The sequence below is a fragment of the Bradyrhizobium sp. 17 genome (genome assembly GCF_023073515.1).
Taxonomy (GTDB): domain Bacteria; phylum Pseudomonadota; class Alphaproteobacteria; order Rhizobiales; family Xanthobacteraceae; genus Bradyrhizobium; species Bradyrhizobium canariense_D.
Map to the genome: position 1 here is coordinate 122118 of NZ_JADPJQ010000035.1, position 53894 is coordinate 176011.

The 53894-nt window shown below is 64.5% G+C and carries 63 protein-coding genes, 1 pseudogene and 1 riboswitch (2 of these 65 cut by a window edge); of the genes and pseudogenes, 29 read left to right on the plus strand and 35 right to left on the minus strand.

Annotation, left to right across the window (positions count from 1 at the left end):
• Both IVB13_RS05490 and IVB13_RS05495 read right to left on the minus strand, forming a co-directional pair.
• On the minus strand, positions 1-76 hold the 5' end (the start) of the coding sequence (locus IVB13_RS05490; RefSeq protein ID WP_007613695.1) for a hypothetical protein. 209 nt of this gene lie to the left of the window's left edge; the window shows 76 of its 285 coding nt (coding positions 1-76); it begins with the start codon at positions 74-76; the stop codon falls past the left edge of the window.
• Between the two features lie 212 nt (positions 77-288).
• Positions 289-633 (minus strand): hypothetical protein, encoded by a 345-nt coding sequence (locus IVB13_RS05495; RefSeq protein ID WP_018454132.1) that lies wholly within the window; start codon positions 631-633, stop codon positions 289-291.
• A 136-nt stretch (positions 634-769) separates the two neighbouring features.
• Between IVB13_RS05495 and IVB13_RS05500 the strand changes: the two genes are divergently transcribed.
• From IVB13_RS05500 to bfr, 3 genes are all read left to right on the plus strand, one after another.
• On the plus strand, positions 770-1066 hold the full coding sequence (locus IVB13_RS05500; protein ID WP_143274228.1) for a hypothetical protein: 297 nt from the start codon (positions 770-772) through the stop codon (positions 1064-1066).
• A 161-nt stretch (positions 1067-1227) separates the two neighbouring features.
• Positions 1228-1500, plus strand: a complete 273-nt coding sequence (locus IVB13_RS05505) for a (2Fe-2S)-binding protein (protein WP_026232673.1) — start codon at positions 1228-1230, stop codon at positions 1498-1500.
• A 133-nt stretch (positions 1501-1633) separates the two neighbouring features.
• The gene (gene bfr, locus IVB13_RS05510) at positions 1634-2122 is read left to right on the plus strand and encodes a bacterioferritin (protein ID WP_018454135.1); all 489 of its coding nucleotides are present in this window, start codon (positions 1634-1636) and stop codon (positions 2120-2122) included.
• A gap of 83 nt (positions 2123-2205) precedes the next feature.
• Here the strand turns inward: bfr and IVB13_RS05515 are convergent, their stop codons facing one another.
• The 4 genes and pseudogenes from IVB13_RS05515 to IVB13_RS05530 form a co-directional block, all read right to left on the minus strand.
• Positions 2206-2808: an MSMEG_1061 family FMN-dependent PPOX-type flavoprotein gene (locus IVB13_RS05515; protein ID WP_026232674.1), complete on the minus strand. Its 603-nt coding sequence runs from the start codon at positions 2806-2808 to the stop codon at positions 2206-2208.
• Between the two features lie 51 nt (positions 2809-2859).
• Positions 2860-3052, minus strand: a pseudogene (locus tag IVB13_RS05520) (hypothetical protein); the annotation flags it as partial.
• Positions 3053-3119: 67 nt separating this feature from the next.
• A complete protein-coding gene (locus tag IVB13_RS05525; protein ID WP_085351861.1) occupies positions 3120-3464 on the minus strand; it encodes a hypothetical protein in 345 nt (114 codons plus the stop codon).
• A 145-nt stretch (positions 3465-3609) separates the two neighbouring features.
• A complete protein-coding gene (locus IVB13_RS05530; RefSeq protein ID WP_247488022.1) occupies positions 3610-4701 on the minus strand; it encodes an alpha/beta fold hydrolase in 1092 nt (363 codons plus the stop codon).
• A 125-nt stretch (positions 4702-4826) separates the two neighbouring features.
• On the opposite strand from IVB13_RS05530, the gene IVB13_RS05535 reads away from it, so the two are divergent.
• The gene (locus IVB13_RS05535) at positions 4827-5093 is read left to right on the plus strand and encodes a DUF2277 domain-containing protein (RefSeq protein WP_018454139.1); all 267 of its coding nucleotides are present in this window, start codon (positions 4827-4829) and stop codon (positions 5091-5093) included.
• A 96-nt stretch (positions 5094-5189) separates the two neighbouring features.
• Positions 5190-5405 carry a hypothetical protein gene (locus tag IVB13_RS05540; RefSeq protein ID WP_018454140.1) on the plus strand — a complete coding sequence of 72 codons (216 nt, stop codon included), beginning with the start codon at positions 5190-5192 and terminating at the stop codon, positions 5403-5405.
• 9 nt (positions 5406-5414) lie between these two features.
• Here the strand turns inward: IVB13_RS05540 and IVB13_RS05545 are convergent, their stop codons facing one another.
• The 3 genes from IVB13_RS05545 to IVB13_RS05555 all read right to left on the minus strand — a co-directional run bounded on the left by IVB13_RS05545 (position 5415) and on the right by IVB13_RS05555 (position 7277).
• Positions 5415-5930 (minus strand): collagen-like protein, encoded by a 516-nt coding sequence (locus IVB13_RS05545; RefSeq protein WP_247294967.1) that lies wholly within the window; start codon positions 5928-5930, stop codon positions 5415-5417.
• A 113-nt stretch (positions 5931-6043) separates the two neighbouring features.
• Entirely contained in the window at positions 6044-6292 is a 249-nt protein-coding gene (locus IVB13_RS05550) for a helix-turn-helix domain-containing protein (protein WP_018454141.1), read from the minus strand.
• 217 nt (positions 6293-6509) lie between these two features.
• Positions 6510-7277, minus strand: coding sequence for an SDR family oxidoreductase (locus tag IVB13_RS05555; protein ID WP_247294965.1), 768 nt, complete (start codon positions 7275-7277; stop codon positions 6510-6512).
• A gap of 111 nt (positions 7278-7388) precedes the next feature.
• Here IVB13_RS05555 and IVB13_RS05560 point away from each other — a divergent pair, with 111 nt between their 5' ends.
• Positions 7389-7874 carry a molecular chaperone DnaJ gene (locus IVB13_RS05560; protein ID WP_018454143.1) on the plus strand — a complete coding sequence of 162 codons (486 nt, stop codon included), beginning with the start codon at positions 7389-7391 and terminating at the stop codon, positions 7872-7874.
• A 61-nt stretch (positions 7875-7935) separates the two neighbouring features.
• Entirely contained in the window at positions 7936-8478 is a 543-nt protein-coding gene (locus IVB13_RS05565; RefSeq protein WP_085351857.1) for a transposase, read from the plus strand.
• A gap of 229 nt (positions 8479-8707) precedes the next feature.
• On the opposite strand, the gene IVB13_RS05570 is transcribed toward IVB13_RS05565, so the two are convergent.
• The gene (locus IVB13_RS05570; RefSeq protein ID WP_007613673.1) at positions 8708-8968 is read right to left on the minus strand and encodes a hypothetical protein; all 261 of its coding nucleotides are present in this window, start codon (positions 8966-8968) and stop codon (positions 8708-8710) included.
• Positions 8969-9119: 151 nt separating this feature from the next.
• On the minus strand, positions 9120-9506 hold the full coding sequence (locus IVB13_RS05575) for a RidA family protein (protein WP_247294963.1): 387 nt from the start codon (positions 9504-9506) through the stop codon (positions 9120-9122).
• Positions 9507-9954: 448 nt separating this feature from the next.
• Here IVB13_RS05575 and IVB13_RS05580 point away from each other — a divergent pair, with 448 nt between their 5' ends.
• Together IVB13_RS05580 and IVB13_RS05585 are read left to right on the plus strand one after the other, a co-directional pair.
• Positions 9955-10389 (plus strand): hypothetical protein, encoded by a 435-nt coding sequence (locus IVB13_RS05580; protein ID WP_018454147.1) that lies wholly within the window; start codon positions 9955-9957, stop codon positions 10387-10389.
• A 117-nt stretch (positions 10390-10506) separates the two neighbouring features.
• Complete coding sequence (locus IVB13_RS05585) at positions 10507-11235, plus strand: SDR family oxidoreductase (protein WP_085351856.1); 729 nt, start codon at positions 10507-10509, stop codon at positions 11233-11235.
• On the opposite strand, the gene IVB13_RS05590 is transcribed toward IVB13_RS05585, so the two are convergent.
• Entirely contained in the window at positions 11232-11885 is a 654-nt protein-coding gene (locus tag IVB13_RS05590; protein WP_247294961.1) for a glutathione S-transferase family protein, read from the minus strand. The two genes, IVB13_RS05585 and IVB13_RS05590, sit on opposite strands and share 4 nt — an antisense overlap.
• A 266-nt stretch (positions 11886-12151) precedes the next feature.
• Here IVB13_RS05590 and IVB13_RS05595 point away from each other — a divergent pair, with 266 nt between their 5' ends.
• Positions 12152-12589, plus strand: a complete 438-nt coding sequence (locus tag IVB13_RS05595) for a VOC family protein (protein ID WP_085349134.1) — start codon at positions 12152-12154, stop codon at positions 12587-12589.
• 164 nt (positions 12590-12753) lie between these two features.
• On the opposite strand, the gene IVB13_RS05600 is transcribed toward IVB13_RS05595, so the two are convergent.
• From IVB13_RS05600 to IVB13_RS05635, 8 genes are all read right to left on the minus strand, one after another.
• Complete coding sequence (locus tag IVB13_RS05600) at positions 12754-13272, minus strand: mismatch-specific DNA-glycosylase (RefSeq protein WP_247294960.1); 519 nt, start codon at positions 13270-13272, stop codon at positions 12754-12756.
• A 296-nt stretch (positions 13273-13568) separates the two neighbouring features.
• A complete protein-coding gene (locus IVB13_RS05605; protein ID WP_247488024.1) occupies positions 13569-13877 on the minus strand; it encodes a hypothetical protein in 309 nt (102 codons plus the stop codon).
• Positions 13878-14000: 123 nt separating this feature from the next.
• Positions 14001-15899 (minus strand): phosphomethylpyrimidine synthase ThiC, encoded by a 1899-nt coding sequence (gene thiC / locus IVB13_RS05610; protein WP_247294956.1) that lies wholly within the window; start codon positions 15897-15899, stop codon positions 14001-14003.
• Between the two features lie 202 nt (positions 15900-16101).
• Entirely contained in the window at positions 16102-16710 is a 609-nt protein-coding gene (locus tag IVB13_RS05615; protein WP_085349131.1) for a thiamine phosphate synthase, read from the minus strand.
• Positions 16697-17479, minus strand: a complete 783-nt coding sequence (locus IVB13_RS05620; RefSeq protein WP_247361152.1) for a thiazole synthase — start codon at positions 17477-17479, stop codon at positions 16697-16699. Before IVB13_RS05620 ends, IVB13_RS05615 begins: the two co-directional genes overlap by 14 nt.
• Positions 17480-17654: 175 nt before the next feature.
• Complete coding sequence (thiS, locus tag IVB13_RS05625) at positions 17655-17852, minus strand: sulfur carrier protein ThiS (protein ID WP_085349129.1); 198 nt, start codon at positions 17850-17852, stop codon at positions 17655-17657.
• Positions 17843-18868 (minus strand): FAD-dependent oxidoreductase, encoded by a 1026-nt coding sequence (locus tag IVB13_RS05630; protein ID WP_247294948.1) that lies wholly within the window; start codon positions 18866-18868, stop codon positions 17843-17845. Before IVB13_RS05630 ends, thiS begins: the two co-directional genes overlap by 10 nt.
• A riboswitch (TPP riboswitch) is annotated at positions 18856-18984 on the minus strand. Its footprint overlaps the gene before it by 13 nt.
• 53 nt (positions 18985-19037) lie before the next feature.
• Positions 19038-19586 carry a lytic transglycosylase domain-containing protein gene (locus tag IVB13_RS05635; protein WP_247294945.1) on the minus strand — a complete coding sequence of 183 codons (549 nt, stop codon included), beginning with the start codon at positions 19584-19586 and terminating at the stop codon, positions 19038-19040.
• Between the two features lie 235 nt (positions 19587-19821).
• On the opposite strand from IVB13_RS05635, the gene IVB13_RS05640 reads away from it, so the two are divergent.
• Both IVB13_RS05640 and IVB13_RS05645 read left to right on the plus strand, forming a co-directional pair.
• Positions 19822-20037 (plus strand): hypothetical protein, encoded by a 216-nt coding sequence (locus tag IVB13_RS05640; protein ID WP_018454159.1) that lies wholly within the window; start codon positions 19822-19824, stop codon positions 20035-20037.
• Between the two features lie 372 nt (positions 20038-20409).
• Positions 20410-20955: a PRC-barrel domain-containing protein gene (locus tag IVB13_RS05645; protein ID WP_018454160.1), complete on the plus strand. Its 546-nt coding sequence runs from the start codon at positions 20410-20412 to the stop codon at positions 20953-20955.
• A 101-nt stretch (positions 20956-21056) separates the two neighbouring features.
• Here the strand turns inward: IVB13_RS05645 and IVB13_RS05650 are convergent, their stop codons facing one another.
• The 8 genes from IVB13_RS05650 to IVB13_RS05685 all read right to left on the minus strand — a co-directional run bounded on the left by IVB13_RS05650 (position 21057) and on the right by IVB13_RS05685 (position 30556).
• The gene (locus tag IVB13_RS05650; RefSeq protein WP_018454161.1) at positions 21057-22268 is read right to left on the minus strand and encodes an ABC transporter substrate-binding protein; all 1212 of its coding nucleotides are present in this window, start codon (positions 22266-22268) and stop codon (positions 21057-21059) included.
• A gap of 157 nt (positions 22269-22425) precedes the next feature.
• Positions 22426-23256, minus strand: a complete 831-nt coding sequence (locus IVB13_RS05655; protein WP_018454162.1) for an ABC transporter permease — start codon at positions 23254-23256, stop codon at positions 22426-22428.
• The gene (locus IVB13_RS05660; protein WP_247294943.1) at positions 23253-24515 is read right to left on the minus strand and encodes an ABC transporter permease; all 1263 of its coding nucleotides are present in this window, start codon (positions 24513-24515) and stop codon (positions 23253-23255) included. The genes IVB13_RS05655 and IVB13_RS05660 overlap by 4 nt, the downstream gene beginning before the upstream one ends.
• A 33-nt stretch (positions 24516-24548) precedes the next feature.
• Positions 24549-25598 (minus strand): ABC transporter substrate-binding protein, encoded by a 1050-nt coding sequence (locus IVB13_RS05665; RefSeq protein WP_085385377.1) that lies wholly within the window; start codon positions 25596-25598, stop codon positions 24549-24551.
• Positions 25599-25685: 87 nt separating this feature from the next.
• On the minus strand, positions 25686-26825 hold the full coding sequence (locus IVB13_RS05670) for an ABC transporter ATP-binding protein (protein ID WP_085385378.1): 1140 nt from the start codon (positions 26823-26825) through the stop codon (positions 25686-25688).
• Positions 26826-26960: 135 nt separating this feature from the next.
• Positions 26961-28529 carry a DUF4403 family protein gene (locus IVB13_RS05675; RefSeq protein ID WP_085349121.1) on the minus strand — a complete coding sequence of 523 codons (1569 nt, stop codon included), beginning with the start codon at positions 28527-28529 and terminating at the stop codon, positions 26961-26963.
• A 137-nt stretch (positions 28530-28666) separates the two neighbouring features.
• On the minus strand, positions 28667-29305 hold the full coding sequence (locus tag IVB13_RS05680) for a PQQ-binding-like beta-propeller repeat protein (protein ID WP_085385379.1): 639 nt from the start codon (positions 29303-29305) through the stop codon (positions 28667-28669).
• Positions 29306-29335: 30 nt separating this feature from the next.
• Positions 29336-30556, minus strand: a complete 1221-nt coding sequence (locus tag IVB13_RS05685) for a helix-turn-helix domain-containing protein (protein WP_085385380.1) — start codon at positions 30554-30556, stop codon at positions 29336-29338.
• Between the two features lie 147 nt (positions 30557-30703).
• On the opposite strand from IVB13_RS05685, the gene IVB13_RS05690 reads away from it, so the two are divergent.
• Both IVB13_RS05690 and IVB13_RS05695 read left to right on the plus strand, forming a co-directional pair.
• Complete coding sequence (locus IVB13_RS05690) at positions 30704-31498, plus strand: DUF899 domain-containing protein (RefSeq protein WP_085385381.1); 795 nt, start codon at positions 30704-30706, stop codon at positions 31496-31498.
• The gene (locus IVB13_RS05695) at positions 31491-31784 is read left to right on the plus strand and encodes a hypothetical protein (protein ID WP_039798961.1); all 294 of its coding nucleotides are present in this window, start codon (positions 31491-31493) and stop codon (positions 31782-31784) included. Before IVB13_RS05690 ends, IVB13_RS05695 begins: the two co-directional genes overlap by 8 nt.
• Here the strand turns inward: IVB13_RS05695 and IVB13_RS05700 are convergent.
• Both IVB13_RS05700 and IVB13_RS05705 read right to left on the minus strand, forming a co-directional pair.
• Positions 31760-32170: a c-type cytochrome gene (locus IVB13_RS05700; protein WP_247488026.1), complete on the minus strand. Its 411-nt coding sequence runs from the start codon at positions 32168-32170 to the stop codon at positions 31760-31762. The genes IVB13_RS05695 and IVB13_RS05700 overlap by 25 nt on opposite strands.
• Before the next feature lie 113 nt (positions 32171-32283).
• Positions 32284-32991 (minus strand): L,D-transpeptidase, encoded by a 708-nt coding sequence (locus IVB13_RS05705; RefSeq protein ID WP_085385382.1) that lies wholly within the window; start codon positions 32989-32991, stop codon positions 32284-32286.
• Positions 32992-33264: 273 nt separating this feature from the next.
• Here IVB13_RS05705 and IVB13_RS05710 point away from each other — a divergent pair, with 273 nt between their 5' ends.
• From IVB13_RS05710 to IVB13_RS05720, 3 genes are all read left to right on the plus strand, one after another.
• On the plus strand, positions 33265-34317 hold the full coding sequence (locus IVB13_RS05710) for a glycosyltransferase family 1 protein (protein WP_247294938.1): 1053 nt from the start codon (positions 33265-33267) through the stop codon (positions 34315-34317).
• 30 nt (positions 34318-34347) lie between these two features.
• Positions 34348-35037 carry a methyltransferase domain-containing protein gene (locus IVB13_RS05715; RefSeq protein WP_085349115.1) on the plus strand — a complete coding sequence of 230 codons (690 nt, stop codon included), beginning with the start codon at positions 34348-34350 and terminating at the stop codon, positions 35035-35037.
• Between the two features lie 124 nt (positions 35038-35161).
• Positions 35162-35821 (plus strand): hypothetical protein, encoded by a 660-nt coding sequence (locus IVB13_RS05720; protein ID WP_085349114.1) that lies wholly within the window; start codon positions 35162-35164, stop codon positions 35819-35821.
• A 221-nt stretch (positions 35822-36042) separates the two neighbouring features.
• On the opposite strand, the gene IVB13_RS05725 is transcribed toward IVB13_RS05720, so the two are convergent.
• Complete coding sequence (locus tag IVB13_RS05725) at positions 36043-37707, minus strand: aminotransferase class III-fold pyridoxal phosphate-dependent enzyme (protein WP_026232679.1); 1665 nt, start codon at positions 37705-37707, stop codon at positions 36043-36045.
• 35 nt (positions 37708-37742) lie between these two features.
• Here IVB13_RS05725 and asd point away from each other — a divergent pair, with 35 nt between their 5' ends.
• Together asd and IVB13_RS05735 are read left to right on the plus strand one after the other, a co-directional pair.
• Positions 37743-38606, plus strand: coding sequence for an archaetidylserine decarboxylase (gene asd, locus IVB13_RS05730; protein WP_247294936.1), 864 nt, complete (start codon positions 37743-37745; stop codon positions 38604-38606).
• Positions 38607-38673: 67 nt separating this feature from the next.
• Entirely contained in the window at positions 38674-39240 is a 567-nt protein-coding gene (locus IVB13_RS05735) for an NUDIX hydrolase (protein WP_247294934.1), read from the plus strand.
• A 189-nt stretch (positions 39241-39429) separates the two neighbouring features.
• Here the strand turns inward: IVB13_RS05735 and IVB13_RS05740 are convergent, their stop codons facing one another.
• On the minus strand, positions 39430-40815 hold the full coding sequence (locus IVB13_RS05740) for a FecR domain-containing protein (protein ID WP_247488028.1): 1386 nt from the start codon (positions 40813-40815) through the stop codon (positions 39430-39432).
• 289 nt (positions 40816-41104) lie between these two features.
• Positions 41105-41875 (minus strand): DUF2147 domain-containing protein, encoded by a 771-nt coding sequence (locus IVB13_RS05745; protein ID WP_247294890.1) that lies wholly within the window; start codon positions 41873-41875, stop codon positions 41105-41107.
• 193 nt (positions 41876-42068) lie between these two features.
• On the opposite strand from IVB13_RS05745, the gene IVB13_RS05750 reads away from it, so the two are divergent.
• The 9 genes from IVB13_RS05750 (at position 42069) to IVB13_RS05790 (ending at position 51628) form a co-directional block, all read left to right on the plus strand.
• Complete coding sequence (locus IVB13_RS05750) at positions 42069-42917, plus strand: DUF2147 domain-containing protein (RefSeq protein ID WP_247294888.1); 849 nt, start codon at positions 42069-42071, stop codon at positions 42915-42917.
• A gap of 305 nt (positions 42918-43222) precedes the next feature.
• Positions 43223-44428, plus strand: coding sequence for an extensin family protein (locus IVB13_RS05755; RefSeq protein ID WP_247294886.1), 1206 nt, complete (start codon positions 43223-43225; stop codon positions 44426-44428).
• Positions 44429-44748: 320 nt separating this feature from the next.
• On the plus strand, positions 44749-46047 hold the full coding sequence (locus IVB13_RS05760) for a M20 family metallopeptidase (RefSeq protein ID WP_085361423.1): 1299 nt from the start codon (positions 44749-44751) through the stop codon (positions 46045-46047).
• Positions 46044-46883: an ABC transporter permease subunit gene (locus IVB13_RS05765; RefSeq protein WP_085361422.1), complete on the plus strand. Its 840-nt coding sequence runs from the start codon at positions 46044-46046 to the stop codon at positions 46881-46883. Before IVB13_RS05760 ends, IVB13_RS05765 begins: the two co-directional genes overlap by 4 nt.
• Before the next feature lie 29 nt (positions 46884-46912).
• A complete protein-coding gene (locus IVB13_RS05770; RefSeq protein ID WP_085361535.1) occupies positions 46913-47923 on the plus strand; it encodes an ABC transporter substrate-binding protein in 1011 nt (336 codons plus the stop codon).
• Positions 47924-47985: 62 nt separating this feature from the next.
• Entirely contained in the window at positions 47986-49380 is a 1395-nt protein-coding gene (locus IVB13_RS05775) for an amidase family protein (protein ID WP_247294884.1), read from the plus strand.
• 32 nt (positions 49381-49412) lie between these two features.
• The gene (locus IVB13_RS05780) at positions 49413-50141 is read left to right on the plus strand and encodes a Crp/Fnr family transcriptional regulator (protein ID WP_247488030.1); all 729 of its coding nucleotides are present in this window, start codon (positions 49413-49415) and stop codon (positions 50139-50141) included.
• A gap of 285 nt (positions 50142-50426) precedes the next feature.
• A complete protein-coding gene (locus IVB13_RS05785) occupies positions 50427-50615 on the plus strand; it encodes a hypothetical protein (RefSeq protein ID WP_085385390.1) in 189 nt (62 codons plus the stop codon).
• Between the two features lie 227 nt (positions 50616-50842).
• The gene (locus IVB13_RS05790) at positions 50843-51628 is read left to right on the plus strand and encodes a potassium channel family protein (RefSeq protein WP_085361420.1); all 786 of its coding nucleotides are present in this window, start codon (positions 50843-50845) and stop codon (positions 51626-51628) included.
• Between the two features lie 152 nt (positions 51629-51780).
• Here the strand turns inward: IVB13_RS05790 and IVB13_RS05795 are convergent, their stop codons facing one another.
• Positions 51781-52116: a DUF6665 family protein gene (locus tag IVB13_RS05795; protein WP_085361419.1), complete on the minus strand. Its 336-nt coding sequence runs from the start codon at positions 52114-52116 to the stop codon at positions 51781-51783.
• A gap of 53 nt (positions 52117-52169) precedes the next feature.
• Positions 52170-52805 (minus strand): TetR/AcrR family transcriptional regulator, encoded by a 636-nt coding sequence (locus tag IVB13_RS05800; protein WP_085361418.1) that lies wholly within the window; start codon positions 52803-52805, stop codon positions 52170-52172.
• 193 nt (positions 52806-52998) lie between these two features.
• Here IVB13_RS05800 and IVB13_RS05805 point away from each other — a divergent pair, with 193 nt between their 5' ends.
• Positions 52999-53894: the 5' portion of an HlyD family secretion protein gene (locus IVB13_RS05805; protein WP_085361417.1), read on the plus strand. Its footprint extends 421 nt past the window's final position; the window shows 896 of its 1317 coding nt (coding positions 1-896); the start codon lies at positions 52999-53001; its stop codon lies beyond the right edge, outside the window.

A 53894-nucleotide genomic window follows, 5' to 3' on the forward strand; every position in this document is an offset into this window, starting at 1 on the left:
GGGCGGACGGCGTGGCGGTCACCAGCGAACCGGCGATCGTCGCAACCGTGAGGGCGGCAACTAAAGTCTTCTTCATACTCTTGGCTCTCCTGAGAGATGGATGCTCCTTGTTAGGAGCGCCCGGGGTTCAAAGGTTCACGCAGACTCTGATGGAATTGGCCTTGCAGCTAGGAAGCGCGCAAATGGTCAATCCGCGGTAAACGCACACGGAGCTGTGACGAGAAAAAGCGGTCTTTTTCAGGCCCCTAAATGGACGGCGCATCTGGAATGAGCCGGCTTGGGGCGACTTCAGCCACAGACTCTGGCGCGGCGGACGCGCCAGGCATAACCGTCCCAGAAGCGCTGCTTCTGCCAGACGCAGCCGTTGCCGTAATAGTCGTCCGCGACGTAGCCCGGGCCCGGCGCATAGTAGCGCGGCGGATAGTAGCCGGCGCCATATCCGGGACCATATGCGTAGCCCGGGCCAGGGCCTGGCCCGTAATAATACGGAGAGGCCAGCGCCCCACCGACAATGGCGCCGCCGATGATTCCGGCTGCCACACCCGCGGCGACGCCGCGTTGCGCCTGGGCTGGTGTAATGGCGCTAAGGGCCACAGCGGCGACGGCAGCAATTGCCAGGAGCGACTTCTTCATTGGCTGACCTTTCGAGCAAACACGCGGGAACTCTTTGAGGGTAAAGTTCCATACTTCGTTTGAATGATCAATGAACGGCACCTTTGCCGGGGCGACCAATCGGTAGGGACCGCAGCCCAGCCAGGGGAGGGCGACGATGGGTAACGCGATGATAAATGCATTGATCGCTGCCGGGATCGTCTTCGCGATCGGCTACGGCTGGATTACCCATCTCCAGAACCGCGGCCAGCGCGGCTCCCGCGCCGGGGCCAGCGTCAATGGCGGCGGCGACACCGCCACCGGCACGAGCGACGGCTTCTCGTTTGGGAGTTGGTTTTCCAGCGATAGTTCCGGCTGCGCGACCGACGGCGGCAGCTGTTCCAGCAGCGATAGCGGCAGTAGTGGCGGAGATTGCGGGGGCGGCGGCGATGGTGGAGGCGGTGGGGGCGACTAGGTCCGCCGCAATCTTGATCCAGTGCAAGGCCCTATTTTAGAGCCGTTCTAGGCTGTTTCCGGGCTAGTTTGGAATAGCTTCAAATTCCGCTTTTTCCTTTTGCATCCGGCCGGCCCCTTAAATATCGATGATGGCGCATCACCAAAGGGCCTGCCGCTTCCATGATCGTTTGTTCCTGTAACGTGCTGAGCGATGACGACATCCGCGCCGCCGTCGCCGAGTCCGACGACGCTGTGCGCCATGCCAAGCAGGTCTATGGGTGTCTCGGCTGTAGCGCCGAATGCGGCCGCTGCGCTCGGACGATCAAGACCATTATCGACGAAGCGCTTGGCACCTGTGCCACGTCCTGCTGCTCCGGCTGCCCGCACAACCACACTGTGGCGGCGAACGACGAGACGGCCCAGCCGGCCGAGTTCGCCCTCGCGGCCTGCTGAAATGCTCCGCAACCCTGGCTGAGCTTTTCCCCGGCTGCGTCCCCGTAGCCGGTTGCTCCAGTCTTCAAACTCATTTAGAAGCGTTCTAAATTCGGTTTACGGCCGATTTGGACTGCAAGAGCTGGAGTGAACCATGCAGGGCGACGCAAAAGTTATCGACTATCTCAACAAGGCACTGCGTCACGAGCTGACTGCGATCAACCAGTATTGGCTGCACTACCGCTTCCTCGACAATTGGGGCCTGCGGGACATGTCCAAGGTCTGGCGCAAGGAGTCCATCGAGGAGATGGAGCACGCCGATAAGCTCACCGAGCGAATCCTGTTCTTCGACGGCTTCCCGAACATGCAGGTGCTCGATCCCTTGCGCATCGGCCAGAACGTCAAGGAGATCATCGAGTGCGATCTCGCCGCCGAGATGAGCGCGCGGGCGCTCTATCAGGAAGCGGCGACCTACTGCCACAGCGTCAAGGACTACGTGACGCGTGATCTGTTCGAGAAGCTGATGAGCGACGAGGAGCACCACATCGACTTCCTCGAGACCCAGCTCGACCTGATCGGCCGCATCGGCCTCGAACTCTACACCCAGAAGCACGTTGGCGGGCTCGAGGGGGACGGGCATTAGTTCGGCGCGTTAGCGATGGCACAACTCCGTATCGGCCTGATGCGCGATTGCGCACCAGGCCGGGACGACAGCCTGGACGCCAGCTACAACTGCGTCTTGTAGAGCTCTTCCACGATCTCCTGACTCTGCGGCTCACCAAGGCCGGTCTGCTCGTGGACCACCTCGACGATGCTCGGCATCACCGAGCGCGGCACCTTCTCGGACGACCAAAGCTTCGAGCGCATCAGTGCCTTGCCGCAGTGGAAATAGACTTCGCTGACGGCGACGTTCAGCACCGCGCGCGGCGACTTGCCAAACTCCACCATCGAGGCGAGCAGGTCCGGATCGGCGGACAGCGAGCCGCGGCCGCCGACGCGCAGCGTCTCGTCGATGCCGGGGACGAAGAACAACAGATGCACGAAGCCCGAGCCCTCGACGACATTTCGAAAACTGTCGATCCGGTTGTTGCCGGAGCGATCAGGCATCAGCAGCTGGTTGGGGCCGGCGACGTGGACGAAGCCAACGCCGCCGCCGCGTGGTGAGGCATCGACGCTGCCGTCCGCTCCCGATGTCGCGAGCACGCAGAACGGCGACATCTCGATGAATTTCTTCGCATGCGTGTCGATTGCGGGGCGCGCTTTCGCGATCACGCGCGGGCTCGGCTGGGCATAGATGGTGGCGAGGTCTTCGGCGCAAAGATCAGTCACGAAGGTCTCCCTGGTGGAATGCCCCGAGAATATCATCTCTCGGCCCGATCGCTATCCCCCTTTGTCACGCCGCCGCGTCCAGTCGATCACGCCAGCGCAGTTCAGAGCCCACCAGATCAGGACTGGCTGCAGCGCCAGCCGCGGCCCGTGATAGAGCCAGCTGTTGGGGATGGGTGGAAGGTCGATGGCCCTCCAGGACCTGCTTGATGCTTGCCGCCCACACGCAAGGCGGATAGAGCGCGAGCTCGCGTTCAGTCGTTCACAGGAGCTATCGGCCGAGCTAGCACGCGCCGCGTCGAGGCGCTATCGCGCTACACCGCATCCGCCGGCACGAAGCAACTGATGATGATGGCGCCGCGGTGACGGACGTACCACACCACGGCCTGGCCGACCGGATTGCCGCGGTCGCGGATGATGGCGCGCTCGGGCACCTCCATCCATTGTCCCTCGATCGGCACCCAATAGGCACCGCTGCGCACGTCGTACTCCGTGCGATGGCCGTCGGAGACGTCACAGCAGGGCACGCCGTTCGGTGCGATCACGCTCTTGAACCAGGCGCGGATGTCGGGCGGGACGTGATCATATTGCCCGTTGTCGAACGCGAACGCGGCGCCCGTCAGTGCGGCCAGCCAAACGCACAGTGCGAGCCTGTGCATGCGATCCTCCTCATCGCGTGTCGTGCCGTTGGCGCGCGATTATCCCGCGCGTCGATTCGGACATCGACGCAATTAAGCCCGAGCCGTCAGCGTAATGCATGCTCAAATAATATGCGGGCTAGACGGCCGTTGATGCGATGCAAAATCAGCGGCGCGCAGATTCGATCGTTTGCTGCGGCGCGGCTTGCAGAAATTGCTGGACCTGCTCGCTGTAGAATTTGGCGTTTCCGGTGGTGCCGTGGCCGCGCGTCTCGGTGCTTGCCGGGATGAGATACAGTTTGCTGTTCTTCACCCGCGTCATCGCAGCGTCCGTGATGCCGGTCTCAGGCGGGTTGCGTTCGTCGTCGGCTGAATTGATCAGCAGCAGCGGCGCTTCGATGGCCTCCAGCTTCTCGCCGGCATTGTAGTCATGCGAAGACTCCCACTGGTAGACGAAGTCGTTGGCATCTGCCGTGATCGGCATGGCCAGCCGCTCGTCGACGATCTTGTCGGCCTTCGCCGCCGTCGGCGCCTGCGATTGATAGGCCAGCGTTCCACCGATGCTCGCGATGCCGTAGGCGGTGATGGCGTATTTCATCATGCGCGGCTGGCTGGTGTAATTCCCGCCGTTGTAGTCGGGGTCGCTGCGGATGGTGTCGAGCATGATCCGCCGCAGCATCCAGTTTCGGGATGCCATCTCGGTCGGCTGCGAGGCCATCGGGATCAGCGCGTCCATCGCCTTCGGATATTTCTCGCCCCACAACCAGGTGTGCATGCCGCCCATCGAATTGCCGATGACGAGCCGCAGATGCTTGACCCCGAGCCCTTCCGTCACCAGGCGATACTGGGCCTCGACCATGTCGTTGTAGTCGTATTTCGGGAAGCTCGTCTTCATCCCGTCGGACGGTTTTGACGATTTGCCATGACCGATATTATCGGGGATGATGATGTAATATTTGGAGGCATCGAGTGGCTGCCCCGCGCCGAACAGCTCGCCGGCAAAGGCTGATGACAGCATGCTCGCGCCCGAGCCGCCGGTGCCATGCAGCACCAGGACCGGCTGGCCGCTCGGCTCACCCACGGTTGTGTAGTGCAGCTTCAGCTCCGGCATGATCTCGCCGGTGTGGAACTTGAAATCCCTGGCGATCCAGGCGCCCTGCTTCGGCGTCGGATAATCGGCCGCCCATGCGGATGTCGAGATGGCCGCCAACGAGACGGACAACAGGATGGCTGACAGCGCCGCGCAAGAAGCTTTCATGTCGATTTCCCCCGTGCGGCTCTGGTCGGCGGCCGCGTTGCGGCGGAACTTAGCAGAACTGTCCGGAAGGATGTAGGATTTCGTTTTCGCCGGTCGTCCTTGAGGGAAAGGTCAGGAGAGACTGCATGTGCCGCAACATCAAGACGCTGTTCAACTTCGAGCCGGAGGCGACCGAGGATGAGATCCACGCCAGCGCGCTCCAGTTCGTTCGAAAACTGTCTGGCTTCAACAAGCCGTCGCAGGCCAACGAGGCGGCCTTCGATCGTGCGGTGGCGGAGGTCTCGGAGGCTGCGCGAAAACTCCTGACGTCGCTGCACACCCATGCGCCGGCGCGTGATCGTGAGGTCGAAGCGGAAAAGGCCAAGGAACGTTCGCGGCTGCGGTTCGGTTAGGCGGCTCGAAGGTCCGTTCCGTGACCTGCCTCACGGTGACAACGGTCTCAGCGCGCGATGATGTTCGCCGGGCTTTTGACACCCCGGAGCACGACCATGAGCCGCCCCCTTCTTCCGCTGAAAGCAGGTGCCATCGTTTTCACGTTGCTGTGGACCGCGTGGATGACGTGGTGGAGCGGCTCGTTCTCGAGCGCGAACGTCGTGATCCTGGCCTTGTGCGGCGCAGCGGTCGGCTATCTCTGGTACCGCGCCATGCGCTGGCAGTTCGAGCGCATGGGCATGCTGCCGCGACGCGAGAATGGGACGAAATAGATTCGTCCGTCAGTCCTTGTGGCCGTGCTTCTTCTTTTTCTTCTTCTTCCTGTGATCGCCTTCGCTGTCCTCGTCTTCGTCATCGAGGGGCGCGTCGTCGGTCTCCTGCACCGCGGCTTCCAGCGCCTCGCGCTCGGCAGCCTCATGCTCGCGCTGGCGGCGGCGTTCGTCCCAGGCGTCGAGCAGCTGATCGAGCCACGGCAGCACCTGTTCGATCGACGGAAGTTGGCCCGGAGGTCCGGCTTCACCACGCGGGCCTTGCGGCCCCGCCGGCCCTTGCGGCCCGACAGGTCCCTGTGTCCCCGGCGCCCCGCGCGGTCCCGCTTCGCCCTGCTTGCCTTGCGGGCCGGGCTTGCCCAGCGGTCCGGGCTTCCCGATCGGCCCCGGCTTGCCCTGAGGTCCTGGCTTGCCACGCGCGCCATCCGGCCCGCGCTTGCCCGGATGACCCTGCGGTCCCGGCCGCCCCGGTTCGCCCTGCCGTCCGCGCGGTCCCTGAGGTCCCTGCCGTTTTTGTTCGTCTGCCACGCCGCTGCTCCCTCGACCGGAAGCAAGCTAATTAGCGGCGTTTGACGACAGCGGCAATTCCGCCCGGGCTCGCGCCTGGGCATGATCAACACCAATCGGCGGCACATCGCGCGCTAGTCGTGATAGGCCGGCACCTCTATGCCGGAGGCGGCATAGAGCCTGATCTTGTTGCGCAACGTGCGCACCGAGAGGCCGAGCACGCGTGAGGCGCGCGTGCGATTGCCGTCGCAGCGGGCGAGCGTCTGCAGCACGAGCTCACGCTCGACCTCGTCGACGGTCGCGCCGATCAGCAGCGGAACGATCTGGTTCGGTGAAAGGACATACGCGCCCGGTTCGGACGCAGCGACATGAACAGTGGTCATCGACACACTCCCCGATCAACGCCCGCTTCCGTCTTTGGAAGCGGATCGAGAACAAACGACCCCCAAGCCGTAGATCTACGGTGGGCGGGTTTGGTTAACGAAAGGTTAACAGCGGGCGATCGCACGAATTGACCTTGGGAATGCCGCCGCGCCGCCGCGATTGGCACGGATTGCATATTCCTGCGAGCATACCCCGCAAAGCAGGCATCCCTCCCGCTCACACCGTCCGGTATCCGCCATCCACCATCACGATCGTTCCCGTGACGTAGGCCGACATGTCCGACGCAAGGAAGATCGCGGGACCCACGATGTCCTCGGGCTTGCCGGTGCGCGCCAGCGGGGTGTGATCGACGAAAGCCTGCACCAGCGCCGGATTGGTCGCACGCACATTGGCGTTGATGTTAGTCTCGATGAAGCCCGGCCCGATTGCATTGACGCGCACGCCCTCCTTGCCGAGCTCGACCGCGAGCGCCTTGGTGAAGCCGAGCACGCCGTGTTTCGAGGTGGTGTAGGCCGCCGAGCTCGGCGTGCGCAGATGCACGAAGGACTGGATCGATCCGATATTGACGATGCGGCCCTTGGCTGCTCGCAAGGGCGCGAGGAACGCCTGCGTCATGTTGAAGACGCCGTTGAGGTTGAGCGAGATGATGTCATTCCAATCCTTCGCCACCGTCTCGGTATCGGCGGTGAAGGCGTTGCGGCGGGTGATGCCGGCATTGTTGACGAGGATCGAGACCTGCCCGACCTTGTCGGCGACTTGCCTGGCGAGCGCGAAGCAGTCGTCGCGTCTGGTGACGTCGAGTGCAAAGCTCTCGGCCTTGCCGCCGGACTTGCGGATCCCCTCGGCGGCTTCCGCGACCGTGTCGGCGTTGACGTCGAGCAGCACCACCTGCGCGCCCTCGCGGGCGTAGCCGGCCGCGATGGCCCGGCCGATGCCCGAACCGGCGCCCGTGATGACGGCGATATGGTTTGCGAGCAATGCCATGACAATTTCCTCCCGATTTCTTTTCGAAGTTTCATGAAAGGCTAACTCGAAATTAAGGGGTCGGAAACGGCGCCCTTGGCATACTGATCTTGATTGCTAAACGTTGCGCGCATGATGGAACGGCTCGAATCCTGGAAACTCGCACTCGAACGCCTGCGGTCGGTGGACGGCGCCGATTGGGCCGAGGCCGGACGGCTGGTGGCCGAGATCGCGCGGATGAGCACCGATACCATGCTGCGTCAGGCCGCCGAGCAGGCGCTTCCTGTGCTGCGCCAGGCCGTGGACAATGACGATCACAGCGTCACGCTGGCGGCACGGCGCCGTCTCGGCGTGGTGCTCGATGTCGTTCACGACCTGACCGCGCCGCGCTTCGGGCGCCGCAATGCTGCGCCGAAAAAATTGTCCAGCGAGGATCGTGCCCGCAAGGTGCTCGGCCTGCCGCTCGCGGTGCAGCTCACCTGCGAGGACATCAATCAGGCGTATCGCCGCGCCGCCAAGGGCATGCACCCCGACCAGGGCGGCAGCGCGGAAGCGTTCATCGACCTCGCCGCCGCGCGCGACCTCCTGATCCATCCCGGCGCGTACAAGGACGCGTGAGGGCTCATGTGCTATCCTGTAGCCCGGATGAGCGAAGCGACATCCGGGACGGGTCTAGCCCATGGTTTTGTATCGCAGAAATTTTCTTCCCGGCGGCACCTACTTTTTCACTGTAGCGCTCTTCGACCGCAGATCGACCATTTTGATTGAAAACGTTGGCGCCCTGCGTGATGCCTTCCGGGCCGCTCGCAGGGAGCGCCCGTTCGAGGTCGATGCGATCGTGATCCTTCCGGACCATTTGCATGTCGTCATGAGCCTCCCGCCGCATGACGCCGATTTCGCGGGACGTTGGCGAAGGATCGAGGGGCATTTCAGCAGCGCACTACTGCATGCGGGTATCGACGTAGCCCGCCACTCCAATGGAGAATTGGCTCTGTGGCAACGACGCTACTGGGAGCACACGGTTCGCGACGAAGATGATTTCGCCCGCCACGTGGATTACATTCACTTCAACCCCGTCAAGCATCGCTACGTCCAGCGCGTTTGTGATTGGCCGCATTCGTCCTTTCACCGATATGCGCGGGCGGGATTGCTCTCGGAAGACTGGGCGGGCGATGCCGGCGAAAGTGGGATTGCTTTCGGTGAGCGAGCCCAGGGAGGCTGACCGGGAATTCCCGAATATCGCTTCGCTCATCCGGGCTACGGACGTCAGACTTGGAGTCGGACGCTGGTGCGCCCCGGACAAGATGTGAGTGGGTCCGCCAACCGGCCAGGTTCAAAGCGTGTGCGCGGAAAATGCGTGACGTCGGCCGAAAAACCGGTGGTCCGTCCAAAAGAAAAGGGCGGTCCGCTTGCGCGATCCGCCCTTTGAAATCCGGTCTGTCGCCTCACGCCTAGAGCGTGCAGCGGCGCTCCGCGCGCAGCTTGATCTGGAGCTCCGAGGCGGCCGTGAAGGTCGGGAGCGGCTTGCTGACGACCTTGTAGGTCGACACGCCCCACTGGAACGGCTTGTACTTGAGGTCCTCGTTCCAGACCTGGCAAATGCCGGTGTTGTCCCAGCGGATCACGTAATAGCCGACTGCCGCAGAGGCCGGCACGGCGAACACGGAGGTGGCGATGCCGGCAACGGCACAAAGGGCGAGAACGCGACGCATGAAATATCTCCTGATGGGAACGTGAGAGAAAACTGGTGCGGCAAATCTGCGTGGCTGGCAAGCGGGGCGGCGACCGTTCACGGATATGTCAGCCGTTGGTCGGCTGTTCGGACGACCCTTATCCCTTGACTATCGCCTGACGATCACACGTCTAACTCTTGGCCAGCGACGCCACCGCCTCGATCTCGATCAGCATCTTCGGATCGGGCAGTGCGTGGATCACGCAGGTGGTGCGGGCAGGGTAGGGCGGCGGGCCGAAGGCGCCGGCATAGAGCGCGTTCATGGCGGCGACGTCGGAGGCGCGGGTCAGCAGCACGTTGACCTTGACGAGATCGCGGATCTCGGCGCCGGCCTCCGCCAGCACGCGCTTGATGTTGATGGCGACATTGGCGAACTGCGCCTCGAAGCCGTCGGGCAGCGCGCCGTTCGCGTCGAAGCCGGGAATGCCGGAGACGAACAGGAGATCGCCTGCGCGCGTGGCAAAGGACAGCGGCGGCGCCTTGACGTGCGGCGGGGGCGCGAAATGCTGGATCGGCATGGGATCACCTCGGATGGAGGGCTGGAAGCGCAAGCGTAGCGGCAGCTCGGGGCGCCTCCAACAAAAAACGCGAAAACAACCCCATGCACAGTAGGCATCTAGCAGGAATCATTGAGCTTTCTTTTTCACTTCGGGAAAAACAAAATAATCGTTGCTCCGTCGGGCAAAACAGGGGCAGAATGGCATGATGGCGGGTGAGCGTCTTGTCGCGCCAAACTCCGCCGTCATGCCCCGGCTCGACCGGGGCATCCAGTACGCCGCGGTTTCGGTTCACTATCGCTCTCTCTGGAATACTGGATCGCCCGGTTGAACCGGGCGATGACAGTTGGGTGTGTTGCTACAGACCGCGACTCGCGCCCATCCCATCATGTTGCCGCCCCGATCCATCGGATAGATTCCGCTCGTTCGATTCGTTTCCCTCCTTGAAGAATAGCCCCCGGAGACTCCCATGAAGTTCGCATCCACCCTCCGCGCCGCGCTGGTCGGCATTGCCGCGCTTGCCGGCCTCTCGACCTCGGCTCTGGCCGACGGCGGCACCGTGGTGCTGACGATCTACAAGGCGGGCTGGATCATCGGCGGCTCCGGCGGCTCGGGCGTGCTGAACTTCCGCGGCCGCGCCTATTCGCTCTCGACCGGCGGGCTCGACTACGGCCTCGTCTTCGGCGGCTCCAAGACCGTGCTGCGCGGCCGCGTCTCCAACATCAACCGGCCCTCCGACATCGCCGGCGTCTATGGCGCCGCCGGTGCGGGCATCGCAGTGGGCCGCGGCGCGCGTGCGATCGTGCTGACCAACCAGAAGGGCGCCGTGCTCGAGCTGTCCGGCACGCAGGTCGGCCTGATGGCGAATGCGGATCTGAGCGGGCTTGCGATCACGCTGCGGTAAGGCCGATGTCGTAGGGGGAAATGGGGCGCAAGCGCCGCGCCCACCATCTCTTCCCGACAATTCCGGCCGGGGTCGCTATACTCACGATCCCAGTGACCTCGGCAAGATGGGGATCCCATGGCGAGAGAGTTGGACGGCAAGGTGGCGGCCGTGACCGGGGCTGCGTCGGGCATCGGATTGGCCAGCACCGAGGCGATGCTGGCCGCCGGCGCGCGCGTGGTGATGGTCGACCGCGATGAGGCCGCGCTGAAGGCGCTCCGCGACAAGCACGGCGACGCGGTGATCCCGCTGCTCATCGATCTGCTGGACCCAAAAGACTGTGCAACGGTGCTGCCGCGCGTTCTGGAGCAGGCCGGCCAGCTCGATATCCTGCATGCGAATGCCGGGACGTATGTCGGTGGCGATCTGGTCGATGCCGACACCATGGCGATCGACCGGATGCTGAACCTGAATGTCAACGTCGTGATGAAGAACGTACACGACGTGCTGCCGCACATGATCGCGCGCGGGACCGGCGACATCATCGTCACGAGCTCGCTGGCGGCGCATTTTCCCACGCCATGGGAGCCGGTCTATGCGTCGTCCAAATGGGCGGTGAACTGCTTCGTCCAGACGGTGCGGCGCCAGGTCTTCAAGCACGGCATCCGCGTCGGCTCGATTTCGCCCGGTCCGGTCGTCAGCGCCTTGCTCGCGGACTGGCCGCCGGAGAAGCTGAAGGAAGCCAGGGACTCGGGAAGCCTGCTGGAGGCCGGCGACGTGGCTGAGGTCGTGATGTTCATGCTGACGCGGCCGCGCGGCATGACCATCCGCGACGTGGTGATGCTGCCGACCAATTTCGATCTTTAGGGCGCCAAGCGTGCCCCGGTGAACACCGCCAATTGCGCATCGAACGCCCGCCTGAACGCGGGCCGCGCTTCGCCGCGAGCCACATAGACGGCGATATCTGGATATTCGTCCAGCATGCCTGATGCGTTCAACCTGCGCAGCACTGTCACCATCATGAGGTCGCCGGCGCTGAACGCGCCGTCGAGCCAGTCGGCATCGCCGAGGCGACGGGCCAATTCGCCGAGCCTGACATGGACGCGATCCTGCAGCATGGGCAGCCGCTCCGCGTACCAGCTCTTGTCGCGCTCGAACAGCATGGCCATCCCGAGCTCGACGATCGGCGGCTCCAGCGTGCTCAGCGCAGCAAACATCCAGGCGATCGCGCGGGCCCGGGCGTGCGGCTCCGTCGGCAGCAGCCCGGCGTGACGCTCGGCGATATGGAGCACGATCGCGCCGGACTCGAACAGGGCGAGATCGCCGTGCTCGTAGGTCGGAATCTGCCCGAATGGATGCAGGGCGAGATGCGCGGGTTCTTTCATCGCTTGGAACGAAACCAGACGCACGTCGTAAGGCTGGCCGACCTCTTCGAGCGCCCAGCGCACCCGCATGTCGCGGGCTTGCCCCTTGCCGCGGTCGGGCGAGCTTTCGAAGGCGGTGATGGTGGGGGGCATCGGGAGGGGCTCCGGGGTTGATCGCGTTTTGCGTTCGGAGGACGAATGGAATGAGTGGATTCCGACAGGTTAATGCGTTTTCGTGGACCCCGTAGGCCGCATGAGCGATAGCGATATGCGGGGCAGCTGCCGGCCCCGGATGTCGCTGTCGCTCATCCGGGCTACAAGAAAATCCCGCCGCCGCTGTCGGAACGTCCCTACCTGCCACGTCCTTGGAACATCGGCGCGCCGCCGCGCGCCCGCCCGAGGCGAAAGGATATCCGTTCATGACCTCCATCACGCCGTTTCTCTGGTTCGACAACAACGTGCCGGCGGCCGTCGCCTTCTACAAATCGGTGTTTCCCAACGCCAAGGTTGAGACCGTCAGCGACTTCATGGCGGTGTTCGAGCTCGAAGGCCAGCGCTTCAACGCGCTCAACGGGGGCCCGCAATACAAGTTCAACGAAGCGGTGTCGTTCTTCATCAGCGTGGAGACGCAAGCGGAAGTCGATTATTTCTGGGACAGGCTCACCGCCGACGGCGGCGAAGAATCCCGCTGCGGCTGGCTCAAGGACAGGTTCGGGCTGTCCTGGCAGGTGATCCCATCAGCGCTCGGCCGCTACCTCGGCGACCCCGACCGCAGCAAGGCGAACCGCGTCATGCAGGCGATGATGCAGATGAGAAAGATCGTGATTGCGGATTTGGATAGGGCGTATGCTGGGTGAGGCAGGTGCCCGTGCCCCGGACGCAGCGCATCGCGCCGCTCTTCGCGGCGTGGTGCGCTGCAGAGCCGGGGCCCATGCCGCATCCGTGCCGGAGCTTCTGGGTCCCGGGTCTGCGCTTCGCTTGCCCGGGACACGCGAGCAGGCCAAAGCGGGGACACTCTCGACTATTCCGTTGCAGCGATCCACGCCGCAAGCTCGCGCCACGGCTCCAGCGTCCAATGCCCGGACGCCGCGCCGGACGGCGAGGGCAGCACGAACATCTCGGGCAGACTCTCATCCCGCAGCTGCCGCCCCAGCGCAATCCCGCTTGACGGCCTGCCATAAAACAAGCTCGCCGCCTTCTTGCTCGTGAACGCAATTGTCCTTGGCTGATACTTTTCGATCTTGGCCCTGAACCCCGGCACGTCGATCGTCTCCGCCGCGATCTGGTGATCCATCCCGGCGCCCGATTTGGAAAGATCGGTGAAGCCGATCCCGAGATCGAGCAAGCTTGCGAACTGGCCCGGCTGATAGCGCCGCGGCGTGATCCCGGCCTCATGAATCGCGCGCCAGAAGCGGTTTCCGGGATGGGCGTAATAGTGCCCGAGCTCGGCCGACCGCGTCGAGGCGGCGGTGCCGACGAAGACGAGACGGAGGTTGGGAAGGAGCTGGTCGGGGAGGCGGTGAGGGGATGTATCCGGCACGTCAATTATCCGCGGCTGTAGCCCGCATGAACGGAGTGATATGCGGGGCGGCAAAGACCCGGATGTCGCTGCGCTCATCCGGGCTACGCTTGCCCGCGCTAGTCCGATTTGCGCGTCACACGCACCGCCCGAGCCGCATCTAACTCATAAACTCCGTCGGTGCAGTGGTCTGTCAAAAGATCGAGGCTGAATGATACCCAAGAGTCTCCAATTGCAGACCATGCTTCGCCGGTAAGTTTGGTTTCGTGGACATTGATACTGCGGAAGCTATCCCACGAAATCCGCGGACTAATCCATCACAGGTCATCTGACCGAACCGCGCTAAAATCGACCAACCCTTGGAAAACCACCAGTCCAAGAGCCGGTACCGCAATCACTTGTCCGGTGTCACTTGCAATGCGATCTCGAATGGCGTGGTGTTCCGGATCGATAATGCAAGTATCGCCACACGCGACAACGATCACGTCCCTTCCGTTGGGATGATCGAGCACAGTGGTGCAATCGAAGATGCCTCCCACGAAATTGCCGATCCATGAATCGGAACCCTTGGGATAGAAGCGGACAACCAAACCTTCCCGAAATTCGCGCTCACCGTGTCCGGTCAAAGAGATGGCCGGAGGTCCGTACGGTGGTAGTCCTGGTAGTATTTCAGACCGCATGGGCCGTTCGCATTGCGTTTCCAACTTTGGGGGCGACGATCGTCGCCCCCAAAGTTCGCACGGGCCCGCTCACAACACCCGATTGCTCTCCTTCACCTTCTCCGCATCCAGATACAAGTTCTCGCCCATCTCCTTGAACTTCGCGCTCATCTTAGCCATGCCGTCCTCGGCGGTGCCGCTCATCGACATGCCCACGCCGTTCGGGTCGTTCAGCGTCGCGGCGTAGTCGCGGACGTCCTGCGTGATCTTCATCGAGCAGAATTTTGGGCCGCACATCGAGCAGAAATGCGCGACCTTGTGGGCTTCCTTCGGCAGGGTCTCGTCGTGGAAGTTCTTGGCGGTCTCGGGGTCGAGGCCGAGGTTGAACTGGTCGCTCCAGCGGAAGTCGAAACGGGCGCGGGAGAGCGCGTCGTCGCGCAGCTGGGCTGCCGGGTGACCCTTGGCGAGATCGGAGGCGTGGGCGGCGATCTTGTAGGTGATGACGCCGACCTTGACGTCGTTGCGATCGGGCAGGCCGAGATGCTCCTTCGGCGTGACGTAGCAGAGCATGGCGCAGCCGAACCAGCCGATCATGGCGGCGCCGATGCCCGAGGTGATGTGGTCGTAGCCCGGCGCGATGTCGGTGGTCAGGGGCCCGAGGGTGTAGAACGGCGCTTCGCCGCATTCCTTGAGCTGCTTGTCCATGTTGATCTTGATCTTGTGCATCGGCACGTGGCCGGGGCCTTCGATCATGACCTGGCAGCCCTTGTCCCACGCGATCTTGGTGAGTTCTCCGAGCGTCTCCAATTCGGCGAATTGCGCGCGATCGTTGGCATCGGCGATCGAGCCCGGACGCAGGCCGTCGCCGAGCGAGAACGAGACGTCATACTTGCGCATGAGATCGCAGATCTCGTCGAAATGGGTGTAGAGGAAGCTTTCCTTGTGATGCGCCAGGCACCACTTGGCCATGATCGAGCCGCCGCGCGACACGATGCCGGTGACGCGGTTGGCGGTGAGGTGGATGTATTGCAGGCGCACGCCGGCGTGGATGGTGAAATAGTCGACGCCCTGCTCGCACTGCTCGATCAGCGTGTCCTTGTAGAGCTCCCAGGTCAGCTTGACCGGATCGCCGTCGCACTTCTCCAGCGCCTGATAGATCGGAACGGTGCCGATCGGCACCGGCGCGTTGCGCAAAATCCATTCGCGGGTGGTGTGGATGTTGCGCCCGGTCGAGAGGTCCATCACGGTATCGGCGCCCCAGCGGATCGCCCACACCATCTTCTCAACCTCTTCCTCGACCGATGACGTCACCGCCGAGTTGCCGATATTGGCGTTGATCTTGGTCAGGAAGTTGCGGCCGATGATCATTGGCTCGAGTTCGGCGTGGTTGATGTTGCAGGGGATGATGGCACGTCCCCGCGCGATCTCGCTGCGGACGAACTCCGGGGTGATGAAGGCGGGCACTTCCGCGCCAAAGCTTTCGCCGTCGGCAAGGGCTGCTTCCGCACGCTCGAGCTGCTCCTTGCGGCCGAGATTTTCGCGTGCCGCGACGTAGATCATCTCCTTGGTGATGATGCCGGCACGGGCGAATTCGAGCTGCGTAATCTTGTGGCCGTCGCGGCCGCGCAGCGGCTGGTGATAGGCCGAGAAGGCGCGCGCGGCCTTGTCGGTGGAGACGCTGCCATTGTCCTCCGGCTTGATCTGCCGGCCCTGATATTCCTCGACGCCGCCGCGCTCCAGCACCCAGGCCTTGCGGCCGCGCGCCAGACCGGCGTTGACGTCGATGGTCACGCTAGGGTCGGTGTAGGGGCCGGAGGTGTCGTACACCGGCAGGTTCGGTTCGCCGGCGCCTTCGGACAGGATGATCTCGCGCAGCGGCACGCGCAGGTCGGGCGCGGCATCGGGCGAGGCGAAGATTTTTCGCGACGAGGGCAGCGGGCCGGTGGTGACGGCGGGGACGGTCTTGTCGGGATTGGAGCGGATGTTCATGGGATCCTCCGGTTTAATTCGTTGATGTCGCTATGCGAGAGGCAAATTCGGCTGTCATCCCCGCCTAGTGCGCAATTGCGCACGGGAGCGGGGATCCAGTACTCCGAGACGGTGCGGCTCAAGCCGAGAAGCCGCGGCGTACGGGATCGCCCGGTCGAGCCGGGCGATGACAGTGGCGTGCGGGGTGAGAGAGTGAGGCGCATCACGCCGCCTCCGCGGACAGGCCGAGCCATTGCCGCACCCGCGCATCCGGGTCGGCATTCTGGGTGACGTCGCTGACGACGGCGATGGAATCCGCGCCCGCGGCAAAGATCTCCGCGGCGTGCTCGAACTTGATGCCGCCGATCGCGACCAGCGGGATGTGGCCTACGCGCTTCTTCCATTCCGTGATCTTCGGAATGCCCTGCGGTTCGAAACGCATCGATTTGAGCGTGGTGAAGAAGATCGGGCCCAGCGCGACATAGTCGGGCTCGGCGGCAAGCGCCGTGTCCAGCTCCGCATCGTCGTGGGTGGAGACGCCGAGCGACAAGCCGGCCTCGCGGATGGCAGCGAGGTCGGCGTCGGCAAGGTCCTCCTGGCCGAGATGCAGATATTTTGCGCCGGCGACGATCGCCGCGCGCCAATAGTCGTTGACGACGAGCTTGGCTTGCGTGCCCGCGGTGATCGCCAGCGCGTCGGTGACCATCTGCAGCGATTGCGAGTCGTCGAGGTCCTTTGCGCGCAGCTGGATGGTGCCGACGCCGAGCTTGGTCAGGCGCTCGACCCAGGCGAGGCTGTCGACGACGGGATAAAAGCGATCAGGATACGGCATGCCAGAACGGTGTCCCAACGACAGGGGTGGAAGGGGAGGCGAAATCGCGGGCGTTCATCAGCCCGGCCTCAAAAGCGGTGCGGCCGGCCTCGACGCCGAGGCGGAAGGCGTTGGCCATCGCGACGGGATCGGCGGCCTTGGCGATGGCGGTGTTGAGCAGCACGGCGTCGTAGCCGAGTTCGAGCGCCGCGGCCGCATGCGACGGCGCGCCGATGCCGGCGTCGACCACCAGCGTGATATCGGGCAGCCGCTCGCGCATCAGCTTGAGCGCGTCACGGTTGGTGATGCCTTTTGCGCTGCCGATCGGCGCCGCCCACGGCATCACCACCTTGCAGCCGGCATCGACCAGGCGGTTCGCGATCGAGAGATCCTCGGTGCAATAGGGGAACACCTCAAAACCGTCCTTGATCAGGATGGTCGCGGCTTCGACCAGGCCGACCACGTCGGGCTGCAGCGTGTCGTTGTCGGCGATGACTTCGAGCTTGATCCAGGATGTGCCGAACAATTCGCGCGCGAGCTTGGCCGTCGTCACCGCCTCGCGCACGCTGCGGCAGCCGGCGGTGTTCGGCAGCACCGTGACGTCGAGCTCGCGGATCAGATTCCAGAACGCATCGCCGGTCTTGCCGCCGGCGGATTCGCGCCGCAGCGACACCGTGACGATGTTCGAGCCCGAGGCGCGGATCGCCGACTGCATGATCGCAGGCGAGGGATAGAGCGCGCTGCCGATCAGGAGGCGGGAGGGGAAGGTTTTGCCGTAGAAGGTCACCATGGGGTGTCTCTCCAAATGACACTGTCATCCCCGCCTAGTGCGCAAATTGCGCACGGGGGGCGGGGATCCAGTATTCCAGAGGCGGTGCGGTTAGAACCGAGACGCCGCGGCGTACTGGATCGCCCGGTCAAGCCGGGCGATGACAGCTGAGTGTTCGGCGAGCGCGCCATCATCATCACCCTCCCTGCCGCGGCGTGATGATCTCGATCTCGTCGCCGGGCTTCAGCGCCGTCTCGGCCCAGCGGCTCTTCGGCACGACGTCGTAGTTGAGCGCGATCGCGAAATGGGTGCCCTCGTAGTCGAGCTCGCTGAGCAGCGCGTCGACGCTGGCCGAATTCACCTCGCGCTGCTCGCCGTTCACGATCACGCGCATTGCATCACCTCATTGTCGATCTGGCCGCGCTCGACAAAGCCAAGCGTCAGCTCGGCCAGCGCCGGGGCGATCAGGAAGCCGTGACGGTAGAGGCCGTTCACGCTGATCGTGTTGCCGCGAATGCCGATGCGCGGCAGATTGTCGGGAAAAGCGGGGCGCAGGCCGGAGCCGAATTCGACGATGCGGGCCTCGCCGAAGGCGGGATGCACGGCATAGGCCGCGCCCAACAGCTCCAGCGCCGAGCGGACGCTGACGCCGGTGTCCTCGGCCTCGATCGAGGTCGCGCCGAGCATGAACAGATTGTCCTCGCGCGGGATCACATAGAGCGGCCAGCGCGGATGGATCAGCCGCACCGGCCGCGCAAGCTGCACCTCGCTGGTCTCGATCAGGATCATCTCGCCCTTGACGCCGCGCAAGCCGGGCTGCTCGTCGCGCGCAGCAAGGCCGCGGCAGTCGATCACGATGCCTTCAGGATCAAGTTTTGCGAGTTCGGCCGCGGCGACGTCGCTTTCGAACTTGATGGTGCCGCCGGCGGCGCGGATGCGCTCGTGCAGTTTCGGGAGCACGCGGCGCGGCTCGACATGGCCCTCGGTCGGAAAGAACAGCGCGTCGCGGAAGCGGCCTTCGAGCGAGGGCTCGAGCTCGGCAAGGCCGGCGGCATCGAGCCGGCGATGGCCCTCGGTCATCCGGGCAAAACGCTCGAAGTCGCTGCGCTCGCGCGGGTGGGCGACGACCAGCGAGCCGTTGAAGGGCGTGTCGGGCAGCTCGCGCCGCCAGATGTCGAGCGAGCGCAGGCCGAGCCTGGAGATGATCGGTTCGGAAACTTCCGCCTCGCAATAGGGCGCGAGCATGCCGCCGGCCCAATGGCTGGTGGCATCGGTCATGTCGGCGTCACCGCGCTCGTGCAAGGTGACGGCGTGGCCGGCCTGCGCGAACAGCAAGGCCTGCCAGGCGCCTGCGATGCCTGCGCCGATGATGGATACCGGGGAATCCGGTCGCTTGGTCGTCTGCAACATCCCTGTCCCTTCGCCGGCATGACCCGGATCAGGTTCAAAGGGTCACCGCGGTCCTGGGCGGATTTGCCCATTTAGCGGTATCTCAGCTCCTCCTCGGAGCACCCCTCGGAACGGCTCTAATGTATGCCAGCAGGGCAGGGTGGTCAACGCGCTTGGGCGGGAACCGCGCTTACCTGGGCGCCTGCGCCCGGGCGTTGCGGACGCGCTGGGCGAGCTTCCTGTGCGGCGCGGCGCCGAATATCGGCTGCGGATTGCCGTTCGGCTCGAGCCAAGGGGCGCCCATATTGGCCTCGCTCGTATTGGCGACCTGCACGGCCTCCTGCCGCTGCCGCTTTGCGGCGTAGTAATAGCCGCCGGCGAAATAACGCACGGCGCGGGCGTGATCGCCATTGGCGGCGTGATAGGCGCCGGCGAGATATTTCACGGCATAGGTGAGGTTGGTATTGGGATCGCGCAGGCCGGCGGCGTCGCCGGTGTAGCCGACCCCGCGCGCGGTCGCGAGCTTGATCTGCATCAGCCCGATGGTGCCGCCATGGCCGACCAGGCCGGGCTGATAGCGGCTTTCGCGCATGATGACGCGATGCACCAGCGCCTCCGGCACGCCGTTGGCGCGGGCATGGGCCGCGACCATCTCGGCGTACTCCGCTTGGCCCGCGAATGCGGCCTGTGGCAACGTCAGTCCGGCCGCGAGCAGCGCGGCGACATGTAAAATTTTCATCAAATGTTCCTCGGCACCGCTCACCTGCGCCCGCTCGCGTTAGGCCCCGCGAACGCGGCGATGATGTGGCGAAACGCCTCCGATTACGTTTTTGCAGCGCAGAGCCGTCATTCGGACGCAAGGCCGGCGTAGGGCTTGTCATGCAGACGAAGCCGTCATTCGCGACAGCGGGCCTGTCTATTCGCGTGCGGGCCCGAAAGCGAGTAAGAGAGCGGCGCAAATCGGGAGAGGTGCCATGACAAAAGCAAACGTGGTGAAGGCACACATCGGCGACATTCCCAGGCAAAATCCCTGTGCGCAATGCGGCGCGCCGATCCCCCAACCTGATTGGATCGAGGCGGGCGACGGACGCATCTCCTATCTTTGGACATGCCGTGCTTGCAATTATCGCTTCGAGGCGGTTGCGATTTTTGATGAGGGAGCCGTCGCGCACCCGCCGCTTGCGGCCTGAGGTTTAGTCTTCGGGCCTGATCTTTTCGGAAAACCGCTGCACACTTTGCGCTGGCGCGACCCTTCGGGTCCGGATCATGGCTTAAGCCGCAAGCTGCGGCTGCTGCCGTACCGGCAATTGCATCCGCACGATCGGCCCATGCGGCTCCGGGTCGTGCAGCGACAGCTCGCCGCCGTGGGCGATCGCGATCGCGCGCGCCGCATGAATTTATCCACGAAATCGTGCGCTGCGAAATGTTCCTGAGTGACTTAGGAACAATTGAACGCAGCCCAGATGCTCGCGCAGCACGCGACGAAATTGCAGCACGCGCGGAACTGGGACTGATCCGAGCTGTTTTCTCCGCACAAGTTTTCTGCTGAAGGAGAGGACAATATGTTGATGAAATCGATCGCGGCCGGTCTTGCCGGTACCGCACTGCTCGCAACCGTTGCGTTCGCGCAAAATCCGACCGCCACCACCGACAAGGCGCCGGCTGCCGCGGCGACGACGACCACCACGACCGCGTCGGGACAGTGGCGTACGTCCAAGATGGACGGCATCAAGGTCTATAACGACGCCAATGAGAACATCGGCTCGATCAACGATCTGCTGATGGACAAGAGCGGTAACATCAAGATCGCTGTGATCGGCGTCGGCGGCTTCCTCGGCCTGGGCGAGCATCTGGTTGCGGTGCCCTTTGAGAAGCTGAAATTCGTCAACGAGGCGGTTGCCTACACCGGCGCTGCCGGGAACAACCCGAACAGCGCAGCCAACCGGCCCGCGGCGACTACCACGACGGGTGCCGCGACCGGCACCGACAACAAGCCCGCGACGACAACGACGGCCACGTCCGCGTCGAAATGGTATCCGGACCACGCCGTGTTCAATGCGAGCAAGGACGAGCTGAAGAACATGCCCGAGTTCAAATACTCGGAGTAACGCGGCTCTGAACGGCTAAACGAAGCGCGCCCGGTTTTTGCCGGGCGCGCTGTCGTGCTCTTCCCAACCTCTCCCCGCAAGCGGGAAGAGGGAGAAGAACTTCAGTGCGTCACCAGCGGGCAGCCGCCCTTGTCGAGCGGACGGAAGGCCTCGTCGCCGGGCACGGTGGCGATCAGCTTGTAGAGGTCCCACTCGCCCTTGGAGTCCTCGGGCTTCTTGACCTCGAACAGATACATGTCGTGGACCATGCGGCCGTCGATGCGGATCTTGCCGTTCTTGGCGAAGAAGTCGTTGACCGGTGTCTTGCGCATCTGCTCCATCACCTTCGGTGCCTCGTCGGTCTTGATGGCGTCGATCGCCTTCAGGTAATGCATGGTCGCGGAATAGAGCCCCGCCTGGATCATGGTCGGCATGTGACCGACCTTCTCGTTGAAGCGCTTGGAGAAGGCGCGCGTCTCCTCGTTGGTGTCCCAGTAGAACGCGTCGGTGATGATCAGGCCTTGCGTCGACTTGATGCCGAGCGAATGAACGTCGGTGATCTCCATGAGCAAGGCGATCATCTTCTGGCCGCCCTCCGTCAGGCCGAACTCGGCCGCCTGTTTCAGCGCATTGGTGGTGTCGCCGCCGGCATTGGCCAGTGCGACCACCTTGGCCTTGGAGGCCTGGGCCTGGAGCAGGAAGGAGGAGAAGTCCGACGAGTTGAGCGGATGGCGGACCTCGCCGAGCACCTTGCCGCCGCTCTCCTTGACGACGTTGGCGGCGTCGCGCTGCAGCGCCATGCCGAAGGCGTAGTCGGCGGTGACGAAGAACCAGGTGTCCTCGCCGCGCTTGACCATCGCCTTGCCGGCGACGTTCGACAGCGCATAGGTGTCGTAGGTCCAGTGCACCGTGTTGGGCGAGCAGGCGACGCCCGTGATATCGGATGAGCCGCCGCCGGAATTGATGTGGATCTTGTTCTTCTCGCGCGTCAACGCCGAGATCGGCAGCGCCACCGACGAGGTCGGCACGTCGAAGATCGCGTCGACCTTGTCGTTGTCGTACCAGTTGCGGGCGATGTTGACGCCGACGTCGGGCTTGTTCTGGTGATCGGCGGAGACCACCTGCACGGGCTTGCCCGCGACTTTGGCACCGTAATCGGCGACCGCCATCTCCACGGCGGCGAGCGAGCCCTTGCCGGTCGCGTCCGCATAGAGGCTCGACATGTCCGTGAGCACGCCGATCTTGACGACGTCGTCGGAAATCTGCGCCTGGGCGGCGCCTGACGTGGCGGCGAGCGCGAGACCGGCCGCGATCGCGGCGATGAGCTTTTGCATTTTGTTTCTCCCTCAGCGTTGTTGTTTGGGTTTTGTTGCGGGGACCGTTCTAACGACAATCTGTCCCCGGAGCAAAGCCCGAGAATGCGCGAGGAGGGTTGAGAAATAAGCAGGGCGCGGCAGTGTTTTCACCCTCTCCCCGGGAGAAGGAAGAAGCTCACGCGCTGCTGCCCTTGAGCCGTTCGTTGCGCCGGCGCAGGCCTTCCAGGGTGGCGAGCAGGATGACCGAGACCGTCGTCAGGATCACCGCTGCCGCCGTGATGGTCGGGCTGATGTTCTCGCGGATGCCGCTGAACATCTCGCGCGGCAGGGTGCGCTGCTCGGGACCTGCCATGAACAGCACGATCACCACCTCATCGAAGCTGGTCGCGAAGGCGAACAGGGCCCCCGATGCCACGCCGGGCAGGATCAGCGGCAGGATCACGCGGCGGAAGGCGTCAAGCGGCGAGGCACCGAGCGAGGCGGCAGCGCGGGCCAGATTGGTGTCGAAGCTCTGCAGCGTCGCGCCGACCGTGATGACGACGAAGGGCGTCGCCAGCGCGGTGTGGGCCAGGATCAAGCCGAGATAGCTGCCGGTCAATCCGATCGGCGCGAAGAAGAAATAGAGACCGACCGCGGTGATGACCCCGGGCACGACGACCGGCGACAGCACGAAGGCCAGCACGAGCGGCTTGAACCGGCTCTTCCACTGCGCCAGCCCTAACGCCGCCAGCGTGCCGAGCACCATCGACAGCAGGGTCGAGGCGACACCGATGATCATGCTGTTCTTCAGCGAATTCATCCAGCGCGGCGAATTGATGAAGTCGTCGTACCAGCGCAGCGAGAGGCCCGGCAGCGGATAGGTGAGGTACGAGCCCGAGCTGAACGACAGCGGCATGATCGCAAGGATCGGCGCAATCAGGAAGATGAACACCAGCGTGGAGATCACGATGGTCGCGGTCCACGCAATGCGCTGGCTCGGCGTGCGGATGGAGGAATTGTCGCTCAATTCTTCATCCCTCCCGTGACCTGCTGTCCCTGCACCAGCTTTCCGTAGACGAGCGCGAGCAGAATAGTGGCGAGCAGCAGCACCGCACCCAGTGCCGAAGCAAGGCCCCAATTGGCCGTCTCGGTCGTGTAGAGCGCGATGAAGTAGCTGATCATCTGATCGGCGGCGCCCCCGACGAGTGCTGGCGTGATGTAATAGCCGAGCGCCAGGATGAAGACGAGCAGGCTTCCCGCGCCGATGCCGGGCAGCGTCTGAGGCAGGTAGATCCGCAGGAAGGCGGTGAGCGGCGGCGCGCCGAGCGAGGCGGCGGCACGCATGTAAGCAGGCGAGATCGCCTTCATGCTGCTGTACAGCGGCAGGATCATGAACGGCAGGAGAACGTGGGTCATGGCCACGCAGACACCAAAGCGGTTGTAGATCAGGCGCAATGGCTCGTCGATGATGCCAAGCCAGAGCAGGCTGTCGTTCACGACGCCTTTGCCCTGCAACAGAACGATCCAGGCGCAGGTGCGGACCAGAAGCGACGTCCAGAACGGCAGCAGGACGAAGATCATCAGCAAATTCGACCGGCCGGGCGGCAGCGCCGCCAGCAGGTAGGCGACCGGGAAGCCAAGGATCAGGCACAGCACCGTGACACTGAGGCTGATGAGGAAGGTGCGGACGAAAACGTCGCGGTAGATGGCCTGATCGGGCGGAGCTGCGACAATCGCGCCGTCCACGTTCCGCGTCAGATCGAGCGCCGACAAAAGATAGAAGCCGGTCACGGGGCCACTGGCGTCCTTGATCGTGGTCCAGGTGGCGCGTTCGCGCCAGGCCGGGTTGATCTTGCCCAGCGTCTCCCTCGCCGTGCCGGGCTCGGGCGCAGTCTTCAGATTGCGTGCGGTGCTGGTCAGGATCGTGCGGAAGCCGTTCAGTGCGTAGTTGAGCCGCTTGGCCGCAATCGCAATGGTGCCGGAATCGCGCGCCGCCATGATGTCGCCCGCCAGCGCCGCGTAGGCCTTTTCGTCCGGCAGATCCCTGCCGTCCCAACTGGCGAGAGCCGCGATGGTCTGAGGCAGAACCAGACGCACCTCGCGGTCATCGACGGCACGCCACAGCATGCCGGCGATGGGCCCAGCGAAGGTGAAGAGCAGGAAGACGAGAAGCGGCAGAACCAGCGCCAATGCTTTGACCTGGCGTGCTCGCTCCGCCCGCCGCAATCGGCGCTTGAGCGGCACCTCGGTCGGGCCATGGGCGCCGGTCAAGAGCGCATCCGTCATTGGTCTAACCTTGGGTCGAGCTTTGTGGGGACGCTATTTCGCGGCCCATTTGTTGAAGCGCTCGGTCAGGCGGTCGATGTTCTCGAGCCAAAAGGCAACATTGATCTCCACCGCATTCTTGATGTTGTCAGGCGCTGTCGGCAGGTCCTTCAGAACAGCAGGCGCGAGCAGGGCGGCTGCGTCCTTGTTCGAGGTGCCATAAGCAATGTTCTCCGACAGTTTCGACTGGTTCTCAGCCTTGCCGACGAAGTCCAGGAACTTGTAGGCCGCGTCCTTGTTCGGGCTGCCTTTCAGGATCACCCAAGTGTCGAGGGTGAAGAGCGCTCCGTCCCAGACCATGCCAAAATTCTTCTTCTCGTTCTTGTTCGCGGTGTCGATGCGGCCATTGTAGACCGAGGTCATTGCCACCTCGCCGGAGGCGAGCAATTGCGGCGGCTGAGCGCCGGCCTTCCACCAGACGATGTCGCCCTTGATGGTGTCCAGCTTCTTGAACGCGCGCTCGACGCCCTCGTCGGTCGCCAGCACCTTGTAGACGTCCTTTGGCGCGACGCCGTCGGCCATGAGGGCGATCTCCAGCGTGGTCTTCGGCCCCTGACGCAGGGCACGCTTGCCCGGGATCTTCTTGGTGTCGAAGAAGTCGGCCCAGCCCTTCGGGGCCTCCTTGAGCTTGTCCTTGTCGTAGCCGAGAACGAAATCGTAGAGGATGGCGCCGACGCCGCAAGGATTGACCGACGGTGGGATATAGGCGGCCTCGCCGCCGATCTTCGAATAGTCGAGCTTTTCGAACAGGCCTTCCTCGCAGCCAACCGCCAGCTCGTCGCTCTCGACCTGGACGACGTCCCAGGTGGCGGCACCACCCTGCACCTTGGCGCGCAACACGCCGACGCCGCCGTCCCAGGACTCGTCATTCAAGGGAACACCGGTCGCTTTCTTGAACGGCTCGAAATAGACCTTCTTCTGGGCATCCTGATAGGCGCCGCCCCACGACACAACGGTGAGGTCACGCGCCTGCGCGACCGTGGCCAGCGTCGCGCTGGCGGTGAATGCCGCGGCCAAACCCAGAATAATCTTGCGCTTCAGCATGGTCTTTGTTCCTTCTTCTTCACGTGACTTGCGTTGAGCTTGGTTGGTCCAGGTCCGCCCACCTTGGAGCGATGCTGCATGGTCGGATCAGACGGGATCGAGGGCCAGGCAGTCCTCCGGGCGGAAGGTGATGAACACGTCATCGCCAGGTCTCAGGCTGCCAGCTGTAAGGCTGCCAGCTCTCAGGCTGTCATGTGTCCCCGGCTGAAGCTTGACCATGAACTCCTTGTTGTCGGCGACGTCGAGCACGGCCAGCGCGTGGTCGCCGAGGTAGATGGTGTTCTGCACCTTGGCCGGCAGTCGGTTCGGTTCGTCGCTGGAGATGCCATCCGGGATGATGGCGATCCGCTCCGGCCGCACCGACAGCGAGGTCGATGCGCCCGCGCCTGATACGTTGACCGCTCGTGCGGTCACGGCGCCGCCGCCCGCCAGCACAACGCGGCAATATTGTTTCTCGACCGTCTCGACGGTGCCGGACAGCACGTTGTTCTCGCCGATGAAATGGGCGACGAAGCTGTTCACCGGATGCTCATACAGCGCGTCGGGCCTGTCGATCTGCTGCACGATGCCATCGTTGAACACGGCGATGCGGTCCGACATGGTGAGCGCTTCACTTTGATCGTGGGTGACATAGACGACGGTGATGCCCATGGTCTCGTGCAGCTGCTTGATCTCCAGTTGCATCTGCTCCCGCAGGCGCTTGTCTAGGGCGCCCAGCGGCTCGTCCATCAGCACGAGTTGCGGATTGAAAACCAGCGCGCGGGCCAGCGCCACGCGCTGCTGTTGACCGCCGGACAGCTGCCCGGGCCGCCGCTGCGCCAGAGTTTCCATCTTGATCATGCGCAATGCCGCTTTGACACGATCCTGCGCTTCGGCCTTGTTCGTGTTGCGAACGGAGAGCGGGAAGGCGATATTCTCCGCAATCGTCAGGTGCGGAAACAGGGCATAATTCTGGAACACCATGCCGATGTCGCGCTTGTGTGCCGGCACGTTCTTGATCGGTCGGTCCGCGAGGAAGATCTCGCCATGGGTCGGAACCTCGAAACCCGCCAGCATCATCAGGGTGGTCGTCTTGCCCGAGCCCGACGGACCAAGCAGGGTGACGAACTCGCCCTTCCTGATGTCGAGATCGAGGTTTTTCACCACGAGGTGCTCGCCATCATAGGTCTTCTGAATGCCGGAAAAGCGCACCAGCGCCGGCGCAGGCGTAACCATGCCGGCTTCCATGTCGTCCTCGCGTTGTCAGCCACAGTGCTGTCAGCACCCCGTCCCCGGGGTGCGAGGAACAGCTTAGCATCGTCCGACCAGATTGCCAGCGGCGCAAGCGACTGCGCGCACGGACCCGTCGGGAAAAGGGGCGCGCTACATCCCCGACAGCTTCGTCACGGATACATTCAGCGAGCCCCCGGCTTCCGCGATCACGCGCAGCGTCTTGGAGTCGAAGGCGATGTCGGCGAGGCTCAGGCTGTCGATCTTCGCTTCGACCTTGATGCCATCCTCGTTCTTCTGATAGTCGGCGATCGCGGCGGCGATCTTCTCGCGTGCGTTGGCGGCAATCGGCTTCAGATCGACCGTCGCTTTCTGCACCAGCGCCTGCTGCATCTGCGGCACCACCGCGCGCGCCGCGGCACCCAGCAGGCCGAAGGCCGCCTCGGATTCCACGGCGAGCTGGATGTCGGCGAGCCGCAGCGTCTGCTGCGCCTGGTCGAGCATCGGCCGGCCCCAGATGTGCACGGTCGCTTCGGCGCCGAGACCAAGCCAGCTCTTCTTCTCCTTGGCGCGCACCAGCAGCGAGATCAGGAGGCGCTCGCCCGACGGGATCACGTTGACGCTCTTGACGGTGACATCGACCGGGCCGGAGCCGTCCTCGGGATAGGTGTGGCCGACCATCTGCGCCGCGATGAGCTTGTTGATCTCGGTGAAGGGCACGTCGATCGGCACGCCAATGTTCACACCGGTGCCGGTCGGCGGCACGATCGAGATCTTGTCGGGGAACGGGCAGTCGGGCTTGGTCGGCGTCGAGATCACGCGCGTCTCGAGCTCGAGGCCAAGCAGCAGCGTCACGTTCTGTGCGTCGACGCGCGGCTGTGCCGCGATGGCGCGGGTCGGCTTCATCTCGAGCCAAAGCGGCGGCAGCGCGGCGGAAGACCCCGAGCCTTGCAGCGGGATCGAGCGGCAGGCCTTGGCCCATTGCAGCTTCGCGTTGTCCCGCAAGGTCGGATCGTTGCGCATGCGTTCGGAGACGGCGTTGATCTGTTCGCCGACGGTCTTGTCGATCAGCGGCTTCACCTGGGCAGGCACGTTGACCTTGGCGCCCGAAATGTTGAGGTTGGTATCGCCAAGATTGACCTGGGCGCCGAGATTGGGCTCGAGATGCCAGTTGGCGGCGAGCTTCGGCCGCGAGGTAACGACGACGTTGCCCTTGATCTCGGCGCTGGCGTTCAAATTCTTGATGTTGACCGCGCCGATCTGTTTCGCGGCATTGCCGCCGAGCACGCTGCCGAGCGCCTCGCCGAGCGCGCCGGTGGCTTTCGACGACAGCGAGCCCGTCACGTTCAGCTTGCCCGTGAGCGGCGTCGAGATCGTCAGCACGTCCTTGTCGCCGGCAGTCGCCATCGGTCCGCGTACCGCCGACCAGCCGATGTCGGCGTTCTCCAGGATTTGCGAGATCGGGTTCTCGGCCTTGCCGGCGAAATTGCGCGGAGCGGCCTTCTCGGCCTGCTCGCGGATCGCCGACAGCGCGATGGCGACCGGCGCCACCACGATCGAGCTCTTCGAGACCGGCGGCAGCGGCGGCAATTGCGCGACCGGCGGCGCGGAATTCGTCGCCCGCGGCGACAGCCAGTCCATCGCCTTCAGGCTGATGAAAAACGACGCCGCGAGCACCGCGACGGCGATCAGGACAGTTTTCAAGTTCAGCGTCAGTCGCATCAATCCCCCAGGCCGCCCCGGGGCAGAAGTCTACAGGGCAGGCAAGGAGGGCGCTAGAGCCCACCGATGGGGTGGAATTGGGGCAAACATATTAACGGCCGCGAACGCACCGTTGCCGCGCATTCGTCCTCGCGTACCTAGCCGCGCTTCGGACGGCGCACCGCCCTCACATTGCCGCGATCTCCGCCACCGCAGAAGAAACGGTCGCCGCCATCGGACTCCAATCCTGACACCATCGTCCCGGCGGGCAGGTCGAGCTGCTCCAGCACCTTGCCCGTCTCGGGGTCGATCCGCCTGATGTCGCTGTCCTCGCCTTCCCAGGTGCCGTGCCAGAGCTCGCCGTCGACCCAGGTCACGCCGGTGACGAAGCGCTTGCTTTCGATGGTGCGGAGAATTTTTCCCGTCTGGGGATCGACCTGATGGATCTTGCGCTCCCGATACTGTCCGACCCAGAGCGAGCCCTCGGCCCAGGCCAGTCCGGAATCGCCGCCGCCGCCGGGTGCCGGGATGGTGGCGAGCACCTTGCCGGTCACAGCGTCGATCTTCTGGATGCGGTCCTCGGCGATCTGGAACAGGTGGCGGCCGTCGAACGCCGTTCCCGCATGCGCGGCGACATCGATGGAGCGGGTGATCTTGCCATCGGCCGGGTCGACCGCGTTCAATCTGTCGCCGGATGCGAACCACATAAGGCTGCCGTCATAGGTGACGCCGTGCACGGCTTCGACGCCTGCATAGGGCCCGTATTCCCTGACGATCTCGGCGGCTGAACGTTTCATCTGCTCGGTCCCTGCGGTGTGAATCCCACTTTACGTCTTCATGAGCGGTCCGGGGAGTAACAAGCCTGTCGGGAAACCCGGCACGGGCGGCGTCATCCAGCGCCGCGCCCGTCCGTGTCCGAAGGACTGCACCTTGTTCGATCGCGCCAGCTCTTCGAGGGCCCGTTGCACGGTGCGCGCGCTCGTTCCCAGCGCCAGCGCGAGCGCCGAACTCGACCAGGGCTCGCCATCAGAGAGGAAGGCGAGCACATTGGCGTGCTTCTCCTCGACGGGCCGTGCGAGGACGAGAACCTGCCGCGTGTTGCGCGGCGTCAGCGCAAAACCTTGCCTGGTCGCGCTGACGTCGGCCAGAGGCTTGAGCTTGGTGCGGAGCCGCCCGATTTCGACGCGCAGCCGGGCGCGATGCGATTCATCGACGTGCCTTGCCTGAAACGCTCCCGTGATCAACCCTTCCCGCGAGACATCGGCCGGCCAGGCCTGCGCCAGGATGCGCGCGAGTGCGAACAGCACCGGCCGCGTTCCGAGCGGCACGAGGATGCCTCGCCTGCGAACCGCGTGATGGAACGTGTCCACCACGAGCGCCTCCGATGTCACGAGGTCCTCGACCTCCTCGAGCAGTAGCGGCCGTTCGTGCCCGCGCGTGATCAAGCGCGCTGCGGGCGTGTCGAGCACGCGGCTCGTGCCTTCGACCTCGGCCGCAAGCGCGGGAATGCCGGCCTGTCGTGCTGCGCTCGCCGCGCGCCCGAGCGCCGCGCGCGCGTCTTTCGTTCTGAGCCGCCGGATCGCGATGCCGGCAATCACGAGTTCGCGGCCGACCTGCGCAGCCGGGGGCAGCGGCGTGGACTTGATGTCGGCCAGCGTGCGTTCGGCCTCGTCAAGGCGCCCGAGAAGGAGAAGTCGGCGCGCCTCGATGTGACCCGCATGGGCCGCGTTGGCGAGGTCACCGTGGCTTGCGAGCGTCGCCCGCGCGGCCACGAGCGTGTTGGCCGGCCAATTCAGGTCGCGCGAGACGAGTGCGATCTCGGCCTCCGCGACGACGCATCTTGCCCGCGCGACCGCCTCTCTCGGGCCGAAGGCACGTGCGGCGCTGCGCAGCAGCGTCTTCGCCTTGGCGAGATCGCCGAGTTGCGCCATCGCGATGCCGCGCAGCGCCAGCGAAGGTGCATCGTTGCGCAGCGCAACGCGGTTCAGCGCGCCGAGCGGATCGCCGGCTTGGAGCGCGCGCGCCGCGGCCGTGATCAGCGACTCCATTCAAATCCCGCCACACTTGTTACTCCCACCACGCAACCGTCCGGTGCGAGAGATCGTTGACGGCCGACAATGTGCGGCGAGGGGCGAGCGGTTCCGCATCTTGCATAGCGAGATACGGAACGGCCGCCCGGGAAAAGTTGGAGAGCCATGATGACATCAGCTGACAACGCAGGAAATAACGGACAAGCCGCCATGCAAACACCGCCGGTGGTGTCGCCGCAGGACTGGGAGGCCGCCCGTCAGCAACTGCTCGTGAAGGAAAAGGCGCATACCCGTGCCCGCGATGCCCTGGCGGCCGAGCGCCGGCGCATGCCGTGGATGGAAGTGACCAAAACCTATGCGTTCGAGGGGCCGGGCGGCAAGGTCAGTCTGCACGACCTGTTCCAGGGCCGGCGGCAGCTGATCGTCTACCGTGCGTTCTTCGAGCCGGGCGTGTTCGGCTGGCCGGATCATGCCTGCCGCGGCTGCTCCATGGTGGCCGACCAGGTCGCGCATGTCGCGCACCTCAATGCCCGCGACACCACGCTGGTGTTCGCCTCGCGCGCACCGCAGGCCGATATCAGCAGGCTGAAGCAGCGGATGGGCTGGACCATGCCATGGGTCACCGTCACCGACAGTTTCGATGCGGATTTCGGCGTCGACGAGTGGCACGGGACCAACGTGTTCTTCCGCGACGGCGACCGGATCTTCCGCACCTATTTCGTCAAGAGCCGGGGCGACGAGCAGATGGGCGGCACCTGGAATTACCTCGACATCACGCCGCTGGGACGGCAGGAGGTCTGGGAGGATTCGCCGAAAGGCTATCCGCAGACGCCGACCTACAAATGGTGGAACTGGCACGACAGCTACACCGAAGGTGCGGCGCCCGACAAGAGATGGGTCGAGATCTCGACCGCGGGCGAGAAGGCTTTTCGCGAGGAGGCGGCTGAAGGACGTGACTAGTCCCGTCAGCGCAATGGCCGGCGCGAGCCGCAACGGTGTGGTGGCTGCGCGCCACCTCGCCAGATGGTTGGGGCTGGCGGCGACGCCGACCTTCGCGATCATGGCCGTACTGACGGCCATGCTTGATGGCCCGGCGGACATGCTGTGTGGCTCCGGACATGGGGCGATGCTCGGCGGGATGGTGCCGATGTATCTGCTGATGAGCGCGTTTCATTCGGCGGCGTGGCTGAGGCTGATCGCAGATCGGCGGGGCCGGTGGCCCTACTGCGAAGCCGCCTGCAAATAGGCAACGATCTTGCCCGCTTCCTCCGCCGAGACGCCGCCATAGGGCTGCATCTTGTTGCCGGAGACGACCTCGTCCGGCTTGAGCATGAAGCGGGTGAGTTTGTCCTGGTCCCAGACGAAGCCGGCTTCCTTGATCGACGAAGAATAGTTGTAGTTCGGCAGCGCGCCGGCCTTGCGTCCGACGATTTTGTTGAGGTTGGGGCCCAGACGATTGTCGCCCTCTTTCACCGAGTGGCAGGTGCGGCAGGAATTGTTGAAGGCTTGCTGGGCTGCATCGTCGCTCCCCGGCTGCTGTGCGCGCGAGGTGGGCACGGTCAGCAGCAGTGCCACGGCGGCAGCGATCGCGCGCAGGCATTTGCCTTGCGGCGTTTGCGGACGTGATTGCATTCGCGCCTCCATCGGGGATCGCGCCGCAGCACGCGCGCGCATCGGTATGCAGAGGGCCAACGAAAACGGCCCCGGTGGGTTCCGGGGCCGCTTGCGTCACAATGTCCTGTCGCTTACCGCGTTGCGGCTCCGAGTTCTGCGCGGCGCTCCGTCATCGGCAGCACGATCACCTTGGTGCCGACGTTGACGCGGGAGTACAGGTCCGCGACATCGTCATTGGTCAGGCGGATGCAGCCGGAGGAGACGTGCTTGCCGATGGTGTCGGGTGCGTTGGTGCCGTGGATGCGGTAGATGGTGCCGCCGAGATACATGGCGCGGGCGCCGAGCGGATTGCCGGGACCGCCGGCCATGTGGCGCGGCAGATAGGGTTGGCGGGCGATCATCTCCGGCGGCGGGGTCCAATCCGGCCACTCCGCCTTCTTGGTCACCGACTGGGTGCCGGACCAGGTGAAACCGTCGCGGCCGACGCCGATGCCGTAGCGCATCGCCTGGCCATTGCCGAGCACGAGATAGAGATAGGTGTTGGGCGTATCGATGATGATGGTGCCCGGCGCCTCACGCGTCGCATAGGAGACGGTCTGGCGGCGGAAGCGGGCCGGCGTTTCGACCGCGTCCTGCTCCTCGGACGGCGCGGCCCGATAGGGCGTCGCTTGATAAGGCTGGTACGGCTGCGGCGCTGCGATCGGCGGCAGCGGCTGGAAGAAGGGGAAGAGCTGCACAGGCGCGGCCTTGGCCGGGCCGGCGAACGCGATCGCGGTGACAGCCACTGCGCCAAACGCAACGGCGCGCGAATAAGTCTTCAACGTCTCCAGATTGATCATCGGTCGCCCCTGTTTGCGCGGTGTTTCTTGGTCACCCGGCACCGTTGCGGTGCTCTGTTGCCTAGATCACTAACGGCAAGAAGTTTCGGGACGTTTGCGCGGAAAACCGAAAACGGTTTCATGGCGGAAAGGATTGTTTCATGACGGTTTCGTGGCTGCGCGGACCCGTTAACGAACAAAACAGCGGGCCGACACTTCCATGACGTCACACGCCTGAAATATCCGTGGTTGATGGTCCTAAGCCGAGAATCATAAAAATCTCGGGATTTCCCCATGCGGGTATTAATCGCGACTGACGCCTGGCATCCGCAGGTCAACGGTGTGGTGCGGACGCTGACCTCGCTGGCTGGCGCGGCCAAGGCATTGGATGTCGAGATCGACTTCCTGACGCCGGACGGCTTTCGGTCATGGCCGTTGCCGACCTATCCGGGGCTGCGCATTGCGCTGCCGAGCGGCAGGGAGATTGGGCGGCGGATCGAGAGGGCGGCGCCGGAGGCGCTGCACATCGCGACCGAAGGGCCGATCGGCTGGGCGGCGCGGGCTTATTGCCGTCGCAACCGGCTCGCCTTCACCACCTCCTACACCACGCGCTTTCCCGAATACGTCTCGGTGCGAACCGGCATCCCCGCGAGCGTCGGCTACGCCGTGCTGCGCCACTTCCACGATGCCGCCGCCATGACGATGGTCGCGACGCCCTCGCTGCGGCAGGAGCTGTCCGAGCGCGGTTTCAAGCGGCTCGGCTTCTGGACCCGCGGCGTGAACACCGAGCTGTTTCATCCGGACTCTCCAGCCAAGCTCGATCTGCCCGGGCCGATCTTCATGACGATGGGCCGCGTGGCGGTGGAGAAGAACCTCGAGGCTTTCCTCTCGCTCGACCTGCCCGGCACCAAGGTCGTCATCGGCGACGGTCCGCAGAAGGCCGGCCTTGAAAAGAAATTTCCCGACGTGGTCTTCCTCGGCGAGAAGAAGGGCGCTGACCTCACCGCGCACCTCGCCGCCGCTGACGTGTTCGTGTTTCCGAGCCTGACCGACACGTTCGGCGTGGTGCAGCTCGAAGCGCTCGCCTGCGGCACGCCGGTTGCGGCGTTTCCGGTGACGGGACCGAAGGACGTCATCGCAGATCATCCGATCGGCGCGATCGACCACGATTTGCGCGAAGCGTGCCTGCGCGCACTGACCATGTCGCGCGAGACCTGCCGCAACTTCGCGCTGGAGCGCTCCTGGGAAAACAGCGCGCGCCAATTCGTCGGCAACCTCACTTCACTTCAGCCCAGCCGCGTCTTGCGCGCCTCGCCTCGCATGGCGCGGCGGCCGGTGCGCGGCTGATCCCGTTCGACCACAGCGAGAACCTCATCGATGGCTAAGATCATGAACCTTGACGGCACCCAGCAGCTCGACCTCACCCGTGGCACGGTCGAGCAGGCCTATGATCGTTGGGCACCGGTCTACGACCTCGTGTTCGGAGGCGTGTTCGCAAAAGGCCGGCAGGCCGCGATCGCGGCCACCAACAAGATCGGCGGCCGGGTGCTCGAGGTCGGCGTCGGCACCGGCATCTCGCTGCCGCTCTACGCGCCGCATCTGCGCATCTTCGGCACCGACATCTCGGAGGCGATGCTCGACAAGGCGCGCCAGCGCGTCGTCGAGGGCGGCCTAGAGAACGTCGAAGGCCTCGCGGTGATGGATGCCGAGAAGCTCGAATTCCCCGACAACTCCTTCGACGTCGTGATGGCGCAATACGTCGTCACCGCCGTGCCGAATCCGGAAGTTGCGCTTGACGAATTCGCCCGCGTGCTGCGCCCGGGCGGGGAGCTGATCATCCTCACCCGCGTCAGCGCCGATACCGGCATGCGCCGCTTCATCGAGCAGAAGCTGCAGCCGGTGGTACGTCCGCTCGGTTTCCGCACCGCCGAGTTCGCCTGGTCGCGTTATGCCAAATGGCTGGCCGGTGCCGACGGCATCGAGCTCGCCGAGCGCCGCCTGATCCCGCCGCTCGGTCATTTCTCGCTGGTGCGATTCCGCAAGATCGACGTCGCCAAGGCGGCTTGATCCAAGCTCACGTAACCCGTGCGTCATCGCGCCGCTGCGCATCGTCACATGACAAAATGATGATGTCACACGGCCTACATCGAATCCCTGTAAATCCTGAACCCGAAAGCATTTGGGGGAGAGCATGATCAAGAACTATCTCGAGCAGCTGCGGATCCAGCGCTGGGACGACCATCGCTACTATCACCACAGCCGCATCAATCAGAGCCTGCACTTTGTCAGCGCGCTGAGCTTCCTGTTCGCCTATGTCTGGCTGTTCGTCGACCCCATGGTCTCCGCGCTGGTGGGCTGGCTGGTCTCGATGACCTCGCGCCAGGCCGGCCACTTCTTCTTCGAGCCGCATGGCTACGACCAGATCAACCAGGCGACGCACGAGCACAAGGAAGAGATCAAGGTCGGCTACAACCTTCGGCGCAAGGTGGTGCTGATGTCGATCTGGGCGCTGTCGCCGGTGGTGCTGTTGGTCGATCCGACTCTGTTCGGACTGTTCACGCCTTGGGCGGGCGCGACCGACTTCATGCGGCAAGTGGCCAAGATCTGGCTCGTCGTCGGCGGCGGCGGTCTCATGTTCCGCACGGTGCACCTGTTCTTCATCCGCGACGTCGAGACCGGTCTCGTCTGGATGACGAAGATCCTGACCGACCCCTTCCACGATTTGATGCTCTACCGCAACGCGCCGCTGGCGCTGATGCGTGGCGAGCTGATGGATCCCGGCCTGCATCTCAAGCCCGAGCACACGCTGGGCCTCATCGGTGAGCCCACGCTCGAAGAGCAGCACGCCTGAGCGCGCCGTTCTCACCAAGGCCTCCGATGTCTGATGGTTGCGTCATGCCCGGGCTCGTCCCGCCTGCGCGGCCGAAGCCGCTTCGGCGAGGCGAAGGCCCGGGCATCCACGTCTTGGAGGTCTCGCGCGGAGACGCGTGGCTGGCCGGGCATAGGCGAGCGGAAGCGACGCCGTCCTTCGGACGGCTGTGCCCGGCCATGACGCCGTTGGAGGAACCAGCCTCAGCGCCCGAAGCGCTTGGCCAGCATCTCTTTCAGGATCTGCCGCTTGATGGTCTTGTTGGTGAGGACGCCATCGTGCCACCAGAAGCCGTCGGCCTTCATCTTCTCGGCCGCGCGGACGAAACGCTCGGCGACCTCGGTGAAATCGGCGTCGGTGTAGTTCAGGCTGAAGATCAGCCTGCCGGTGCCGACCCAGCTCAAGGACAGGCCTTCAGCGCGCAGGTAATATTGCAGCATCCAGTTGTAGCGGGACGGCGTGGTGTATTTCACCGTCCAGATCGACGAGAAGTTTGCGAACCGCACCGGCAGGTCGGCATCGCTCATCATTTGGTTGAGCTTTTGCGCGCGGCCGTTCCAGGTCTCGTCCAGTCCGTCATAGACGGCGCGGAAATTCGGGCTGGCGAGCCGGCTCAGAAACTCGTCCATCGCCGTCATGACGTAGGGGTGCGAGTTGAAGGTGCCGCGGGCGAAGCAGACGTCGGCGGGGCGGTCGTCGCGGAAGCGGCGCATCAGCTCGCGTTTGCCGCAGACCACGCCGACCGGCAGGCCGCCGGCGAGGCTCTTGCCGTAGGTCACCATGTCGGCCTTGACGCCAAAGTATTCCTGGGCGCCGCCGGCAGCGAGACGGAAGCCGACGAAGACCTCGTCGAAGATCAGCACGATGTCGCGCTCAGTGCAGACCTCGCGCAGCTGCTTGAGCCATTCGGTGTAGGCCGCGCGGTCGAAATTACCGCCCCGGGAGGAATCGACCAGCGAGGAATCGCCGGGCGCGTTGCCGTTCGGATGCAGGCCCTGCAGTGGATTGACCAGCACGCAGGCGATGTCCTTGCGCGTGCGCAGCACGTGCAGCGTCTTCTCCGACATCTCGGCGAGGGTGTAAGTCTCGTGCGCGGGAATCGGATTGCCGACGCCGGGCTGCACGTCGCCCCACCAGCCGTGATAGGCGCCGGCGAAACGGACCAGATGCGTGCGCCTGGTGTGGTAGCGCGCGAGCCGCACTGCCTGCATCACGGCCTCGGTGCCGGACATATGGAAGGACACTTCGTCGAGGCCCGAGATCTGGCACAGCCGCGCCACGTTCTCGAGGATGACGGGATGGTAGGGTCCGAGTACCGGTCCGAGCGCGTGCGCCCGCTTCTCGGAGCCTTCGATGCACTCCTTGTAGAAGTCGTTGCCGAAGATGTTGACACCGTAGGACCCCGTGAGGTCGTAGGAGGTGTTGCCGTCGACATCCGTGACGGTGACGCCGCGCGAGGACTCCACGAAGGTCGAGGTGCCCAAATGCTCGCGAACGAGACGCGAGAACTGGAAAGGCACGCGGTAGGTCTCGGTGAAGTGCAGGTCGGAGATCTTTTCCGCCGCTTCCTTCGTCATCGCGCGGCCCTTGGGGTAGCGCTCGGCGTAAAGGCTTGCGAGGCGGAAGAAGCCGTCCCTGCGCAGGCCTGCGATGTTCGCCGGCGCGCCGTCGCAGGCAAAGTAGGCATCGCCTTCGAATTCGTAGAACGGAAGCAGCTTTGCCACCCGGCGCGACATCTTGGAGTGTCCGGCGAGCGAGCGGTGCTTGGCGCGGGACAATTCGATCCGCGCCTTGATCTTCGGGAAGGCGGCGGCAGCAGACGCTGCGGCGGCCACGGACAAAGAAAGAATCGGGAGTGTCGTTTCCATGACAACAAGCGCTAATACTGCGAGCTGACAGATTCATGACAGTCAAAGCCCTCATCGCCTCTTTCACCCAGCAGGAAGACCTCAACTTCCTGTTGACCAACCGCATCCCGCGCGCCGCGTTGACCCGGTTCATGGGCTGGTTCTCCAAGATCGAGAACCCGCTGGTGCGGGACGGCTCCATCGCGCTGTGGAAGCTGTTCTCCGACCTCGATCTGTCGGAGGCACGCAAAACCCATTTCCGGAGCCTGCACGACTGCTTCACCCGGGAGCTCAAGCCGGGCCTGCGGCCCTTTGATCCGGACCCGTCCATTGTCGCGAGTCCGTCCGACGGCATCGTCGGCGCCCATGGCCGGATCGCCGATACCGAGCTGTTCCAGGTCAAGGGCGCGCCGTACTCGCTGCTCGATTTGCTCGGCGATTCCGTGCTGGTCGACCAGCACCGCAACGGGTCCTTCGTCACGCTGCGGCTGACCTCAAGCATGTATCACCGCTTCCACGCGCCTTATGACGCACATATCGAGCGCGTCACGCTGATCCATGGCGATGTCTGGAACGTCAACCCGATCGCGCTGAAGCGCGTCGAGCGCCTGTTCTGCAAGAACGAGCGCGCGGTGATCCGCACGCATCTATCAACTGGCGAGGCCGTGACGCTGGTGCCGGTCGCCGCGATCCTGGTGGCAAGCATCCGCCTGCACTTCCTCGACATGGTGCTGAATGCGCAGGCCAGGGGGCCGGTCAATTTTCCCTGCGACGTCAACGTGAGCAAGGGCGAGGAGCTCGGCTGGTTCGAGCACGGCTCGACCATCATCATTCTCGCGCCCGGCGATTTCACCTTCTGCGACGGCATCGCCGAAGGCACGCGCATTCGCGCAGGTCAAGCGTTGCTGAGAAAAAACTAGCCTTCAATCCGCCGCGGCGGCCGCTTATATCGTCGGTGGGGACGTTTCTACGACGACGGATTGGGTGATGGCACGGGCGCCGGTCATGGCGGCGGGTGGTATTGTGCTGCAGCGAGGTGCGTCGCCGCTGATTGCCGTCGTGCGCCAGCGCAAGCGCAACGAATGGGTTTTGCCCAAGGGCAAGCTCGACGACGGCGAGACGCCGAAGCAAGCTGCGCATCGCGAAGTGCGGGAAGAGACCGGCCACGACGTCGCCATCCACGAATTTTTGGGTACGCTCGTCTATCAGTCAGGTGGCCGCTCCAAGGTCGTGCATTTCTGGCGCATGGAGGCCGGGGGCGGTCCCGTCCGCAAGCTGATGAACGACATCAAGGCGGTCGACTGGCTGCCCCTGGAAGACGCGCTCGCGCGCCTGTCGCGCGAGTATGAGCGCGTGTTCCTGACCCAGGTTGGCCCGATCGCGCTCGCGGCGGCGGGGCTTGCATCTTCGCCTGCGCCCGAGCCGCCACCGCTGGCGACCGACGATGTCGATGCGGCTTTGCAGACACTGACACCGGCTGAAGCAGCCTCGGTGGGCGAGTTGCGGCACGGCCTGTTGCAGAAGATGAAAGCCTGGCTACGCGGAGAGGCGTGAGTTTTCTTCACCTCGCCCCGCGTTGACGGTGCACCCTCGCCCCTTGTGGGAGAGGGTGGCTCGCCGCGAAGCGGCGAGGCGGGTGAGGGGTCTCTCTCCACGCGTGAAGCTGTCGATGAGTTTTCGCCGATAGAACCCCTCATCCGGCGCTTCGCGCCACCTTCTCCCACAAGGGGAGAAGGAAGAAAGTCACCGCCGCTCCTTCTCCTTCGGAACTGGCGCTGGCCGTCGCGGCGCTGCGGGGCGTTGTGCGGCGGGGAGGCGCTGCTGGAATCCGCCCGGGCGTTGCAGGCCCGGCTGTTGAGCAGCGGGCGGCTGGCCGGGTTGCATGCCGGTGCGCGGCAGTTGCGGCTGCGGACCGGGCTGCTGTTGCGTTCCGCCCGGCTGCGGCGGCGCGACTCCGCCGGGCTGCGTCGGACTCTGTCCACCGCGTCGCGGCCGGGTTTGCGGGGTGCCGTCAGGCTGCGTGCCTTGACCGGCGCGCGGTGGGCCTGCCGGACGTCCCGCGCCTTGTTTCTGGCCTTGTTGCTGCTGACCCTGACCTACGCGCGGCGTACCGGGCTGCACGGCGCCACCTTGGCCCGGCGCTTGGCCCTGCCGCTGCGGCTGTTGCGGCTGTTGTCCTGGCGCCGTGTTCGGCCGCAATTGTTGCTGTTGCGGCGGCTGGAACGGCCGCGGAATGCGCGGGCTCGCGGTCGGATTGGCGCGGCGGAAGTCGCGCTGCTCGGTGACGATCTGCCGGCCCGTGGTTTGCGCCAGATGCACCTGGCTGACGAAGCCGCGGTCGCGCGCGATCTGCTGTGCGGGAATCGTGATCGGCACCGCGGCAAAGCGCATGACGCCGGCCGCGGCTGCGCCCGGCCGGATCGCAAAACCGCTCGCGCCTTGCGTCAGCGCGCCGAGCCGGGTCCCACTTGTGCGGTCGTCGACGTCGATGTGTCCGACCCGGCCATCGGCGTCGGGATAGAGCTTGATGTTGACGTTGTTGGTCTTGTTCGCGGCCGCGCCTTCCGGCACCTCGACCACGCCCGTGGTGCCGCGGATGCCGAGCGTGGCCGTCGGCGTCGTGATCTTCATGTCGCCGGTCTTTGCCACCGCCGCCGCGACGAAGGCGACCGTGCCCTTGCCGATGTCGAAGATGCCTGCGTTGTGCTTGCCGCCGTCCTCATAGACGTAAGTGTCGATGGTGATCTTCGTGCTGGCGGAGAGGTTGAACGTGGTCGCGTCGTCGAAGGTGATGCCGAGCGATGAGTTCGACGAAGTCTGCACGACGTCGTTGAGATGGATGTCGTCGCGCACGCGCAGCGGATAGGAATTTTTGTCGCGGATCACGGTCGCGATGCCCGTCACCGTCGCAACGTTGCCGATCGGCTCGACGGCAGCGGGCTGCGCCTCGGTCGCGGGAGCGGGTGAAGCCGATGGCGTCGGCGAAGGGGCGGGCGACGGCTGCGCTTCTGGCTGCGCCTGCGCAAGCTCGATCGCATCGAATCCGAACGCAACGCTCGCGCCGGCCGGCGGCGACGCCAGCAGCACAAGCGCGAACATGAAGCGGCGCCAGGCCACGGTAAGAGTCACGAAGAATCCCGGTGAGAGATCGACCGATATCAGCCGCGTACAGCTGAACGGCGGATGAATGTCTATCGCACGGAGGCGGTGAACGTTCAAACGGTACGCGATGCTAGCTTGCGGCCAAGCCTCTCCACCGTCATGGCCGGGCTTGCCCCGGCCATCCACGCCTTGAAGCGCGGGACTAAGAACGTGGATGCCCGGGCCTTCGCCTCGCCGAAGCGGCTTCGGCCGCGCAGGCGGGACAAGCCCGGGCATGACGAAGAATGTGCATGTGTTGGAGACGACGCCTGCGGCGTCAGCTCACGCGCTTCCAGGTCTGGCCGCCGCAGAACATGCCGCCGAAGGCGCAGCCCTGCACGCGCATTGCATTCGGGCCCTTCATCGCGATCGTCGAGTCGTAATTGCGGCCGGAGTCGGGATCGTGGATACGGCCGCTCCACTTCGCGCCGTCGGGCTTCATGTTGATCAGGATGCGCTCGTTGGTCTTTGCGGCGTAGCCGCAGAGATTGACGCCGCACTGTTCGACGCGGACATTGCCCTTGTTCTCTTCGGTGGCCCAGACGCCGATCGGTGTGTTGGCAACCGCGACAGGCGCGGCGGGCACCGGGGCCGGAGCAACCGCGACCGGCGCGGGCGCAGGAGTGGGAGCCGCAACGGGCGCGGTCTGCGTCGTGGCGTCGTAACCGACGGACGGAACAGCGGCAACCGTCGTGCTCGGTGCTGCGATAGCGGGCGCTGCCGGCGCAGTCGCCTGCACCGGGGGCTGCTGCACGGGATGCTGCTGCACCGGAGCCGGCGCGGGCTGCGCGGTCGTGGCAGGAGCCGGCGTGGTGTCGACGTCATCGTCTTTGGAGCCAAGGCCCTTGAGGTTGATGTTGTTCAGCTTGATCGGCTTGTCCGAGAGGCCCGGCGCGATGATGGTCACGCAATTGAGCGAGGCGCAGTTGCGTGGCGTCTCGATGCGGATGTTCTGGCCTTCGATCTGGAACGAGATCGCATTGCCGGCATGCGCGGCGGCGGTGGACGCGAGGAAGAGGGCGGTGGCGGCGATGGTGAGCTTGTTCATGACAACCTCCGAAGATGTGTGGTCCCGATGGGACTGAAGTCGCGGGTGGATGAAGCGTGGTTCGACCCTACGCCGGGCTGGCCGGACGTTCTGTGATAGACGTCACAACGGCTCGCCGCGGCTGGGTGACGCAGCGCACATTCGGTCGCGATTCCATTTGCGTAACGTCGTCGCCACACAGAGGGAGGCGCCGATGACGCGGCTTGTGACTTCGCTTGGCACATTGATCGCGCTGCTGGCGATTGCGCCCGCAGCCGAGGCCGGGTCTTACGCGTTCTCGATTGCCGGTCATCGATTTCAGGTCGAGGCGCCCAGGAATTGCCGATCGGCTTCCTGTGTCTCGGTTTCCTCCCATCGCAGCTTTCGGCCTGACGTCGACACGACGCCAGCCCCTGCGCCGGTGCTTCCGCCGCCGCAGCCGCTCTATCCCGTGGCTCCGGTCAGGCCAGCGCAAGCGATTGCGGTCGCGCCTGCGACGGCGCAGACGGCTCCTGTCCTTGCCTCAACGACCTCGCAGCCAATTGTCCTGCCGCAGGCGCCAAGCTCCAATCCGCCACGGGTGGAGCTACCGCAGACGGATCCGCCGAAGACCGTCGCGCTCGATCCGCCGCGCATGGAGGCACTCGTCGTCGCGCCAAGGCCGCAGCTCGAGCAGGCCGTGACGAGCCCTGAGCGCGGCGACGACGAACTCTCCTATTTGCCGCTCGGCGAATGGGAGAGCGCAGGCGCCAAGGGCACGGTCCGCATCGAACGCTGCGGTCCTGCACTGTGCGGCTTCGCGCTGACTGAAGCATCGACCAGGGGCGAGAGCGTGCTCGTCAACATGAAGCCGAAAACGCACGACGTCTGGACCGGCAACATCTACAGCCGCTCCAGCGGCAGTACCTATTATGCGAGGATGACGCTGAAGAGCTCCGGCAAGCTTCACGTCGAAGCCTGCGCACTGGGCCATTTCTGGTGTTCCGGCAACGACTGGACGCGAGCCGAAGAGCGGCCGGAGAAGCTGATCACGACGTCGCGGCAGTGGAGCGCGCGGTCGTAAGGGAAGCGTTCGATACCTCCGGCTGAAGCCGCTAGATCATGCCTAGCACGATGGCACCGACAAAGGCCATGGCGAGGTACGCGGTGATAACGCTCAGTCTCCCGGCGAACGTCATGAGGTCGCTCCCGCTGTCGCGCCGCCTTGCGCGAGAGGATCACGGTTAACAGAGAGTCTCTTTTCGAAAAAGTCAGCCTTGCTGTCGCTCGTCACCGGCAGCGCTCCTGCTGGCGCCGGCCGACATGGTTAAAGAACACTGAAATCAACACGTTGAAGAGTCTTTAAGTAAATTCACCGAACGTGCGTGCATGACGCGCGGAGTTCGTTTGTATCTCGTCGGCTCCATCGTCCTTGTTTCGTTAGCGGGTTGCGGACGCGGCGTCTTCCAGGCCGAACGTGAACCGTGGCGGGCCGAGGCCGAAGCCGCATGCCTGAAATCAGGCGCGGTGAAAGAAGGGCCGGATCTCGTCCGTATCGAGCCGATTTCCGGGCCGGGCATGTGCGGCGCGGAGTTTCCGCTCAAAGTCGCCGCCCTCGGCGAAGGCTCGAGCAGCTACGGCTTTGCCGACGAGGAATTGCGACCGCCCGGTAGCGTCGGCAACCAGCCGCGCTGGCCGGTGACGCAGCCCCGATCGAATTACCCGCAGAGCCAGAACTATCCGGCATCGTCCTATCCACAACGCTCAAACTATCCCGAGACCGCGGTGCGCCAGCCCTCCGGCTATGGCGCTTCCCCTGGTCCAATGCCTCTGAATGCGCCCGGTGTGGCGCAGCAGGAAGACGAGATCGATCTGCCGCCTGAGGGCACCGATGCCGCGGGCGCGTCGCGCTACATGAATGCACCGAGCTATCCGGCGCGGCCGGCGCCGTACTCGCAGGCGCCTGCGCAGCAACCGCTGCCGCGTCTTGGTCCGGCACAGGGCAATCCCGTCACCGCCGTCGGCCCTGTTGCGATCAAGCCGGTTGCGACGCTGGCCTGTCCGATCGTATCCGAGCTCGACCGCTGGCTTGCCGATACCGTGCAGCCCTCGGCGATGCGCTGGTTCGGCACCCGCGTCGCGGAGATCAAGCAGATCTCCGCCTATTCCTGCCGCGGCATGAACGGCAATTCGCATGCCCATATTTCAGAGCACGCCTTCGGCAACGCGCTCGACATCGCCGCCTTCGTGCTCGCCGACGGCCGCCGCGTCACCGTGAAGGATGGCTGGCGCGGCATGCCGGAAGAGCAGGGCTTCCTGCGCGACGTGCAGTCGGGCGCGTGCGTGCATTTCACCACGGTGCTGGCGCCGGGCTCGAACGTCTATCATTACGATCACATCCACGTCGATCTGATGCGCCGCGCCAACCGCCGGCTGATCTGCCAGCCCGCCGCCGTCTCCGGCGAAGAGGTCGCCGGGCGGGCGCAGCAGCGCAACCCTTACGCCAGCAGGCGCGATCCCACCATCACCGGCTCGCTGGGTACGCGCAAGAGCACGCTGCGCAAGCACGAAGAGGACGAGTACGCCGACGATTGAGGCGCGCGTGCGACCCGTAGCCTGGATGGAGCTAAGCGCATTCCGGGGACGGCGTTCCCGCATCCCGCTGCGCTCCATGCGGGCTACGACCCCAGGCCGGCCCGCCTCGCGCTGAGCCCTGCCTGTTCAGTCGACGCCGCGTCTTTGGCAGAGCGCATCTCGGGCGCAAAAATTTGCGCACGCGCAAACCTCGCCTAAGCCATTGAAATCATCGATACAATCCTGCCGCGACGGGCTTTTCCCGCAGTTGGCACGGTCGCTGCAATGAGGAGGCCGCCACGAAGCGGCGCTGCCGGCGCCGTGAGCCAGCGGATCCCGTCATGCAGATGCCTGTCAGCCCTCCTTATTCGGATCTCGAACAGCGCGTGCTGTCGCGCATCACGGAGGAGCGCTGGCTTGAACTGGCATCCGAGCTGATCCGCACCGGCCAGCCCCGTTCCGGCAATCCGCTGGATCCCGATTTGCCGCCCGCCGAGGAAGAGGCGATCTCGATGCTGGTCGCGGGCAAGCTCGAAGCGCTCGGCATGGAGGTCACCAAGCACAGCGCGCAGCCGCACCGGCCGAACGTGCTGGGCGTGCTCAAGGGACGGGACGGCGCCCCCTCGCTCATTCTCAACGACCATCTCGACACCTATCCGGCCGTCGAGCCCGAGAAATGGCACATGACGGATTTCGATCCGTTCAAGGCGACGCGCCACGGCGATCTGCTCTATGCGCGCGGCACGTCCGACACGCGCGGAAACCTCGCGGCATCGTTGCTGGCAGTGCAGGCCCTGACCGAAGCGGGCGTGAAGTTCGATGGCACCCTGATGTGCTGCTACACCGTCGATGAGGAGCGGAACGGCACCGAAGGCTCCATCTACATGCTCAACAAGGTTGGCCTGACCGCCGACTACGAGATCACCGCCGAGCCGACCGCCTGGGGCGACGTCAACAAGGATTGGGGCATGAACCTATCGGTGGCCAATTCCGGCCACTGCCTGATCGAGCTCACCGTTCACGGCATCAAGTCGCACATCTGGCGACCGGACATCAGCGTCAACGCCATCATGGAAGCGGCAAAGCTGTTGCCGAGGTTGAAGGACATGGCGTTCACCCATGTCCACAGCAAGTTCATGGGGCATACGCCGCCCTGCTGCGCCGTGGTGCGGATTCGGTCCGGCCTGCCCGGCGAGATGCAGTTCTCCCCGGATGCCTGCACCATCACGCTCGCCGTGGTCGGCATCGTGCCGGGCATGACGCTATCGAGCGTGATTGCGGACATCGAGCGTCTCGGACGGGACACTTTTGCGGGCGTGAACGACGTCAAGGTCGAGGTGCGCCAGGTGCCGGGCTCGCTGTTCGTCAACGCGACCGAACCGGTGCCGGTCGAGGAGGAGCCCTGCCGCTCCTTGCGCGCGGTTTACCGGCGTCTGATGGGCCGCGAGCCCGGGGTCAACCGCAAGAATGCCTTCAACGACACGATCCGCTTCCGCGAAGCCGGAATCAATGCGGTGACGTTCGGTCCCGGAGAAGACGGTTGGGCCGTCGACAACGAGAACATCTCGATCACCAAGTCGGTGATGGCGACGCGGATCTACGCGCTGACCATCATGCAGATCCTGGGAGTGCGGACATGAGCGTCGAGGCGACCCACATGACGATTCCAATCTCGCCGGATCGCACCCGACGCGGCAGCTTCCGGCTGCGGCTTCCGAAGGTCTCGCGATCGGTGCTGCTCTCGACGCTGACCGTGGCCGTGCTGCTGGCCGGCTGGGCCATCGTCACGGAGATGGGCTGGGCCAACGAGCTGTTCCTGCCGAAGCCGCAGGCGGTCTGGGCCGCGTTCGTCAAGACGATGACGAAGGGATATCAGGGCGCGACCCTGCTTCAGCATCTCGGCGCAAGCCTCTATCGCATCCTCACGGCCTTCACGCTGGCCTGCCTGATCGGCATCCCGCTCGGCGTCCTCATGGGCGTGTCGCGCAACGCGCGCGCGCTGCTCAATCCGCTGATCGAGTTCTACCGGCCACTGCCGCCGCTCGGACTTTATACGCTGCTGGTGATGTGGCTCGGCATCGGTGAGAGCTCGAAGCTGTCGCTGCTGTTTCTTGCCGGCTTGCCGGGCATCGTCATCTCGACGATCCAGGCCGTCACCAGCGTGGACCCGGTCTATGTGCGCGCCGCCCAGTCGCTCGGCGCGACCCGGCGCCATTTGCTGTTTCACGTCTATTTGCCGGCGGCGGGACCGCTGATTCTGGCCGGCATGCGCATCTCGCTTGGATTCACCTACACCGTTCTCGTCGCCGCCGAAATCGTCGCGGCCTCCGCCGGCATCGGCTGGATGATCTGGGACGCGGCAAAATTCCTGCTCTCCGACGTCGTGATCATGGGGCTGATCGTCCTCGGTCTCACCGGCGTCGTGCTCGACCTCTTTATGCGCGGCATCGCGAAACTGTTGATGCCGTGGGCCTGAATCCAATTCTGATCGTAGGGGAGACCTCCATGATGAAGAGACTGATTGCGACGCTCGCGGTTACCACGTTGGCGCTCACGGCCGCAGTCCGCGCCGAGGACAAGCCGGCGAAGGTGACCGTCGGCTATCTGAACCTGGTCAATGCGCAGCTGGTCACCAAGCATCTTGGCCTGCTCGCCAAGGAGATGCCGGGCGTCGACATCAAATACGTCAAGATCGGTGGCGGCGGTGACATGCTGCGCGCGATCGCCGGCAGCGACGTCGATTTCGGCGGTCTTGGCAACCCGCCGACCGCGATCGGCGCGACCCGCGCCCTGCCGATCAAGGGCATCCTGGTGATCAACATGCTTGACTACGTCGAGTCGATGGTGGTTCGCGCCGACAAGAACATCACCTCGCTCAAGGACCTCAAGGGCAAGACGGTGGCGGCGCCGTTCGGCTCCACGACGCACTACCTCCTGCTCCAGGCGCTCAAGGAGGAGGGTGTCGATCCCGCCTCGATGAAGATTCTGGACCTCGCGCCGGCGGACATCGCGGCGGCCTGGCTTCGCGGCGACATCGACGCGGCCTGGTTCTGGGAGCCGAATCTCGGCAAGGCCGTGAAGAACGGCGGCAAGATCCTCGTCACCTCGGGCGAGATGGCCAAGCGCGGCTACCCGACCTGGGACATCGGCGTCGTCATGAACGCGTTCGCGGAGAAGTATCCGTCCTACGTCGACAAATTCATCAAGGCCGAATGCGAAGGCATCGATTTCTGGCTGAAGAACCCGGAGAAGACTGCCGAAATGATCGCGGAAGAGCTTTCGCTGCCTCTCGAGGACGCGCAGCGAATGATGAAGGGCACCGGGATGATCCCCTGCAGCACGCAGCTCACGGAGGAGTATCTCGGCACATCCGCGAAAAAGGGCAAGTTCGTCGACACGCTGATCTCGACCGCCGATTTCCTGGTGAAGCAGGAGCGCCTGCCGAAGCTGCTGCCGCGCGCCGACTTCGAAGCCTTCATCCAGCCCGCCTATCTGGAGAAGGTGATCGGCCGCTAGGGTCGGTGCCGGCGGGCTTGCCTCGCCGGCACATTGTCAATTCCTGCAAGCACGTGACCGACATGAATCTCGCACCTCGCCACCTCCGCGCCGCCTATCGCAGCGGCGAGCTCAAGCCGTCCGATGTCGCCGCGCACGTGTTGTCGCGCCTCGATGACGCCGACCAGAGCGGCGTCTGGATCTCGACGGCAAATCCGCAAGGCGTCATGGCGAAGGCCCGCGCGCTCGATGCCCGCATTGGCGAGATCGGCGAGCTGCCGCTCTACGGCCTTGTGTTCTCGGTCAAGGATTGTATCGATGTGGCCGACGAGCAAACCACCTCGGCCTGCCCGGAATTCGCCTACACCGCGAAAGACACGAGCCCGGTTGTCGCCGACGCCATCGCCGCCGGCGCGATCTATCTCGGCAAAACCAATATGGATCAGTTCGCGACCGGCCTCGTCGGCGTGCGCTCGCCCTATGGCATCGCCCGCAACCCGCACAACCCCGACTACATCCCCGGCGGCTCCAGCTCGGGCGCAGCGGTATCGGTCGCGACGGGCACCTCGTCCTTTGCGTTCGGCACCGATACCGGCGGATCGGGCAGGGTGCCGGCGTCCTATTGTGGCGTGACCGGCTTCAAGCCGGCGCCCGGCGCCTTCAGTCAGCGCGGCATGGTCTACGCGTGCCGTAGTTTCGATACCATCTCGCTCTACACGTGCGATCCCCGCGATGGCCACGAGATCTATCGCGTGTTGGCGCGGCGCGATGTCGAGGACTGTTTTTCACCGGTGGATTCCGCCGGATGGACGGAGCAGGCATCTCCGGCGCGGCCGCTCAACATCGCAACGCCGCGTCCGGATCAGCTCAGGTTCTTCGGCAATGCGGAAACGGAGGCGCTGTTCGGCGATGGACTCCGCAAGCTGCGGCAGCTCGATCTGTCGGTCGCATTGGTCGATTTCGCGCCGTTCATCTCGGTCAACGATTTGATGTTTTTCGGACCTTTCCTCGCCGAGCGGGACGTGTCGGTCGGCGCATTCCTCGACGCCAACCCGGAGGCGGGCGTGAAGATCGTGCGCGACCTCGTCATCGGCAGCCGCAAGTTCACGGCGGCCGACGCCTATCGTGCGCTCTACAAGGTCAAGGAGGTCCAGCGGTCGCTGCGCGATTTCTGGCAAGTTCATGATGCGCTGGTCGTGCCGACGGTCGGCACCGTGCTGAGCATCGACGACGTCGCGCGCGATCCGCTGACGGCCAACTTCAACAACGGCTATTACACCAACTACGCCAACCCGCTTGGGCTGGCCGCCATCGCCGTTCCGAACGCCGTCACCGCAGCCGGCGTGCCCTATGGCATCACGTTCCTGGCGCCGGCCGGCCGGGAGCGCCTGCTCACCGATCTGGCTTGCGCTTTCATGGGGGCTTCGGCCGAGCCAGAACATCTGCGCCGCGTTGCAATCCGAGCGGAGACCTCCTAGCCTTCGAGCCGTCACTCGAAGGGAGACCGATCGTGGGGCGCAGCGATGCGCATGAGGTGGCCGATCCAGTTGAGCCGCGCGCCGACCTGCCACGGCCCGGGACCGGACGTTATGTGCTGAAGGCGTTGGACAAGCCCGATCTGGAGCTGGTGATGCGAACCGGCAGGCTCGCGACCTACCAGAACCGCGAATATCTGCTGCGGGAGGGCGAGCCCGCAAACGGCATCCACATCATCCTGAACGGGATCGTCGAAAGCACCCATGCCGGCACGCAGGGGCGCGAACTGATGCTGTCGACCTGGGAGGCCGACGACTTCGTCGGCGCGCCCTATATCCTCGGCGATCACCGCCACAGCTGGTCGGCCCGCGCGCTCGGGCGCGTCGAAGCACTGCATCTCGACCAGGATGCGGTCCGCCGGTTGATCGCGCAGTCGCCGCCGTTCGCAGTCGCGCTGATCGAGTGCCTCGGCTTCAAGGGCGAGACCTATTCGATGCTGGCGCAGACGCTGGCCGGGCAGAAGGCGGCGGAACGGTTGGTGCTGCTGCTGGTCAAGCTGTGCGAGAACGCAGCCCAGGACGAGAGCGGCCCGATCTCGCTCGGTCGCATCACGCAGGCCAATCTCGCGCGCATGATCGGCGCGACGCGCCAATCGATCAGCCTGATCCGCAGCCGCCTCCAGAACGACGGCATCATCTGGACCGGCCCGACCAAGATGGTCGTCAACGATCTCGCTGCGTTGAGGAAGCAGGTGGCGGACTAGGCGTGAACCAATAAGGTCAGCTTACCGACGCAACGGAAGTCTCCGCCTTGAGCATGATGGGCGCTTGTGACCGGAGCGCACATGCTGTTTGTAATCTTCGATAGTCCTTTAGCGCACAGGGACTGCGCGGCTCGTCTGACATCAGCTTTGGGCCAGCAAACGCACTAGCTTCAACCGAACTGGAACAATCTCCAAGCGATCCGGTTGAAGTTTGTTATGGCCAATCTGGGACAGGCACGGATTAGTCCTGGAGAAGCGTGTTGTTTATCAGGAAAGGTGCTTCACATGGATGACGAACGAAAATCATCAAAAGCTGGGGAACGCGCCGCTGAAGGCCTGCGCGAGGCGGCTGCTAAGGACGAAGCGAAAAACGAGAGCAAGACGGGACACGATTTAGCGAAGGGCGCTGACCGCTTCGAAGAACGCTCCAAAAGCTCGGATGGAAGAAGCGCGGAAGAGAAACAAAAAGGGTGAATGTCTACAGCAGATCCGGCGCTGCGTTTCAGTGGAAGAAAGCAGGCGAACTTGGAGCCGATAGCATCGAGGTTGTGCCGACGACAATCCATCCCGGTAACAGCCACCTGACGCTGGTGCTGCGGACTGTCACGGAAGCGTCAACTAGCTCGAACTCGTCGCACTGACTTAGATCTCCCAGGGTGCGAGGGTTGTCCCAGCTGCAATCATCTGTGCAAACTGCGAGCATGGCAGCTGTGAACCACACCTCCCTGAGAAGCCGCGTCCGTCGCCTCTACGAGGGTACAACGCCCAGCGCCGTTGGTTTCCGCTATGCTTTGCTCGCGTTTGATGTTGTGACCATACTGTTCATCATCGGAACGTCGTTCCTGCACCCCAGTGAGATCATCGAAACCTTCGACCTGCTATTCGGCGCAATGATATTGGCCGATTTTTCAGCACGGCTACTCGCCCACCGGCATCCGCTTCGAAAGTTCGGCCGCCTCTCGACATGGGCTGACATGGTCGCCATCGTTTCATTCCTGGCGCCCCTCGCTGGCGAGGCTGGCGGCTTTCTGCGGATTTTGCGGACGCTGGGAATGCTCCGTGACTACCAGATGCTCGCCAGGTTGCGCATGGATTCGTCGTTCTTCCGTCGCAACGAGGAGGTCATCTTTGCCGTCACCAATCTTGCGGTTTTCATATTTGTCATGACGGGGATAGTTTACGAGACCCAGAAGTTTCGCAACGATCAGATTCGGAATTATGCTGACGCCCTGTATTTCACTGTGACCGCGCTGACGACGACTGGCTTTGGCGATATCACCCTGCCAGGCACAATAGGTCGTTTGATAACCGTCGTGATCATGATTTTCGGCGTAACCCTGTTCTTCAATCTTGCGCGCGCATTGTTGAGTCCGAACAAGGTCAGATTTCCTTGCCCAACTTGCGGACTGCAGCGGCATGAGAGCGATGCCGTGCATTGCAAAGCATGCGGCGCAGTTCTCAATATTCCCGATGAAGGTTTGGCGTAGCTGTTGCTACCTCGGCGATCGAAACGTATTGCCATCATCAGAATCTGTGCCCAAGCGGCCATTCGACCATGGCCTCTTTCTAGGCGCTCGCAGCCATCGCAATCGTTGCCGTGGTAACGGCCGGCCTTGTCTAGCGCCCCGTAGAAATCATTTCAGGCCGGCTTCGACGCTGCCGGCACCAGCCCCATGCAGCACTGCACCTCGGCCGGGACATTGTAGGTCCGCATGATGTGGCGGCTGTCGCGCAAGCCGGATGCCTCACGCTGCACCACCAACATCCAGAGCGCGTGGCCGGCTTCCATCACCAGCTTGCGTCGGGCCGGCTGCATCGCGGCCGGCACCTCGGGGAGGGCATGGGCGGCGTCGAACTCGCGCAGGCGCGCCAGCGCCTGTTCGAGCGTGCGGCCCATCCGTCCGAGCGCGGAGGCCTGTTCCTGGACAATCTCGTAATGGAGGATATCGACGGGCGGGCGGAGATCACGGGACATGAGCCCGAATATAATGCCGCCGGAGCGGCCTGCAACGCAGGCCCGCCTTGCCGCTACTTCGCCCGATACGCTGCCAGGAACATCCGCGTCGCGCTGTCGACGACTTCGCTCATGCGCTCTTCCGACGGTGCGGGCGCGGCCTGGAAGACGAAGGGCAGGAACAGCGAGGCCTTGCACAGTTCCATGAACTGCGACGCCGCCAGATCGCAATCGTCGATATCGAGATCGCCGGCGGCGGCGTGGGCTTTGAGATAGTCGGAGAGGCGGTTGATCGACTTGTCCAGCACCCGCGCATAGTAGCGGCGGCCGAGATCGGGCATGCGCTCGGCGATCGCCATCACGGTGCGGATCGCCGATCCGCCGCCGGGCCGGCACAGCAGACGGTTGTAGGCCCGGCCGAAATCCTTCAGCGTGGTTTCAACATCGCGTGCCGGATCGAAATTGAACGCGACCTGCCCGTGCTGGAGCGCCTCCTGCTCGAGGATGGCTTCGAACAGCGCGCATTTGTCGGCGAAGTAGACGTAAAGCGTGCCCTTGGAGACCTGCGCAGCGCGGGCGATCTCGCCCATGCTGGCACCGTCAAACCCGAGATCCATGAACACCTTGCGGGCCCCGTCCAGGATCTGGCGGCGTTTGGAGCTGTCCTCCTCCTGGACGACGTGGAGATGTTCGCGGCCGGGTACAATCATTGGTTCAGGGTCTCGGAAAGTTTTTGCATCGGTCCAGGGTGATGAAACCGAAATAAAGGATTCGGGCCGGTAGGGTCCGTTCGGGTATTATCTATATTGACCGAACCGTTCGGTCAATGATATTTGGGATGGGTGAGAGGGAACCGGCCGTAGGGCGGGTTGTCCCTCATCGCGCTTTTTTGGGGAGGCCTCCATGGCCGTAGTGAGAGACCAGGCTGCGCGCGTCCTTCGCCCGGACGCCGTGGAGACGCCGGCGCCCGCGGGTGGTGACGCTGCCACCGAGACGTCTGTGGCTCTCGCCGAGCAGTTGCGCTCTCATGTGGCCGAGGAAACCAAGCGCCGTCCCAGCGAGGCGCCGGAGAAGCCCGTGACCGACAAGCCGGCCGCAGCCCCAGACGCGCCCGCCGCCGGCGCGCCGAAGTCCGGCAAGCGCAAATTCGTGATGATGGGAGTAGGGCTCGTGCTGGCGCTCGCGGCCGCGAGCTATGCCGGCTATTACACGCTGGTCGGCCGCTTCTACGTCGCGACCGACGACGCCTATGTCCGCGCCAACAACACCATGCTGGGCGCGCGCGTTGCTGGCCACGTCTCCTCGATCCTCGCCGGCGACAACACGACGGTGCGCGCCGGCGACATCGTCTTCCGCGTCGACGACGGCGACTACAAGATCGCCGTCGACGCCGCCGCGACCAGGATCGCGACCCAGCAGGCCACCATCGATCGCATCGGCCGCCAGGTCGCGGCGCTCGACAGCCAGGTCGCGCAGGCCAGGGCGCAACTCGTCTCCGCCGAAGCCGGCCTCAAGCGCGCCGACCTCGATTATGAGCGCCAGCAGGCGCTGAGCAACAAGGGTTTTGCCTCGCGCGCCACCTTCGAGAGCTCCGAAGCCGGACGCGACCAGGGCGCCGCCGCGGTCAAGGCTGCGCAGGCCGCCTACGACGTCGCGCTCAGCAATGTCGACGTCGCCAAGGCGCAGCAGGCCGAAGCGCAGGCGCAACTCGCCGAGCTCAAGACCACGCTGGCCAAGGCCGAGCGCGATCTCGCCTTCACCGCGGTGCGCGCGCCGGTCGACGGCACGTTCTCGAACCG

Bases quoted from the DNA above. Each gene is read 5' to 3' on its own strand.
- IVB13_RS05765 (WP_085361422.1), top strand. From the start codon at position 46,044: ATGAGCGTCGAGGCGACCCACATGACGATTCCAATCTCGCCGGATCGC.
- IVB13_RS05715 (WP_085349115.1), top strand. From the start codon at position 34,348: ATGGCTAAGATCATGAACCTTGACGGCACCCAGCAGCTCGACCTCACC.
- IVB13_RS05540 (WP_018454140.1), top strand. From the start codon at position 5,190: ATGAGCCGCCCCCTTCTTCCGCTGAAAGCAGGTGCCATCGTTTTCACG.
- IVB13_RS05700 (WP_247488026.1), bottom strand. From the start codon at position 32,170: ATGCAATCACGTCCGCAAACGCCGCAAGGCAAATGCCTGCGCGCGATC.
- thiC (WP_247294956.1), bottom strand. From the start codon at position 15,899: ATGAACATCCGCTCCAATCCCGACAAGACCGTCCCCGCCGTCACCACC.
- IVB13_RS05665 (WP_085385377.1), bottom strand. From the start codon at position 25,598: ATGCTGAAGCGCAAGATTATTCTGGGTTTGGCCGCGGCATTCACCGCC.
- IVB13_RS05505 (WP_026232673.1), top strand. From the start codon at position 1,228: ATGATCGTTTGTTCCTGTAACGTGCTGAGCGATGACGACATCCGCGCC.
- IVB13_RS05705 (WP_085385382.1), bottom strand. From the start codon at position 32,991: ATGATCAATCTGGAGACGTTGAAGACTTATTCGCGCGCCGTTGCGTTT.
- IVB13_RS05675 (WP_085349121.1), bottom strand. From the start codon at position 28,529: ATGCGACTGACGCTGAACTTGAAAACTGTCCTGATCGCCGTCGCGGTG.
- IVB13_RS05685 (WP_085385380.1), bottom strand. From the start codon at position 30,556: ATGGAGTCGCTGATCACGGCCGCGGCGCGCGCGCTCCAAGCCGGCGAT.
- IVB13_RS05650 (WP_018454161.1), bottom strand. From the start codon at position 22,268: ATGCAAAAGCTCATCGCCGCGATCGCGGCCGGTCTCGCGCTCGCCGCC.
- IVB13_RS05785 (WP_085385390.1), top strand. From the start codon at position 50,427: ATGGATGACGAACGAAAATCATCAAAAGCTGGGGAACGCGCCGCTGAA.
- IVB13_RS05725 (WP_026232679.1), bottom strand. From the start codon at position 37,707: ATGGAAACGACACTCCCGATTCTTTCTTTGTCCGTGGCCGCCGCAGCG.
- IVB13_RS05690 (WP_085385381.1), top strand. From the start codon at position 30,704: ATGATGACATCAGCTGACAACGCAGGAAATAACGGACAAGCCGCCATG.
- IVB13_RS05635 (WP_247294945.1), bottom strand. From the start codon at position 19,586: ATGAAAATTTTACATGTCGCCGCGCTGCTCGCGGCCGGACTGACGTTG.
- IVB13_RS05770 (WP_085361535.1), top strand. From the start codon at position 46,913: ATGATGAAGAGACTGATTGCGACGCTCGCGGTTACCACGTTGGCGCTC.
- thiS (WP_085349129.1), bottom strand. From the start codon at position 17,852: ATGCGCGTGATCGTGAACGGCGAGCAGCGCGAGGTGAATTCGGCCAGC.
- IVB13_RS05775 (WP_247294884.1), top strand. From the start codon at position 47,986: ATGAATCTCGCACCTCGCCACCTCCGCGCCGCCTATCGCAGCGGCGAG.
- IVB13_RS05590 (WP_247294961.1), bottom strand. From the start codon at position 11,885: ATGCCCCCCACCATCACCGCCTTCGAAAGCTCGCCCGACCGCGGCAAG.
- IVB13_RS05660 (WP_247294943.1), bottom strand. From the start codon at position 24,515: ATGACGGATGCGCTCTTGACCGGCGCCCATGGCCCGACCGAGGTGCCG.
- IVB13_RS05495 (WP_018454132.1), bottom strand. From the start codon at position 633: ATGAAGAAGTCGCTCCTGGCAATTGCTGCCGTCGCCGCTGTGGCCCTT.
- asd (WP_247294936.1), top strand. From the start codon at position 37,743: ATGACAGTCAAAGCCCTCATCGCCTCTTTCACCCAGCAGGAAGACCTC.
- IVB13_RS05530 (WP_247488022.1), bottom strand. From the start codon at position 4,701: ATGAAAGCTTCTTGCGCGGCGCTGTCAGCCATCCTGTTGTCCGTCTCG.
- IVB13_RS05535 (WP_018454139.1), top strand. From the start codon at position 4,827: ATGTGCCGCAACATCAAGACGCTGTTCAACTTCGAGCCGGAGGCGACC.
- IVB13_RS05645 (WP_018454160.1), top strand. From the start codon at position 20,410: ATGTTGATGAAATCGATCGCGGCCGGTCTTGCCGGTACCGCACTGCTC.
- IVB13_RS05500 (WP_143274228.1), top strand. From the start codon at position 770: ATGGGTAACGCGATGATAAATGCATTGATCGCTGCCGGGATCGTCTTC.
- IVB13_RS05560 (WP_018454143.1), top strand. From the start codon at position 7,389: ATGATGGAACGGCTCGAATCCTGGAAACTCGCACTCGAACGCCTGCGG.
- IVB13_RS05525 (WP_085351861.1), bottom strand. From the start codon at position 3,464: ATGCACAGGCTCGCACTGTGCGTTTGGCTGGCCGCACTGACGGGCGCC.
- IVB13_RS05580 (WP_018454147.1), top strand. From the start codon at position 9,955: ATGAAGTTCGCATCCACCCTCCGCGCCGCGCTGGTCGGCATTGCCGCG.
- IVB13_RS05595 (WP_085349134.1), top strand. From the start codon at position 12,152: ATGACCTCCATCACGCCGTTTCTCTGGTTCGACAACAACGTGCCGGCG.
- IVB13_RS05630 (WP_247294948.1), bottom strand. From the start codon at position 18,868: ATGTTGCAGACGACCAAGCGACCGGATTCCCCGGTATCCATCATCGGC.
- IVB13_RS05710 (WP_247294938.1), top strand. From the start codon at position 33,265: ATGCGGGTATTAATCGCGACTGACGCCTGGCATCCGCAGGTCAACGGT.
- IVB13_RS05670 (WP_085385378.1), bottom strand. From the start codon at position 26,825: ATGGAAGCCGGCATGGTTACGCCTGCGCCGGCGCTGGTGCGCTTTTCC.
- IVB13_RS05585 (WP_085351856.1), top strand. From the start codon at position 10,507: ATGGCGAGAGAGTTGGACGGCAAGGTGGCGGCCGTGACCGGGGCTGCG.
- IVB13_RS05790 (WP_085361420.1), top strand. From the start codon at position 50,843: ATGGCAGCTGTGAACCACACCTCCCTGAGAAGCCGCGTCCGTCGCCTC.
- IVB13_RS05550 (WP_018454141.1), bottom strand. From the start codon at position 6,292: ATGACCACTGTTCATGTCGCTGCGTCCGAACCGGGCGCGTATGTCCTT.
- IVB13_RS05755 (WP_247294886.1), top strand. From the start codon at position 43,223: ATGACGCGCGGAGTTCGTTTGTATCTCGTCGGCTCCATCGTCCTTGTT.
- IVB13_RS05615 (WP_085349131.1), bottom strand. From the start codon at position 16,710: ATGCCGTATCCTGATCGCTTTTATCCCGTCGTCGACAGCCTCGCCTGG.
- IVB13_RS05795 (WP_085361419.1), bottom strand. From the start codon at position 52,116: ATGTCCCGTGATCTCCGCCCGCCCGTCGATATCCTCCATTACGAGATT.
- IVB13_RS05640 (WP_018454159.1), top strand. From the start codon at position 19,822: ATGACAAAAGCAAACGTGGTGAAGGCACACATCGGCGACATTCCCAGG.
- IVB13_RS05555 (WP_247294965.1), bottom strand. From the start codon at position 7,277: ATGGCATTGCTCGCAAACCATATCGCCGTCATCACGGGCGCCGGTTCG.
- IVB13_RS05760 (WP_085361423.1), top strand. From the start codon at position 44,749: ATGCAGATGCCTGTCAGCCCTCCTTATTCGGATCTCGAACAGCGCGTG.
- IVB13_RS05745 (WP_247294890.1), bottom strand. From the start codon at position 41,875: ATGAACAAGCTCACCATCGCCGCCACCGCCCTCTTCCTCGCGTCCACC.
- IVB13_RS05750 (WP_247294888.1), top strand. From the start codon at position 42,069: ATGACGCGGCTTGTGACTTCGCTTGGCACATTGATCGCGCTGCTGGCG.
- IVB13_RS05620 (WP_247361152.1), bottom strand. From the start codon at position 17,479: ATGGTGACCTTCTACGGCAAAACCTTCCCCTCCCGCCTCCTGATCGGC.
- IVB13_RS05575 (WP_247294963.1), bottom strand. From the start codon at position 9,506: ATGCCGATCCAGCATTTCGCGCCCCCGCCGCACGTCAAGGCGCCGCCG.
- bfr (WP_018454135.1), top strand. From the start codon at position 1,634: ATGCAGGGCGACGCAAAAGTTATCGACTATCTCAACAAGGCACTGCGT.
- IVB13_RS05800 (WP_085361418.1), bottom strand. From the start codon at position 52,805: ATGATTGTACCCGGCCGCGAACATCTCCACGTCGTCCAGGAGGAGGAC.
- IVB13_RS05720 (WP_085349114.1), top strand. From the start codon at position 35,162: ATGATCAAGAACTATCTCGAGCAGCTGCGGATCCAGCGCTGGGACGAC.
- IVB13_RS05570 (WP_007613673.1), bottom strand. From the start codon at position 8,968: ATGCGTCGCGTTCTCGCCCTTTGTGCCGTTGCCGGCATCGCCACCTCC.
- IVB13_RS05680 (WP_085385379.1), bottom strand. From the start codon at position 29,305: ATGAAACGTTCAGCCGCCGAGATCGTCAGGGAATACGGGCCCTATGCA.
- IVB13_RS05565 (WP_085351857.1), top strand. From the start codon at position 7,936: ATGGTTTTGTATCGCAGAAATTTTCTTCCCGGCGGCACCTACTTTTTC.
- IVB13_RS05735 (WP_247294934.1), top strand. From the start codon at position 38,674: ATGGCACGGGCGCCGGTCATGGCGGCGGGTGGTATTGTGCTGCAGCGA.